This is a genomic window from Hansschlegelia plantiphila (assembly GCF_027922265.1).
GTDB classification, from domain to species: domain Bacteria; phylum Pseudomonadota; class Alphaproteobacteria; order Rhizobiales; family Methylopilaceae; genus Methylopila; species Methylopila plantiphila.
In genome coordinates this window covers 223,951-280,289 of record NZ_BSFI01000001.1, presented here as the reverse complement: position 1 = coordinate 280,289, position 56,339 = coordinate 223,951, and the positions used below count along the sequence as shown (strand labels likewise).

Annotated in this window: 52 protein-coding genes (2 of these 52 only partly in view); 21 read left to right on the top strand and 31 right to left on the bottom strand. The window is 68.2% G+C overall.

Annotated features, from left to right (window positions below; genetic code table 11):
* The 3 genes from PKE75_RS01285 to PKE75_RS01275 all read right to left on the bottom strand — a co-directional run.
* On the bottom strand, window positions 1–1,121 hold the 5' portion of the coding sequence (locus PKE75_RS01285; RefSeq protein ID WP_271166878.1) for a formate--tetrahydrofolate ligase. Its footprint begins 553 nt before the window's first position; 1,121 of the gene's 1,674 nt are visible here — the first part of the coding sequence; its start codon is at window positions 1,119–1,121; its stop codon lies off the left edge, out of view.
* Window positions 1,122–1,284: 163 nt separating this feature from the next.
* Window positions 1,285–1,443 carry a hypothetical protein gene (locus PKE75_RS01280; RefSeq protein ID WP_271166877.1) on the bottom strand — a complete coding sequence of 53 codons (159 nt, stop codon included), beginning with the start codon at window positions 1,441–1,443 and terminating at the stop codon, window positions 1,285–1,287.
* Between the two features lie 81 nt (window positions 1,444–1,524).
* Window positions 1,525–2,013 (bottom strand): pilus assembly protein N-terminal domain-containing protein, encoded by a 489-nt coding sequence (locus PKE75_RS01275; protein ID WP_271166876.1) that lies wholly within the window; start codon window positions 2,011–2,013, stop codon window positions 1,525–1,527.
* Between the two features lie 377 nt (window positions 2,014–2,390).
* Here PKE75_RS01275 and PKE75_RS01270 point away from each other — a divergent pair, with 377 nt between their 5' ends.
* The 9 genes from PKE75_RS01270 (at window position 2,391) to PKE75_RS01230 (ending at window position 11,474) form a co-directional block, all read left to right on the top strand.
* Window positions 2,391–2,555 (top strand): Flp family type IVb pilin, encoded by a 165-nt coding sequence (locus PKE75_RS01270; RefSeq protein WP_271166875.1) that lies wholly within the window; start codon window positions 2,391–2,393, stop codon window positions 2,553–2,555.
* A gap of 345 nt (window positions 2,556–2,900) precedes the next feature.
* Entirely contained in the window at window positions 2,901–3,401 is a 501-nt protein-coding gene (locus PKE75_RS01265; RefSeq protein WP_271166874.1) for an A24 family peptidase, read from the top strand.
* A gap of 172 nt (window positions 3,402–3,573) precedes the next feature.
* Window positions 3,574–4,365, top strand: a complete 792-nt coding sequence (cpaB, locus tag PKE75_RS01260) for a Flp pilus assembly protein CpaB (RefSeq protein ID WP_271166873.1) — start codon at window positions 3,574–3,576, stop codon at window positions 4,363–4,365.
* Window positions 4,366–4,439: 74 nt separating this feature from the next.
* Entirely contained in the window at window positions 4,440–5,879 is a 1,440-nt protein-coding gene (locus PKE75_RS01255) for a type II and III secretion system protein family protein (protein WP_271166872.1), read from the top strand.
* 26 nt (window positions 5,880–5,905) lie between these two features.
* Window positions 5,906–6,640: a CpaD family pilus assembly protein gene (locus PKE75_RS01250; protein WP_271166871.1), complete on the top strand. Its 735-nt coding sequence runs from the start codon at window positions 5,906–5,908 to the stop codon at window positions 6,638–6,640.
* A gap of 13 nt (window positions 6,641–6,653) precedes the next feature.
* A complete protein-coding gene (locus PKE75_RS01245; protein WP_271166870.1) occupies window positions 6,654–7,943 on the top strand; it encodes a CpaE/TadZ family protein in 1,290 nt (429 codons plus the stop codon).
* A 25-nt stretch (window positions 7,944–7,968) separates the two neighbouring features.
* A complete protein-coding gene (locus PKE75_RS01240) occupies window positions 7,969–9,441 on the top strand; it encodes a TadA family conjugal transfer-associated ATPase (protein WP_271166869.1) in 1,473 nt (490 codons plus the stop codon).
* 23 nt (window positions 9,442–9,464) lie between these two features.
* Complete coding sequence (locus PKE75_RS01235) at window positions 9,465–10,448, top strand: type II secretion system F family protein (protein WP_271166868.1); 984 nt, start codon at window positions 9,465–9,467, stop codon at window positions 10,446–10,448.
* Window positions 10,449–10,499: 51 nt separating this feature from the next.
* Window positions 10,500–11,474 carry a type II secretion system F family protein gene (locus PKE75_RS01230; protein ID WP_271166867.1) on the top strand — a complete coding sequence of 325 codons (975 nt, stop codon included), beginning with the start codon at window positions 10,500–10,502 and terminating at the stop codon, window positions 11,472–11,474.
* Window positions 11,475–11,513: 39 nt separating this feature from the next.
* On the opposite strand, the gene PKE75_RS01225 is transcribed toward PKE75_RS01230, so the two are convergent.
* From PKE75_RS01225 to PKE75_RS01205, 5 genes are all read right to left on the bottom strand, one after another.
* Entirely contained in the window at window positions 11,514–11,762 is a 249-nt protein-coding gene (locus tag PKE75_RS01225) for a hypothetical protein (protein WP_271166866.1), read from the bottom strand.
* An 86-nt stretch (window positions 11,763–11,848) separates the two neighbouring features.
* Window positions 11,849–13,009 carry an osmoprotectant NAGGN system M42 family peptidase gene (locus PKE75_RS01220; RefSeq protein WP_271166865.1) on the bottom strand — a complete coding sequence of 387 codons (1,161 nt, stop codon included), beginning with the start codon at window positions 13,007–13,009 and terminating at the stop codon, window positions 11,849–11,851.
* Between the two features lie 83 nt (window positions 13,010–13,092).
* Window positions 13,093–14,814: an N-acetylglutaminylglutamine synthetase gene (gene ngg, locus PKE75_RS01215; protein ID WP_271166864.1), complete on the bottom strand. Its 1,722-nt coding sequence runs from the start codon at window positions 14,812–14,814 to the stop codon at window positions 13,093–13,095.
* A gap of 53 nt (window positions 14,815–14,867) precedes the next feature.
* A complete protein-coding gene (locus PKE75_RS01210; protein WP_271166863.1) occupies window positions 14,868–16,640 on the bottom strand; it encodes an N-acetylglutaminylglutamine amidotransferase in 1,773 nt (590 codons plus the stop codon).
* A gap of 254 nt (window positions 16,641–16,894) precedes the next feature.
* Window positions 16,895–17,902 (bottom strand): NAD(P)H-quinone oxidoreductase, encoded by a 1,008-nt coding sequence (locus PKE75_RS01205; RefSeq protein WP_271166862.1) that lies wholly within the window; start codon window positions 17,900–17,902, stop codon window positions 16,895–16,897.
* A gap of 185 nt (window positions 17,903–18,087) precedes the next feature.
* Here PKE75_RS01205 and PKE75_RS01200 point away from each other — a divergent pair, with 185 nt between their 5' ends.
* Both PKE75_RS01200 and PKE75_RS01195 read left to right on the top strand, forming a co-directional pair.
* Window positions 18,088–19,356: an adenosylmethionine--8-amino-7-oxononanoate transaminase gene (locus tag PKE75_RS01200; RefSeq protein WP_271166861.1), complete on the top strand. Its 1,269-nt coding sequence runs from the start codon at window positions 18,088–18,090 to the stop codon at window positions 19,354–19,356.
* Entirely contained in the window at window positions 19,353–20,339 is a 987-nt protein-coding gene (locus tag PKE75_RS01195; protein WP_271166860.1) for a beta-ketoacyl-ACP synthase III, read from the top strand. Before PKE75_RS01200 ends, PKE75_RS01195 begins: the two co-directional genes overlap by 4 nt.
* Before the next feature lie 41 nt (window positions 20,340–20,380).
* On the opposite strand, the gene PKE75_RS01190 is transcribed toward PKE75_RS01195, so the two are convergent.
* The 3 genes from PKE75_RS01190 to PKE75_RS01180 form a co-directional block, all read right to left on the bottom strand.
* Window positions 20,381–21,508 (bottom strand): polysaccharide biosynthesis/export family protein, encoded by a 1,128-nt coding sequence (locus tag PKE75_RS01190; protein WP_271166859.1) that lies wholly within the window; start codon window positions 21,506–21,508, stop codon window positions 20,381–20,383.
* A 181-nt stretch (window positions 21,509–21,689) separates the two neighbouring features.
* Window positions 21,690–23,159: an LTA synthase family protein gene (locus PKE75_RS01185; RefSeq protein ID WP_271166858.1), complete on the bottom strand. Its 1,470-nt coding sequence runs from the start codon at window positions 23,157–23,159 to the stop codon at window positions 21,690–21,692.
* Window positions 23,156–24,538 carry a capsular polysaccharide export protein, LipB/KpsS family gene (locus tag PKE75_RS01180; protein WP_271166857.1) on the bottom strand — a complete coding sequence of 461 codons (1,383 nt, stop codon included), beginning with the start codon at window positions 24,536–24,538 and terminating at the stop codon, window positions 23,156–23,158. The genes PKE75_RS01185 and PKE75_RS01180 overlap by 4 nt, the downstream gene beginning before the upstream one ends.
* A 390-nt stretch (window positions 24,539–24,928) precedes the next feature.
* Between PKE75_RS01180 and PKE75_RS01175 the strand changes: the two genes are divergently transcribed.
* From PKE75_RS01175 to PKE75_RS01165, 3 genes are read left to right on the top strand one after another with little or no spacing between them, the layout of a single operon-like run.
* Window positions 24,929–26,242, top strand: coding sequence for a capsule polysaccharide biogenesis protein (locus PKE75_RS01175; RefSeq protein ID WP_271166856.1), 1,314 nt, complete (start codon window positions 24,929–24,931; stop codon window positions 26,240–26,242).
* A gap of 5 nt (window positions 26,243–26,247) precedes the next feature.
* Entirely contained in the window at window positions 26,248–27,045 is a 798-nt protein-coding gene (locus tag PKE75_RS01170; protein WP_271166855.1) for an SDR family NAD(P)-dependent oxidoreductase, read from the top strand.
* 14 nt (window positions 27,046–27,059) lie between these two features.
* Window positions 27,060–28,730, top strand: coding sequence for a thiamine pyrophosphate-binding protein (locus PKE75_RS01165; RefSeq protein ID WP_271166854.1), 1,671 nt, complete (start codon window positions 27,060–27,062; stop codon window positions 28,728–28,730).
* Window positions 28,731–28,732: 2 nt separating this feature from the next.
* Here the strand turns inward: PKE75_RS01165 and PKE75_RS01160 are convergent, their stop codons facing one another.
* The 3 genes from PKE75_RS01160 to PKE75_RS01150 form a co-directional block, all read right to left on the bottom strand.
* The gene (locus tag PKE75_RS01160) at window positions 28,733–29,491 is read right to left on the bottom strand and encodes a pyrimidine 5'-nucleotidase (protein WP_271166853.1); all 759 of its coding nucleotides are present in this window, start codon (window positions 29,489–29,491) and stop codon (window positions 28,733–28,735) included.
* A 130-nt stretch (window positions 29,492–29,621) separates the two neighbouring features.
* Window positions 29,622–30,272, bottom strand: a complete 651-nt coding sequence (locus PKE75_RS01155; protein WP_271166852.1) for a response regulator — start codon at window positions 30,270–30,272, stop codon at window positions 29,622–29,624.
* Window positions 30,269–31,684, bottom strand: a complete 1,416-nt coding sequence (locus PKE75_RS01150) for a histidine kinase (RefSeq protein ID WP_271166851.1) — start codon at window positions 31,682–31,684, stop codon at window positions 30,269–30,271. The genes PKE75_RS01155 and PKE75_RS01150 overlap by 4 nt, the downstream gene beginning before the upstream one ends.
* A 223-nt stretch (window positions 31,685–31,907) precedes the next feature.
* Between PKE75_RS01150 and PKE75_RS01145 the strand changes: the two genes are divergently transcribed.
* Window positions 31,908–33,716, top strand: a complete 1,809-nt coding sequence (locus tag PKE75_RS01145) for a methanol/ethanol family PQQ-dependent dehydrogenase (RefSeq protein WP_271166850.1) — start codon at window positions 31,908–31,910, stop codon at window positions 33,714–33,716.
* A 132-nt stretch (window positions 33,717–33,848) separates the two neighbouring features.
* Here PKE75_RS01145 and PKE75_RS01140 read toward each other — a convergent pair whose 3' ends face one another.
* The 3 genes from PKE75_RS01140 to PKE75_RS01130 form a co-directional block, all read right to left on the bottom strand.
* Window positions 33,849–34,184: a hypothetical protein gene (locus PKE75_RS01140; protein ID WP_271166849.1), complete on the bottom strand. Its 336-nt coding sequence runs from the start codon at window positions 34,182–34,184 to the stop codon at window positions 33,849–33,851.
* Window positions 34,185–34,189: 5 nt separating this feature from the next.
* A complete protein-coding gene (gene argB, locus PKE75_RS01135) occupies window positions 34,190–35,086 on the bottom strand; it encodes an acetylglutamate kinase (RefSeq protein WP_271166848.1) in 897 nt (298 codons plus the stop codon).
* 98 nt (window positions 35,087–35,184) lie between these two features.
* A complete protein-coding gene (locus PKE75_RS01130; protein WP_271166847.1) occupies window positions 35,185–37,326 on the bottom strand; it encodes a putative bifunctional diguanylate cyclase/phosphodiesterase in 2,142 nt (713 codons plus the stop codon).
* A 187-nt stretch (window positions 37,327–37,513) separates the two neighbouring features.
* Here PKE75_RS01130 and galE point away from each other — a divergent pair, with 187 nt between their 5' ends.
* The gene (galE, locus tag PKE75_RS01125; protein WP_271166846.1) at window positions 37,514–38,533 is read left to right on the top strand and encodes a UDP-glucose 4-epimerase GalE; all 1,020 of its coding nucleotides are present in this window, start codon (window positions 37,514–37,516) and stop codon (window positions 38,531–38,533) included.
* A gap of 29 nt (window positions 38,534–38,562) precedes the next feature.
* On the opposite strand, the gene PKE75_RS01120 is transcribed toward galE, so the two are convergent.
* Both PKE75_RS01120 and PKE75_RS01115 read right to left on the bottom strand, forming a co-directional pair.
* Window positions 38,563–38,727: a Thivi_2564 family membrane protein gene (locus tag PKE75_RS01120; protein ID WP_271166845.1), complete on the bottom strand. Its 165-nt coding sequence runs from the start codon at window positions 38,725–38,727 to the stop codon at window positions 38,563–38,565.
* 129 nt (window positions 38,728–38,856) lie between these two features.
* Window positions 38,857–39,375 carry a DUF2244 domain-containing protein gene (locus PKE75_RS01115; RefSeq protein ID WP_271166844.1) on the bottom strand — a complete coding sequence of 173 codons (519 nt, stop codon included), beginning with the start codon at window positions 39,373–39,375 and terminating at the stop codon, window positions 38,857–38,859.
* Window positions 39,376–39,386: 11 nt separating this feature from the next.
* On the opposite strand from PKE75_RS01115, the gene nth reads away from it, so the two are divergent.
* On the top strand, window positions 39,387–40,127 hold the full coding sequence (gene nth, locus PKE75_RS01110; protein WP_428979082.1) for an endonuclease III: 741 nt from the start codon (window positions 39,387–39,389) through the stop codon (window positions 40,125–40,127).
* Here nth and PKE75_RS01105 read toward each other — a convergent pair.
* From PKE75_RS01105 to PKE75_RS01095, 3 genes are all read right to left on the bottom strand, one after another.
* Window positions 40,114–40,812, bottom strand: coding sequence for an orotate phosphoribosyltransferase (locus tag PKE75_RS01105; RefSeq protein ID WP_271166907.1), 699 nt, complete (start codon window positions 40,810–40,812; stop codon window positions 40,114–40,116). The two genes, nth and PKE75_RS01105, sit on opposite strands and share 14 nt — an antisense overlap.
* 26 nt (window positions 40,813–40,838) lie before the next feature.
* A complete protein-coding gene (gene hmuQ, locus PKE75_RS01100; RefSeq protein ID WP_271166842.1) occupies window positions 40,839–41,168 on the bottom strand; it encodes a heme-degrading protein HmuQ in 330 nt (109 codons plus the stop codon).
* A gap of 153 nt (window positions 41,169–41,321) precedes the next feature.
* On the bottom strand, window positions 41,322–41,828 hold the full coding sequence (locus PKE75_RS01095) for a GNAT family N-acetyltransferase (RefSeq protein WP_271166841.1): 507 nt from the start codon (window positions 41,826–41,828) through the stop codon (window positions 41,322–41,324).
* Between the two features lie 143 nt (window positions 41,829–41,971).
* Between PKE75_RS01095 and trmD the strand changes: the two genes are divergently transcribed.
* The 4 genes from trmD (at window position 41,972) to PKE75_RS01075 (ending at window position 47,987) form a co-directional block, all read left to right on the top strand.
* Window positions 41,972–42,688 (top strand): tRNA (guanosine(37)-N1)-methyltransferase TrmD, encoded by a 717-nt coding sequence (trmD, locus tag PKE75_RS01090; protein ID WP_271166840.1) that lies wholly within the window; start codon window positions 41,972–41,974, stop codon window positions 42,686–42,688.
* A gap of 75 nt (window positions 42,689–42,763) precedes the next feature.
* The gene (gene rplS, locus PKE75_RS01085; protein WP_271166839.1) at window positions 42,764–43,180 is read left to right on the top strand and encodes a 50S ribosomal protein L19; all 417 of its coding nucleotides are present in this window, start codon (window positions 42,764–42,766) and stop codon (window positions 43,178–43,180) included.
* Between the two features lie 476 nt (window positions 43,181–43,656).
* Window positions 43,657–44,181 carry a toxin-activating lysine-acyltransferase gene (locus PKE75_RS01080; protein ID WP_271166838.1) on the top strand — a complete coding sequence of 175 codons (525 nt, stop codon included), beginning with the start codon at window positions 43,657–43,659 and terminating at the stop codon, window positions 44,179–44,181.
* An 86-nt stretch (window positions 44,182–44,267) separates the two neighbouring features.
* Window positions 44,268–47,987, top strand: coding sequence for a M10 family metallopeptidase C-terminal domain-containing protein (locus tag PKE75_RS01075; protein ID WP_271166837.1), 3,720 nt, complete (start codon window positions 44,268–44,270; stop codon window positions 47,985–47,987).
* 85 nt (window positions 47,988–48,072) lie between these two features.
* Here PKE75_RS01075 and PKE75_RS01070 read toward each other — a convergent pair whose 3' ends face one another.
* From PKE75_RS01070 to PKE75_RS01030, 9 genes are all read right to left on the bottom strand, one after another.
* Window positions 48,073–50,055 (bottom strand): acyl CoA:acetate/3-ketoacid CoA transferase, encoded by a 1,983-nt coding sequence (locus PKE75_RS01070; RefSeq protein WP_271166836.1) that lies wholly within the window; start codon window positions 50,053–50,055, stop codon window positions 48,073–48,075.
* A gap of 262 nt (window positions 50,056–50,317) precedes the next feature.
* Window positions 50,318–51,037 carry a cytochrome c biogenesis CcdA family protein gene (locus PKE75_RS01065; RefSeq protein WP_271166835.1) on the bottom strand — a complete coding sequence of 240 codons (720 nt, stop codon included), beginning with the start codon at window positions 51,035–51,037 and terminating at the stop codon, window positions 50,318–50,320.
* 9 nt (window positions 51,038–51,046) lie between these two features.
* Window positions 51,047–51,463, bottom strand: coding sequence for a thioredoxin family protein (locus PKE75_RS01060; RefSeq protein ID WP_428979081.1), 417 nt, complete (start codon window positions 51,461–51,463; stop codon window positions 51,047–51,049).
* Entirely contained in the window at window positions 51,460–52,041 is a 582-nt protein-coding gene (locus tag PKE75_RS01055; protein WP_271166834.1) for a rhodanese-like domain-containing protein, read from the bottom strand. The genes PKE75_RS01060 and PKE75_RS01055 overlap by 4 nt, the downstream gene beginning before the upstream one ends.
* 10 nt (window positions 52,042–52,051) lie before the next feature.
* Window positions 52,052–52,858 (bottom strand): quinoprotein dehydrogenase-associated SoxYZ-like carrier, encoded by an 807-nt coding sequence (locus PKE75_RS01050; protein ID WP_271166833.1) that lies wholly within the window; start codon window positions 52,856–52,858, stop codon window positions 52,052–52,054.
* Window positions 52,859–53,105: 247 nt separating this feature from the next.
* Window positions 53,106–54,077, bottom strand: coding sequence for an agmatinase (speB, locus tag PKE75_RS01045; protein ID WP_271166832.1), 972 nt, complete (start codon window positions 54,075–54,077; stop codon window positions 53,106–53,108).
* A 2-nt stretch (window positions 54,078–54,079) separates the two neighbouring features.
* Window positions 54,080–55,042: an agmatinase gene (gene speB, locus PKE75_RS01040; RefSeq protein WP_271166831.1), complete on the bottom strand. Its 963-nt coding sequence runs from the start codon at window positions 55,040–55,042 to the stop codon at window positions 54,080–54,082.
* Window positions 55,039–56,253, bottom strand: a complete 1,215-nt coding sequence (locus PKE75_RS01035) for an aromatic ring-hydroxylating oxygenase subunit alpha (RefSeq protein ID WP_271166830.1) — start codon at window positions 56,251–56,253, stop codon at window positions 55,039–55,041. Before PKE75_RS01035 ends, speB (PKE75_RS01040) begins: the two co-directional genes overlap by 4 nt.
* Window positions 56,254–56,271: 18 nt before the next feature.
* Window positions 56,272–56,339 carry the end of a creatininase gene (locus tag PKE75_RS01030; protein WP_271166829.1) on the bottom strand. The gene runs 706 nt beyond the window's last position, so the window shows 68 of its 774 coding nt (coding positions 707–774); its start codon lies off the right edge, out of view — the gene reads right to left on this strand; it ends in the stop codon at window positions 56,272–56,274.

Genomic DNA, 56,339 nt, shown 5'->3' with positions numbered 1-56,339 from the left:
ACCGGCACGCCGAACTTCTTCACGTTCTCGATGTGGCGGCCGAGATTGACGAGGCCGGTCTTGAGCGCCTCGACGTTCTCAGTGCTGAGGTCGGTCTTCGCCATGCCGCCATGCATCTTGAGCGCGCGGACGGTGGCCACGATCACCACAGCGTCGGGGGCGAGGCCCGCGAAGCGGCACTTGATGTCCATGAACTTCTCTGCGCCGAGGTCCGCGCCGAAGCCCGCTTCCGTCACGGTCCAGTCGGCGAGCTTCATCGCCGTGGTCGTCGCGATCACGGAGTTGCAGCCATGCGCGATGTTCGCGAACGGGCCGCCATGGATGAACACCGGCGAGCCGTCGATCGACTGCACCAGGTTCGGCCGCATCGCGTCGCGCAGCAGCACGCAGAGCGAGCCTTGCGCGTCGACGTCCTTCGCGGTGATCGGCTTCTTGTCAGGCGTGTAGGCGACGACGATCCGGGCGATGCGCTCCTCGAGATCCTTGAGGTCCCTCGCAAGGCAGAACACCGCCATGATCTCGGAGGCGACAGTGATGTCGAAGCCGGCCTCGCGGGTGTAGCCGTTGGTCGGAGCGCCGACGCCGGAGATGATCTGGCGCAGCGTGCGGTCGTTCATGTCGAGCACGCGGCGGAACACGATTCTCCGCGGATCGATGTTCAGCGGGTTGCCCCAGTAGAGCGAGTTGTCGACCAGCGCGGCCAGCAGGTTGTTCGCGGAGGTGATGGCGTGGAAGTCGCCGGTGAAGTGCAGGTTGATCTGCTCCATCGGCACGACCTGGGCGTGGCCGCCGCCGGCGGCGCCGCCCTTCACGCCGAACACCGGCCCGAGCGACGGCTCGCGCAGGCACATCACGGCCTTCTCGCCGATGTGGTTCAGCGCGTCCCCGAGTCCGACGGTCGTCGTGGTCTTGCCTTCGCCCGCAGGCGTGGGGCTGATCGCGGTCACGAGCACGAGCTTGGCGTTCTGCCGCTTCGGCAGTTCCGCGATGAAGCGGTCGTCGATCTTGGCGATGTGCTTGCCGTGCAGGTGGAGCGCGTCTTCGGGCACGCCGGCCTTCGCCGCGATCTCGACGATCGGCTTCAGCTTTGCCGCGCGGGCGATCTCGATGTCTGACGGCATGCGGGGGCGCCCCTCCGGTGGTCTGGAAACAAGGCCGGCTCAAGCCGGGCCGCTCTTTTGCCGCGCCTCAGGAGGCGCCGCAAGCCGGTGGCGGCCATCGGACGCGGGGGCGCGACGAAGGTATGAAGGGCGGCGATCGATGGCTAGGCGACGAGCGGGAGGTTCAGTTCAGGACGCCGAGCGTCTTGAGAAGGCTGCCCGCCGCAAGCATCGCCATTGAATCGAACACCGCGAAAGCCAGTGCGACGGCGGGGAGGGCGGCCGCGGCCGTTCTGGCGGCGCCGACTCTGGGGCGAGGATGACGACGGCGCAGGTTGCTCATGCGTCCCTCTCCGCGAGCCGCGCCTGATCGTGGCCGACGATAGAAGACTGAGCGCCAAACCTTAACGAATTGGCGCCGCGGTCACTCCTTCTTGTCAGTCTCCATGACGCCCGACGACATATTGCTGCGCTGGGCGATCTGGCCGGCGGTGGCGGCGAAGGCTTCGGCGCTGTCGCCGACCGAAAGCACCGGCTCGCAGCGCGGCGTGCAGGCGAAGCTCTCGCGTTTGACGCCCCGCTGCACGACCAGGGTGCCGTCGCTCGGGCGCTGGACGTTCACGATCGTCTCGCTAAGCACGGCGCCCGCGCTGTCGAGCAGCATGATGTTGGTCTGGCCGAAGCTCTTGCCGGTCACGACCATCACGCCGTTCCTCTGGGTGGCGGCGTCCGCGATCAGCGGATTGCCGATGATGACGGTCGCCGTGCCGTCCGGCGCACGCATGATGCTGGCGCGGTCGACCGCGACGTCGAGCGTGTTTTCTGCGGCTTCGGCGGCTGAGGTCAGTATTAGCGCGGATAGAACGCCGAGGACGCCGCGCATGCTCAGGCGGCCCGCACGAAAGGAGGTCATTGGCCCCGTTCCCCAGATTCAATCGCCGCACTCAAGCGCAATCTGGTGAACGAAACCCTAAGGCGCTGCTTGCCGCCTGCGCTTCACATCTCTGAGGCCGCCTCCTGGCGAGCGAAATCTACATCTCACCGTCCGCGAATTTGGGGGGTAATGCGAATATCTTCAGCTCTCTTTCAGAAAAACAAACTATTTAATTAAAATTAATCAACTTAATCAATGCAACGTTGCCTTAACTGTAAGGATTTCAATTTTGAGTCAAATAATGATTGCTTTGAGCATTAACCCAATCGAAATGTGCGCTGGGTATGTTCGAGTTGTTCCGGCGCACTGACGGGACAGGAGCTGTCGCAACCTCCGTGAACCAGGAGATTTTCCAGATGAGCATGATCAAGCGTTTCGCTAACGACGAATCCGGCGCCACCGCGATCGAGTACGGCCTGATCGCCGTCGGCATCGCGATCGCGATCATCACGATGGTCAAGGGCGTGGGCGGCTCGCTCAACTCCGCCTTCGACAAGGTCAACACGAACCTCAACAACTGAGCCCGAGATCCTCACGGGGGTCTTGCACGGCGCTCCTCCGCCGGGGCTGCGACTATGCGCAGCTCCGGTCGGCGCAGCGACGCGAGCCGCCGGTCCCCGCGAAGGCGGCGGCGGCTTCGCCCTTTTTTCCGAAAGCGGACATTCGGCGCCTATCGCTTGCGCGATCCGAGGCGCGGCGGTCGTGCGCTACAGGCGCGCCGGGCGTCCGAACACGGCTTCGGCGAGATCGCCGTCGCGCCGAGCGGAGGCCGCACGCTCGCGAAGCTCCGTCAGTTCTTCGTTAGTCGGTCTTGCGCCACGATCTCGACGGGCGGCGCGCACGCGCCTGGCACGGGAATGCAATCGATGCTCGAGACGCTGGTCGTCGTGATCCTTCCCGCGCTGGTGGTCGTCGCCGCGGTGTCCGACCTCATGACCATGACGATCCCGAACCGCCTGGTGCTGGCGCTGACGATCGCTTTCGCCGCGGCGGCCCCGGCCGCCGGCTTCGGCGTCGAGCAAGTGTTCTGGCATCTCGCCGCGGGCGGTCTCGTTCTCGCTATCGGCGTCCTGCTGTTCATCCCCGGCTGGATCGGCGGCGGCGACGCAAAGCTCGCCGCGGCGCTTGCGCTCTGGCTGGGCACGGAGCCGCTGCTTGCGTGGTTCGCCCTGTTCGCTCTGTTCGGCGGGGCGCTGACCTTGGCGATCCTCTATTACCGGAAGGCCCCTTTGCCGCTGCGTTTCGACCGCGTCGGCTGGATGGCGCGGCTGCACGACCCCAGGGCCGGGGTGCCCTACGGCGTCGCGCTCGCGGCGGGGACGTTGCTGATGTGGCCGGATACGACCTGGTTCGCGGGCCTCGTCTGACAGCGAAAATCGGCCCGCTTAAGTCGAGTTTCCCAAATTATCAAAAGTTTACGTAAATTTGACGCCGAGCCTGCCCGTCGACTCCTTGTTAACCATGAATTGACGGTTTTCGATCCAGACTCGCCGAAGCACAGAGCCCTCGTTCCAGGGGCCGTCGCGCTCGGGGGTCATCATGAAAGCCGCACGCCTTGTGGTGCTCGGCATCGCGGCCGCAGCCGGACTTGGCGCGGCCATGCTCGCCGGCGGCTCCGGCGATGCGCCGCCAGCCACGCCGACAGCGGAGAGCCCGGCCGTCAAGACGGTCGACGTCCTCGTCGCCGCGAACGACATCGGCATGGGCGGATCGGTGCGCGCCGAAGACGTGCGCTGGCAGGCCTGGCCGCAGGACGCCGCGAACGCCGCCTTCGTACTGAAGAGCGCCGCCCCGAACGCGATCCAGGACACCTCGGGATCGATCGCCCGCTCCCCCTTCGTGGCCGGCGAGCCGATCAGGCCTGACAAGCTCATCAAGGGCGACGGCTCCGGCTACATGGCCGCGATCCTTCCCGCCGGCATGCGCGCGATCTCGATCGAGATCTCCGCGGAGAGCGGCGCCGGCGGCTTCATCCTGCCGAACGACCGCGTCGACGTCATCGTGACCCGCAAGGTCACAGGATCGAGCGGACGGGACGAATCCTACTCCGAGACCATCATCCAGAACGTGCGCGTGCTCGCGATCGACCAGACGGTCGAAGACAAGGACGGCCAGAGGGTCGTGGTCGGCAAGACCGCGACCCTGGAGCTGACGCTGGCTCAGGCCGAGCAGGTTTCGCTCAGCCGCCAGCAGGGCGCCGTCGCGCTCGCGCTGCGGGCGCTGGTGGACAGCGGCCCGACCGCCGGGCTCGAAGCCGATCCCGCGCAGAAGCGCGGAAGCTCTCTGACGGTCGTGCGCTTCGGCGTGACCAGCAACGGAGGCGGACGGTGACCGATCGTTCCCCGCTCAACCTCTTTCTCTCCCGGCCTCCTGTCATGAGCCGCGCCGCAGCGAGAAGCCTCACGATGCGCAACGATGACAGCATCGGCCTCGCCGGTCTCCTGAAGCGCAGCCTCCGCGGCGTTCTGGTGGCGACGAGCGTCATGGCGCTCGCGACGCCGCAGGCCGCGCTCGCGGCCGATCCCGGCTATCTCGATACGGCGGGCTATGGACCCTCCAGCGACGCCCAGATCGACCTCGGCATCGGCAAGTCCTACGTCGTGACGCTGCCGCGCGACGCCAAGGAGGTGTTCGTGGCCGATCCCGCGATCGCCAACGCCGTCGTCCGTTCCGCGCGCAAGGCTTACCTGATCGGCGCCGCGCCGGGGCAGACCGACGTCAAGTTCCTCGACGTCGACGGCCGCGAGATCGCCTCCTACGAAGTGTCCGTCTCGCGCGACGTCGGCTCGATCCGCGCCTCGATCGGCCGCTCCATCGACGGCGGCAAGGTGCGGGTCGAAGGGGTCGGCGACGGCGTCGTCGTGACCGGCTCGGTCAAGTCGGCCCAGGAGGCCCAGACCGCTATCGACATCGCGGCGGGCTACATGAGCGACCCCAAGAAAGTCGTGAACGCGCTGAGGATCGAAGGGCAGGACCAGGTCCTCCTCAAGGTCAAGGTCGTCGAGATGAAGCGGGAGGTCGTGAAGCAGCTCGGCATCGACTACGCGGCGAGCGGCTTCAAGATCGGCGGCGTCACGCTCAACGGCCAGACCAACTTCCCCTATGGCGCGAACAACTCCAGCCCGGCGAATTTCCTGACGGGCGCGATCTCGAGCCATGGCGGCTCGCTCGCCGCCAGCCTTCAGGCGATGGAGCGCGGCGGCGTGGTGAAGACGCTCGCCGAGCCGAACCTCACAGCGATTTCCGGTGAGAGCGCCAAGTTCCTCGCCGGTGGCCAGTATCCGTTCCCCGGGCCCTGCTCGATCGCGGACGGAATCTGTACGCGCACCGTCGAGTTCAAGGATTTCGGCGTCAGCCTGAGCTTCACTCCGGTCGTCCTCTCGGGCGGCCGCATCAGCTTGAAGATCGGCACGGAGGTCAGCGAGCTCGATCCCGCCAACGGCATCACCGACAACGGCCTCGTCATCCCGGGCCTGCAGGTCCGCCGGGCCGACTCCACCGTTGAGGTGCCGTCGGGCGGCTCGATCGTGATGGCCGGGCTGATCCAGCAGCAGACCAAGCGCGCCGCGGCGGGCCTGCCGGGCCTGATGAAGCTGCCGGTGCTCGGCGCGCTGTTCCGCTCGAACGACTACATGCGCAACGACACCGAACTCGCGATCTTCGTGACGCCCTATCTCGCCAAGCCTACGGCGCCCGAGAAGCTCTCGAGCCCCGACGACGGCTTCGCCGAACCGAGCGACCAGTCCTTCATTCTGCTCGGACGTCTGAACCGTCTCTACGGCATCCCCGGAAAGATCGATCCGGCCACCGAGGGCCACCCACGTGGCGGCTTCATCCTCGACTGAGCTCTCGAGCCGAACGGAGACTTGCAATGACCTCTCACCGTCCGTCTCCGCTCAGGGCGGGCCTCGCCGCGCTGGTCGCAGGCGCGGGGCTCGCGCTCGGCGGGTGCCACGGCGACCGCATCGTCGCCGACTCCTACCCCCAAACCTACGAGCAGCGACATCCGATCGTGCTCGCCCAAGGCGCCGCGCGCCTCGATCTGCCCGTGGGGGCCGGCCGAGGCGGCCTGACCGATCGACAGAAGTCCGACATCCGGGCCTTCGCCGCGGACTGGCGCAAGAACGGCCGCGGGCCGATCGGCGTCATGATGCCGAGCGGCGGCGTCAGCGCCGGCGCGGCCAATTACGCCGCGCCTGCGATCCGCACCACGCTCGCCGCGGCCGGCGTGCCCTCGAGCGCGATCCTGACGCAGCGCTACCAGGCCGGAGGCTCCGACGGGGTCGCCCCGGTGAAGCTCGGCTTCGTCAAGCTCAAGGCCGAGGTGCCGCATCCCTGCGGGCTCTGGCCGGACGATCTCGGCCATGGCGGCGGGGACTATTACGGAGCCACGCAGAACCGCGATTACTGGAACTTCGGCTGCGCCACGCAGGCGAACCTCGCGGCGCAGGTCGCCGACCCCGAAGATCTCGCCCGACCGCGGACCGAGACGCCGGTCTACGCCGCGCGCCGCGGCGTCGTGATCGAGAAGTACCGCGCCGGCGAAGACACGACGACCAACTACAGGGCCGAGAAGGTCGGGGTTTCCTCGATCGGCAACAACTGAACGGGGCGGGACGATGATCAGGAACATCGACGATCAGCAGTCCGGCTTCGCGGGCCGCGCGGAGACGGCGGCGTCCCAGACCGCCGTCGTCATCGCGTCCCTGCCGCGCGTCTCGATCCAGGCCTTCTGCGAGACGCCGGAGATCGCGCGCCTCGTCGAGCAGTCGACCGTCGACCGGCGCATGGAGAAGGCCCACGTCAAGGTTCAGATGGGCGGCGGCCCGGCGGCCACGGAAGCCTACAAGAACGCGCCCACGCCGAACGTGATCGTCATCGAGGGCGACGCTCACCGCGAGCGGTTGCTCGAGACGCTGCAGAAGCTGTCGGACGTCTGCGACAACGACACCAAGGTCGTGGTGATCGGCCAGGTCAACGACGTGCTGCTGTACCGCGAGCTGATGCGGCTTGGCGTCAGCGACTATCTCGTGCCGCCGTTCGGCGTCGTGGACCTCGTCCGTTCGCTGTCGGAAATCTTCCGCGCGCCGGGCGCGGATCCGGTCGGCCGCACGATCGCCTTCGTCGGCGCAAAGGGCGGCGTCGGGTCCTCGACCATCGCGCACAACGCATCCTGGGCGATGGCCCGGCAACTGAAGCTCGACAGCGTGGTCGTCGACCTCGACCTCGCCTACGGCACCGCCGGCCTCAACTTCAACCAGGACCCGCCGCAGGGCATCGCCGAAGTGGTGTTCGCGCCCGAGCGGCTCGACGCGGCCCTGGTCGACCGCATGCTGTCGAAGTGCACCGAGCAGCTCAGCCTGCTCGCCGCGCCTGCGACGCTCGACCGGGTCTACGACTTCCACGAGGACGTGTTCGATCCGCTCCTCGAGATCCTGCGCTCGAATGTGCCATGTTCGGTCCTCGACGTGCCCCATGTCTGGACGGCGTGGTCGAAACGCGCGCTGATCGCCGCCGATGAGGTGGTGGTGGTGGCGAGCCCGGACCTCGCCAACCTGCGCAACGCCAAGAACCTGATCGACCTGCTCAAGGCCGCGCGGCCGAACGACTCCGAGCCCAGGCTGATCCTCAATCAGGTCGGCGTGCCGAAGCGTTCGGAGATCAAGCCGGGCGACTTCGCCCAGGCGCTCGACCTCGAGGCGGCGGCGATCATTCCGTTCGAGCCGGGCGTGTTCGGCACGGCGGCGAACAACGGGCAGATGATCGCGGAGACCGCGCCGTCCAACAAGATCAACGAGATCTTCGTCGACCTCGCCAAGAAGCTCACTGGCAAGAACGAGACGAAACGGGCGAAGCGGACGCTGCTGGAGCCGCTGATGGCCCGGCTCAACAGGAAGAAGGCCGGCTGAGGCCGGTCCCTATCGGAGCGCATACATGTTCGGAAAACGCGGATCGACGGTCGCGCCAGCCACGGGCGGCTTCGGCCGGACCACGGCGAACGGCGACTTCGGAGCGCCGCTGATCCCGGTCGCTCCGCTGGTGGGCGCGACGGCCGGGCAGCAGATCGAGCCGCGTCCGAGCGCGCCTGCGCCCACGGCAGACGCCAAGCGCAGCGAAGACTATTTCCAGACCAAGAGCCGGATCTTCGGCGCGCTGATCGAGGCCATCGACCTCGCCCAGCTCGCCCGCCTGGACGCCGAGAGCGCGCGCGAGGAAATCCGAGACATCGTCAACGAGATCATCGCGATCCGAAACGTCGTGATGTCGATCGCCGAGCAGGAGGAGCTGCTCGAGGACATCTGCAACGACGTGCTCGGCTATGGCCCGCTCGAACCCTTGCTCGCCCGCGACGACATCTCCGACGTGATGGTGAACGGCGCCGAGAAGACCTACATCGAAGTCGCCGGCAAGGTGCAGAACACCCATGTCCGGTTCCGCGACAACGCCCAGCTGCTGAACATCTGCCAGCGCATCGTCAGCCAGGTCGGCCGTCGCGTCGACGAAAGCTCGCCGATCTGCGACGCGCGCCTCCCCGACGGCTCTCGCGTCAACGTCATCGTCGGGCCGCTCGCGCTGGACGGCCCGACGCTCACCATCCGCAAGTTCAAGAAGGACAAGCTGACGCTCGACCAGCTGGTGCGCTTCGGCTCGATCAGTCCCGAAGGCGCCGAGATCCTCAAGATCATCGGGCGCGTCCGGTGCAACGTGCTGATCTCGGGCGGCACGGGCTCGGGCAAGACGACGCTGCTGAACTGCCTGACGCGCTACATCGACGAGGACGAGCGCATCATCACCTGCGAGGACGCCGCCGAGCTGCAGCTCCAGCAGCCGCACGTGGTGCGGCTCGAGACGCGTCCGCCGAACCTCGAGGGCGAGGGCATGGTGAGCATGCGCGATCTCGTCAAGAACTGCCTGCGCATGCGCCCCGAACGGATCATCGTCGGCGAGGTGCGCGGACCGGAGGCGTTCGACCTGCTGCAGGCGATGAACACCGGCCATGACGGCTCGATGGGCACGCTGCACGCGAACTCCCCGCGCGAGGCGCTGTCGCGCCTCGAGAGCATGATCACGATGGGCGGGTTCACCCTGCCGTCGAAGACCATCAAGGAGATGATCTGCACCTCGGTCGACGTCATCGTGCAGGCCTCTCGCCTGCGCGACGGCTCGCGCCGCATCACGCACGTCACCGAGGTGATGGGCATGGAAGGCGACGTGATCATCACCCAGGACATCCTGCTCTACGACATCCTCGGCGAGGACGCGAACAAGAAGCTCCTCGGCCGCCATCGCTCGACCGGCATCGGCCGTCCGCGGTTCTGGGAGCGCGCCCGCTACTTCGGCGAGGAGAACCGGCTCGCCGCTGCGATCGACGCGATGGACCCCGACGCCCCGTCCCGCGTCGCCTGAGGGGCTGAGCAGCGAGCCGCGCCATGATGATCCCCGCCATGCCAGGCAATCTTCCGGTGATCCTGCTTGCGACCGTCGCCGCGGGCGGCGCCGCCTACGCCCTGATCTACCCCCGCCTGTCCGGCGCGCTCCGGGTGGAGCAGCGGCAGAAGATGGTCGGACTCGACCGCAGGCAGGCCGCGACCCAGGCGGCGGAAAGCGTGCGACGCGGACAGGTCGCCCACAGCCTCAAGGCGCTCGACGATCGCCAGAAGCGCATCAACCGGCCCAACCTCCAGATGCGCATCGCCCAGGCCGGGCTGCTCTGGTCGAAGGAGAAATTCTACGTCGTCAGCGCGATCATCGCCGCCGCCCTCGCGCTCGGGGCGATGATCGGCACGGGCGACATCAGGATCGCAGGCTTCCTCGCCTTCGTGGGCGCCTTCGGCGTCCCGCGCTGGATGCTGACGTTCCTCAAGAAGCGCCGGATCAGCAAATTTCTGGCGGGTCTGCCGGACGGCGTCGAAGTCATCCTGCGCGGCCTGAAATCCGGCCTGCCCCTCGGCGACTGCATCCGCATCGTCGCGAACGAGGCGCAGGAGCCGGTGAAGTCCGAATTCCGCAAGATCGTCGAGGAGCTGGCCGTCGGCATTCCGCTCGGCGACGCCGTCGGCAAGCTCTACGAGCGCATGCCGGTGTCGGAGGCGAACTTCTTCGGCATCGTCATCGCGATCCAGTCGAAGTCCGGCGGCAGCCTGTCGGACGCGCTCGGGAACCTCGCCCGCGTGCTGCGCGACCGCAAGAAGATGAAGGCCAAGATCCAGGCCATGAGCATGGAGGCGAAAGCCTCCGCGACCATCATCGGCGCGCTGCCGCTCATCACCATCGCGGTCATATCCTTCACCAGCCCGACCTACATGGAGCTGATGTGGACCACCGACACCGGGCGCGTGATGCTCGTGCTGTCGGCCGCGTGGATGCTGACCGGCATCCTCGTCATGAAGAAGATGATCAATTTCGACTTCTGATCGGCTCGGCGCCGGTCGCGCCGCGAGGCGCAAATCATCAGGGGACGGCGCGTGGTCGACCACATCTTCCGGTTCATCAACGATCCGCATGCGATGGCCGCGATGCTCGCCGCCGTCGCGGCGATCGCCACGGTGCTGACCTTCGCGATGCCGCTGCTCGCCGGCGACGGGCTTGAGAAGCGCATGAAGACCGTCGCGCTCGAACGCGCCAAGATCCGGACGCGCGAGCGTGAGCGGCTGGCCAAGGGCGAGCGCAACAGCCTGAAGCGCGAGCCGAAGGCCTACATGCAGAGCATCGTCAGCCAGCTCCATCTGGCCAAGCACCTTGGAACAGAGGACGCCAAGGAGAGGCTTCAGCTCGCCGGCTATCGCGGCCAGGGCGCGATGGTCGCCTTCCTGTTCTTCCGCCTCGTGGTTCCGATCGGCTTCCTGATCGTCGCGCTGTTCTATTTCTTCGTGGTCGACGATTTCGGCATGGACCCGCTGATGCGGATCGGAGCCGTCGTGTTCGCGACCTATATCGGATTCAAGGCGCCGGAGATCTTTCTCAAGAACCAGCGGCAGAAGCGGCAGCTCTCGATCAAGCGCGCGTTCCCGGACGCCCTCGACCTGATGCTGATCTGCGTGGAGTCCGGCATGTCGATCGAAGCCGCCTTCCGCAAGGTCGCCGACGAGATCGGAACCCAGTCCATCCCGCTCGCCGAAGAGCTGACGCTGGCGATGGCCGAGATGTCCTATCTGCAGGACAGAAGGCTCGCCTATGAGAATCTCGGCATGCGGACCGGGCTTGATTCCGTGAAGTCGGTCGCGACCGCGCTTATCCAGGCCGACAAATACGGCACCGCGATCGGTCAGGCGCTGCGCGTGCTGGGCCAGGACAGCCGGGACAGCCGCATGGCGGAAGCCGAGAAACGCGCCGCCGCGCTGCCGCCGAAGCTGACCGTTCCGATGATCCTGTTCTTCCTGCCGGTGATCTTCATCGTGATCCTCGGGCCGGCCTACATCCAGGTGATGGCGGTCAAGTGAGCGCCCGCGCGCGACGCGCGCTCCCGTAGGTCGCGCTGCTTAAGAGCGCGCGAGCCGGGTGGCGTTTGCGAGAACGATCCCGCGATAGTCGTCGACGACGCTTTCGATCGAGCAGCCGGTCATCAGGCGGCTGGCCGACACCATCCCGGCTTCGAGCTTCTCTGCGCACATCAGTTGCATCTCCTCGAGAGCGGAGACGCCGCCAAGCGCGCATTTCGCGACGCGCAGGTCAATGACGTGCTGCGACTCGGCCGCGAGCATCAGAAGCTTGTTCCACGTGCCGAACATCGGTCGTCTCCCGGGCAGGAGGCGAACCACTCGCATACCACCGCGGATCAACGGTCCCGCAAGCGGTTCCGTTCCCAAGGCCAGTCTCACTCGCGGGGAGACAGCTCCTCGGCGGGCTCGATGTCGGGTTCGGCCGGCGCCGTGGGCTGGTGCGGGAAGCCCTCGATCGAGCCGAGCGCCTTGGCGTCGCGCTTGATCTCGACCGGGCTCGTCACATAGGCGGTCATCAACTCCGCGAGCGAGCGCAGCGCGTGCATGTGGATGCGCTCGTAGCCGTGGCTGGCGTCGACGCCGAACGTCGCGAGCGCGGTCCGCACGTCGGCTCCCGCCTCGATCGCCGAGGCGCTGTCGGAGCGGTAATAGCGGAACACGTCGCGCTGGTGCCGGATGTCGTTGTCGCGGGCCAGCCGGATCAGCTCGTGGGTGAGGTGGTAATCGAACGGGCCGGTCTGATCGGCCATTGCGATGGTCACGCCGAATTCGTCGCTCGCCTGGCCGGGCGCCGTGGTGCCGTTGTCGATCGTGACCATGGCGGCGACGTCGTGCGGCAGGACGGCGGCCGCGCCGACGCCGACCTCTTCGGCGATCGACAAGACGAACCAGGTGTCGACCGGCAGGCGTTCGCCCGACTCCACCACCGCCTTCAGCGTCGCCAGCAGGATGGCGACCCCCGCCTTGTCGTCGAGATGGCGTGAGACGATGAAGCCGTTGTCGAGGAACTCGGCCTGGGTGTCGATCGCGACCACGTCGCCGACGTGGAAGCCGAGGCGCTGGAGATCGGCGACGTCGCGCACCAGCGCATCGACGCGCACTTCGACATAGGGCCAACCGGTGGGCTGGGTGTCGACTTCGTCGGCGTAGGTGTGGCCGGACGCCTTCAGCGGCAGGATCGAGCCGCGATAGGCGCCCTGTTCGGTGAAGATCGTGACGCGCGCGCCTTCCGCGAAGCGCGCCGACCAGCTCCCGATCGGAACGACCTCGAGGCGGCCGTTCGGCTTCAGCAGCTTCACCTGCGCGCCGAGCGTGTCGAGATGCGCGATCAGGGCGCGCGAGGGGTCCTTCGCCTTGCCCTTGAGCTTGGCCCGGATCGCGCCGCGCCGGGTCACCTCGGGCTCGACGCCCAGCCGCACGAGCTCGTCGACGACGGCATGCGTGATGCTGTCGGTGAAGCCCGTCGGGCTCGGGATCTTGAGTAGTCCCTTGAGCTGGTCGGAGAGATAATCGATGTCGACTTCGAGGCGCGGCATGGATCCTCGGGGAAGCTGGCCTGGAGCGGCGATTCGACGGGCTGTTTATCACGCCCCGCCGCGGCGGCGGAAAGTCTCCGCCGTCAGCTCAGTCCGACGCGGCGCACCGAGGCCGGCATCGACAGCGGGAACAGCAGGTCGATGAAACGCTCGGCCGTCGGCTGCGGTTCATGGTTCGCGAGGCCCGGGCGCTCATTGGCCTCGATGAACGCGTAGTCCGCGAGATGAGGCGCCTTGATCATGAAGTCGACGCCGACGACTGGAATGTCGATCGCCCGGGCGACCTTCACCGCCGCATCGACAAGGCGTGGATGCACCATGCCCGTGACGTCGTGGATCGTGCCGCCGGTGTGAAGGTTCGCGGTTTTTCGCACCGCCAGCGTCTCGTTTTCCGGGAGCGCGTCGTCGAGCGAATAGCCCGCCTTCTTCACGCAGCGCTCGGTCTCGGCGTCGAGCGGGATCGAGCTTTCCCCTCCGGTCGCGGCCGACCGGCGCTTGCTCTGCGCCTCGATAAGGCCGCGGATCGGCGTCTTGCCGTCCCCGACCACGCGGGCGGGCCGGCGCATGGCGGCCGCGACCAGCCTGAAGTCGATCACGATCAGCCGGAGGTCGTCGCCCTCGACCATCTGTTCGACGATCACCCGGTCGCAGAAGGCGCGGGCGTGCTCGATCGCCTTCTCGACGTCCTCGATCGTCTCCAGGCCGACGGAGATGCCGCGGCCCTGCTCGCCGCGGGCGGGCTTCACCACCACGGCCGCGTGCTTGTGGAGGAAGGCCTGCAGCCCCTCGCGGTCGCCGGCCTCGATCTGCTCGGGCACGACGACGCCCGCCTTCTCCACCGCGCGGCGCGTCACCGCCTTGTCGTCGCAGATCGACATCGCGACGCCGGTGGTGAGCTCGCTCAGCGACTCGCGGCAGACCAGCGAGCGGCCGCCATGGGTCAGGCGGAAGAAGCCGCCTTCGGCGTCGGTCACCTCGACGCCGATGCCGCGGCGGCGCGCCTCGTCGACGATAATCTTGGCGTAGGGGTTCAGCCCCTCGACGCCGGGCTCGCCGACGAACAGGCGCTCGTTGATGTAGTTGCGGCGCTTGATCGAGAAGGTCTGCGTGCGCACGAAGCCGAGCTTCTCGTAGAGCCCGATGGCGAGATCGTTGTCGTGCATCACCGACAGGTCCATCGTCCGGGCGCCGCGCTCCTTGAAGAGCTCTGCGAGGCGGCGGACGAGCGTCTCGCCGACGCCCGGATGGCGGGACTGCGGGTCGACCGCGAGGCACCAGAGCGACGAGCCTTTCTCCGGATCGGCGAACGCGGTGACGTGGTCGACGCCGGTCACCACGCCGATGACCTCGTCGGTGCGGGCGTCGACCGCGACGAGGTGGACGAGCGTCTCGCTGTCGCGCGCGCGCTCGTAGAAATCCGGCGGTCCCGAGACCATGTGGCGCGCGGCGTAGATCCGGTTGACCGCCTCGATCTCGTGCGGGCTCTCGAGCTTGCGGACGTTGAACGCCCTTTGTCCGCGGCGCGACGGCCGATATTCGCCGAGATCGAGCCGGAACATGTGGCTCGGGTCGAGGAACAGCTCCAGCGGGGCCTGCGCCAGCAGCACGTGCGGGTCGTCGACATAGACCGCGATGTCGCGCCGGTCCGGCCCTTCCTCGCGCAGCGCGTCGGCGAGGGCGCGGGGATCCGAGAAGGTCTGCCCGAACAGCAGCCGGCCCCAGCCGCAATCGACGATCGCGTCCGGCTTCGGCGCCGGCGGCGCGGCCGCGCCGGCAGTTTCACGGTCAGCGACGGAAAGCGTCATCGGCCGTAGCCTTTCTGTTTCAGCGTTCGTTCGGCCCGCGAAAGACCGCCGGATCAGACCCCGTGCGTCTGCAGCCACACCTCGAGCAGGGCGCACTGCCAGAGCTCCGAGCCTCGCAGCGGCGTGATGTGCGCCTGCGGGTTCTCGAACAGCGTCTCCAGATACTCCGGCCGGAACAGGCCGCGCTCGCGCGCCGCCTGGCTGCCAAGCGCGTCACGCACCATCTCGAGCGTCTTGCCTTCGAGATATTTCAGGCCAGGCACGGGAAAATAGCCCTTCGGCCGGTCGACGATCTCCTTCGGCACGATCTGGCGGGCGAGATCCTTCAGAACGCCCTTGCCGCCGTCGGCGAGCTTGTGCTTCCCCGGAATGCGCGCCGCGAGCTCGACCAGTTCGTGGTCCAGGAACGGCACGCGCGCCTCCAGCGAATGCGCCATCGTCATGTTGTCGACTCGCTTCACAGGGTCGTCGACCAGCATGACGGTCGAATCCAGGCGCAGCGCTTTGTCGACGGCGTCGTCGGCCCCGGCCATCGCGAAATGCTCCTCGACGAAGGCGCGGGCGTTGTCGGCGCCGGCGTATTCGTCCGTCACATGGGCGAGGTAGCGCGCGTGATCGCGGTCGAAGAACGCCTTGGCGTAGTCAGCCGCGGGATCGTTCGAGGCCGCAACCGGCGGGTACCAGTGATAGCCGGCGAAAATCTCGTCGGCGCCCTGGCCGCTCTGCACCACGGTGACGTGCTTCCGCACCTCCTCCGACAGCAGGTAGAACGCCACGCAGTCATGGCTCACCATCGGCTCCGACATCGCGTCGATCGCGCCCGGAAGCGCGTCGAGCATGCGGCTCTCCTCGATGCGGATCTTGTGATGCGTGGTCCCGAACCGCTCGGCGATGATGTCGGAATATCTGAACTCGTCGCCTTCCTCGCCGCCCCGGGCCTCGAAGCCGATGGAGAAGGTCTCGATGTCGTTGTGTCCAAGCTCCGCCAGAAGCGCGACGACCACGCTCGAATCGACGCCGCCCGACAGCAGCACGCCGACCGGCACGTCGGCGATCATGCGGCGGGCGACGGCGGTGCGAAGGCTGTCATGCACCTGCCCGCGCCATTCCTCGAACGAGCGCGCGACGTCGGCCGACGACCGTTCGTAGGAGACGGTCCAATAGACCTCCTCCTTGGTGCGGCCGTCCGGCTCGTAGATGCGCAGCGTGGCGGGCGGAAGCTTCCGGACGCCCGCGAGGATCGTGCGCGGCGCAGGCACGACCGAGTGGAACGTCATGTAGGCGTTGAGGCCGACCGGATCGATCGAGGCGTCGACGCCTCCCGCCTTCAGCAGCGAGGGCAGCGAGGACGAGAACCGCAGCCGGCCGGCGCCTTCCGAGATGTAGAGCGGCTTGATGCCGAGCCGGTCGCGGATGAGGATCACGCGGCCCGAATCGCGTTCGTGGATCGCGATCGCGAACATGCCGAACAGCTTCTTCGGCAGCTCGGTCCCCCAGGCATGCCAGCCCTTGGAGATCACCTCGGTGTCCCCCTCGGAGAAGAACACGTAGCCCTTCGCCTCGAGCTCGGCGCGCAGCTCCTTGTGATTGTAGATGCAGCCGTTGAAGACGATGGTGACGCCCAGCGCGGGATCGACCATCGGCTGCTCGGCCTTTTCTGAGAGGTCGATGATCTTCAGCCGGCGGTGGCCGAACGCGACGCGCCCGCGCGCCACGATCCCGTCGCCGTCGGGGCCTCGCTTGATCATGCAGCCGTTCATGGCCATGACGGCGTCGACCGAGGCCGGCTGGCCGAGGAAGGTCACCTCACCGCAGATTCCGCACATTTTTCAAAGCGCCCGCTTGTTCGTCGAGCCGGGCAGTTAAGGCGCGGAGCGGAGAAATCGAGTCTTTCGGCCCGGTAGGCGCGCCCAAACTGTGGGCGCCGCAGCATGACGACGTCGTCTGATCGAAAAACGCGGCGTCGTCCTCCGGCTTGACCGGAGGACCCATGTTCGAGCGTAGCGCTCGAGCCTTGAGATGGGTGGTCCGGTCAAGCCGGACCACGACGAGGTTTATTCTGCTTCCTCGCGCTTGGCTCTCACGCCTTCCCCGTCGTCAGCAGGATCTTGCCCATGTGCGAGCTCTGCTCCATCAGCCGGTGAGCGTCGGCGGCCTTCTCCAGCGGGAACGTCGCGTGGACGATGGGCTTCGCCTTGCCGGCCTCGATCAGCGGCCAGACCTCGCGCTTGAGCGCGTCGGCGATCGCGCCCTTCTGGGCGACGGTGCGGGGGCGCAGCGTCGAGCCGGTGACGGTGAGACGCTTCAGCATGATCGGGGTGAGGTCGATCTGCACCTTCGGCCCCTGCATGAAGGCGATCTGCACCAGCACGCCCTCGACGCTGAGCGACTTGATGTTCTTCGCGGTGTAGTCGCCGCCGATCATGTCGAGGATGACGTTGACGCCCTTGGCGCCGGTCGCCTCCTTCAGCACCGCCTGGAAGTCCTCCGTCCGGTAATCTATCCCCCGCGCGGCCCCGAGCTTCTCGCAGAAGGCGACCTTCTCCGGCCCCCCCGCAGTCGCGTACACCGTCGCGCCGCGTGCGACCGCGAGCTGGATCGCGGTGGTGCCGATGCCCGACGTGCCGCCGTGCACGAGGAAGCTCTGCCCCTCCTTCAGCCCGGCGCGCTCGAACACGTTGGTCCAGACGGTGAAGAAGGTTTCGGGGATGCCGGCCGCGTCGATTAGCGAAACGCCCTTCGGCACGGGCAGGCAGGTGGCGGCCGGCGCCGTGACGTATTCCGCATAGCCGCCGCCGCCGAACAGCGCGCAGACCTCGTCGCCGACCTTCAGGCCCTCGACTCCGGCCCCGAGCGCCGCCACCCGGCCGGACGCCTCCATGCCGAGCGTCTCCGGCGCGCCGGGGGGCGGGGGATACATGCCGAGGCGCTGCATCACGTCCGGCCGGTTCACGCCTGCGGCCACGACCTCGATCAGCGCCTCGCCGTCGCCGGGCGTCGGCAGCGGCCCCTTCGCCGGGACCAGCACCTCCGGGCCTCCGTCGCCCGTGGCGCGGATGTAGGTCATCTCGGTCGGAAGGTCGGTCATCGCGGATCGGTCCTCGTCGGTGTCTGCGTCGCGAAGGGTTTGGCGCGCGCGACGCAGCAGGGCAAGCGCGACGCACGCCGCCGCGGATCGCCGCGTTCCCTTCCGGCGCCGGAGCGGCTATGGCTCGCGCTCCAAAAAAGCCCGGCCGAGCCCGGCCGCCCGAAGCGCCGAACTGCTAGAGCGCCATGTCCCCGTCCTCTCCCCTCTGGCGGCCTTTCACGCAGCACGCCGTCGAGCCCGCGCCGCCGAAGATCGTCCGCGCCGAGGGCGCGTGGCTGGAGACGGCGACGGGCGAAAAGATCCTCGACGCGATCTCGTCCTGGTGGGTGACGACGCATGGCCACCGCCACCCGGCGATCATGGCCGCCATCGCGGAAGCAGGCGAAAACCTCGATCAGATCATCTTCGCGGGCCTCACCCACGAGCCGGCGGAACGGCTGGCGCGCGAGCTCGTAGCGCTGGCTCCTGCCGGACTGAAGCACGTCTTCCTGTCGGATTCCGGCTCCACCGCCGTCGAGGTCGCGCTCAAGATGGCGCTCGGCGTTTTCGCCAACCGCGGCGAGACGCGGACCAGGATCGCCGTGCTCGAAGGCGGCTATCACGGCGACACGATCGGGACGATGAGCGTCGGCGAACGCGGCGTGTTCAACGCGCCCTACGAGCCGCTGCTGTTCGAGGTCGAGCGGCTGCCGTTCCCGGCGCCCGGCCGCGAGCAGGCGACGATCGACGCGCTGGACGCCGCGGGCCGCCGGGGCGACCTCGCCGCCGTGGTGGTGGAGCCGCTGGTGCTGGGCGCCGGCGGCATGCGCATGTACGGCCCCGCGACGCTCGCCGAACTGAAGCGCGCCACGGAGCGCGCCGGGGCGCTGTTCATCGCCGACGAGGTGATGACCGGCTGGGGCCGCACCGGAACCCTGTTCGCCTGCGAGCAGGCGGGCGTCGCGCCGGATATCCTGTGCACCTCGAAGGGCCTCACCGGCGGGGCCGTGCCGCTCGCGGCGACGCTGGCGACGGCCGAGATCTTCGACGCGCATTATTCGACCGACCGCGCCAAGACCTTCTTCCATTCCTCGTCCTTCACCGCGAACCCGATCGCGTGCGCGGCGGCGCTCGCCAATATCGGCGTCTGGCGCGACGAGCCGGTCGCCGAGCGCGTCGCGGCCCTCGCATCCGCGCAACGGGCCCGCATCGGGCGCTTCGACGGCGATGCGCGGTTCGCGAACGCGCGCGTCCGCGGCACGATCGCAGCCGTCGATATCGTGACGCCGGACGCCGGCTATCTCGCCGAGATCGGCCCGAAGCTGCGCGCCTTCTTCCTGGGCCAGGGCCTGCTGGTGCGGCCGCTCGGCGACGTCGTCTACCTCATGCCGCCCTATTGCGTGACGGAGGACGAGCTCGACCGGCTCTACGACGCCATCCTCGAGGCGCCCGACGCGCTCGGCCTCAGGCCGTGAGGGCGGCCGGAACCCGTATCCTCGGTCTCGGCCATGCGGCCCCTTCGCGCCGGGTCGCGAACGCCGAGATCGAGAGCGCGCTCGGACTGGAGCCAGGCTGGATCGAGCGCCGCACCGGCGTGCGCGAACGCAGGTGGGCGAGCGACGGCGAGACGCTTTCGGGGCTTGCGGGACAGGCGGGCGACGACGCGCTGAAGAGCGCAGGCGTCGATCGAGGCGAGATATCGCTACTGCTTCTCGCGACATCGACCCCCGACCAGCTGCTGCCGCCTTCCTCGCCGCTCGTCGCCCGCCGGCTCGGCCTGACCCGCGCCGGCGCGATCGACCTCGCCGGCGCCTGCGCGGGGTTCGTCTACGCCTTCGCGCTCGCCGACGCCCATGTTCGCGCGACGGGCAGGGCCGCGCTCGTGATCGCCGCCAATCTCCTCAGCCGCCGGATCAATCCGGCGGAGCGGGCGAGTTCGGTGCTGTTCGCGGACGCCGCCGGCGCCGTCGTGCTGGGACCCTCGCAGGATGCCGCCCGCGGCGTCATCGGCCAGTCGCTTGCGTCGGACGGCGCGGGCTATGGGCTGGTCGGGATCGCCGCCGGCGGCAGCAGCCGGCCGTTCACGCACGACGTCGCGGTCGACGAGACGCTGATGACCATCTCGGATGGCCGCGGCCTGTTCGCCGAGGCGGTGCGCCTGATGGCGGAGTGCTCGACCGAGGCGCTGGGCGAGGCGGGCGTCGCGGCGCAGTCCGTCGACCGCTTCGTTCCGCATCAGGCCAATGCGCGCATCTTCTCAGCGGTCGGCCGCAAGGTGGGAACGCCAGCGGCTGCGACGGTCTCCACAGTGGCGGAGTACGGCAACTCGTCGGCCGCCACCATCCCGCTGTCGCTCAGCCTTTCACACCAGGCTCGGCCTGTCGCCGAAGGCGAAACCCTGCTGCTGGCGGCCGCTGGCGCAGGGCTTGTCGGCGGAGCGCTCGTCTTCAGGACGTGAAAGAGGACGGCCGAGGGCCGTCCTCTAAAGCCTCGCCGAAATTAAAGCCTCGCCGAAATCCGCTGCGCGAGATAGGCGGTCGAGGCCACGTTGCGCGCGGTCGACAGGATCTCCAGGAACTTCTGCAGCTCGGTGAGCGGCGCATTCGACACGAAGAGCACGTCGCGGTCGCGCATCATGAAGTTCCGGGCGAAGAAGTAGGCCCTCGGATCGCGCAGGTTGACGCGGTAGACCACCGGCACCTTCTCGCCGAAGCGGCCATTGTAGTCCGGTCGCATCGAGCGCACGGCGGAGGCCGGCTCGTAGCGGAACAGGAAGAACGCGCTGGGATCGGAGCGCTGGTCGATCAGGCCGCCCGCCTTGCCGACGGCTTCGAGCAGCGAGAGCTTCTCGATTCCGAAATTGATCGGGCCGGGATTCGGCACCGCGCCGAAGGCGAGGAAGATCTCTGGATCCTTGGTGACGTAGATGCGGTCGTTCGGCTGGACGTAGACGTTCTCGGACTGATTATCGATCAGGTCCTTCATCACCGCCGAGGCCTGGCTCGAGCCGCGCTGCAGCGTGACGCGGGTTTCGAAGGCCTCCTGCTTGGCGCCGCCGGCGGTGGCGAGAACGTCGAGCACGCGGTCGCCGGCTGCGGTGATCGGGTAGCGGCCGGGCTTCGAGACCTCGCCGTTGACGACGAAGCTGCGGCTGACCGTCTCGGTGATCTGGACCAGCGCCTGCGGCTGGATGGCGCGGCCTTCGAGCGCCGCGACGATGCGCCTCTCGACGACCTGCGGAGATTCGCCCGCGGCCTTCACGCGGCCGGCGTACGGCACGCTGATCGAGCCGTCGGTGTCGACTCGCTGCTGGAGCGCGACGCGCGCGCCATAGGCGCTCGCAAACAGGCCGCCCTGGCCGGCTTCGAACAGGTTGATCGACAGCACGTCGCCGACGCCGACGATCTGGCCGGGCGCCGGGCGCGGGGCCGCGAAGCGGTTGGAGAACGGCGCGACGCGGTACTGCGAGAGGATGTCGACGACCTGCTGGTTCAGGTCGACGACCAGGTAATCCTTGATCGGGTCCGGATTTGTGTTCGGCGGGTCGATCTGCGTCGTGCTTGGGCCAGCGGCCGGCAGCGTCGAGCAGCCCGCCAGTATGCCGACAGCGGCGCAGACGAGCGCCAAGCCGGAAACGTGCCTGGACCGCATAAGGCCTCACTTAGCGCTATTACCCCGGGCGGTCCCGTTAGCACCGAACCTATTACGTGCCAACTAACGTCCGCGTCCGCGCCCTCCGGCCCCGTCGATGACGCCGCTTTGGTTGAGCGTTAGAGACGTTTTGGCAACATTTCAGGCGCCGGCCGCCTTAACTTCTGGCTCGCAGCAAACGTCCGAGAGCGTCGATCGACAGGTCGCGGGCGGGCCTGCGGCGCTTCTCGGACTCGCTCGAATCCCACAGCAGATAGTCTGCGGATCCGCGGTCCGGCATGTCCGGATGAAGCGTGCGCGCCGGCGCATGGTCGCCATAGACGCAGAGCAGGGCGCCGCCCGGCCGGCTGCGGAGCGCGGCCGCGATCCGGCCGACCATGCGGTCGGCGTTTTCGAGATGGCGGCCATACTGCGCGGCCGGATCGTCGAGTCCCTCGATCCGGCCGGGACCCCAGGGGCCATGATTCTCGATCGTGACGGCGAAGATGAAGGTCGGCTCCCGCGCCGCTTCGATCTCCGCGACCACCGCATCGGCGAGCGCGGCGTCGGAGACGTAAGGGCCGAATCGTTCGGAGCCGGCGAACGCCTCGCCGTCGATGAAGCGCTCGAAGCCGAGCGCCGGCATCAGCTCGTCTCGCTCGAAGAACCGGCGGTCGTAGGGGTGGATGAAGATGGTGCGCCGTCCGGAGGCGCGGAAATGCCGGGCGAGCGAAGCCGAGGCGTAGGCCTTGGCTGTGAGGTAGGGATCGAGCGCGTCCAGACCGAGCGAGTCCGTCGGCAGTCCGGTCAGGAATCCGAATTCGCTGCGCATCGTATAGGCGCCCTCGGCCGGCACCCGGCAACGGCCCCAGGCGATGGCGCGCTTCCTCAGGCTGCGCCAGACCGGAAGGTCCGGGCCCGGCAGCCCTCGGCCGACGAGGTCCACAAAGCTCTCGCTCTGGATTGCGACGATCATCGCCGGCCCCTTCGCCGCAGGCCGGGGAGCGGGAGTGGTCGCCTCCGCCGCGAGCGCGGCCGGGGAGGGACGGATCTGCCTCCGCCAGGCGAGCCAGTGCAGCAGCATGGCGCCGCCAAGACCGAATCGGCTCACGTCGCGGGCCGGGTCCGGCGCCGCGCCGACCAGCCGCTGCGCGGCGGAGGACGCGGGCGCAGTCCTGAGGCCGAGCCAGACCGCAAGCGCTGCGAGCGGCGGGATCGCGAGCAGCGCGCCGCCGCCCGGCGGCAGGATCGAAGGCTCGAAGAAGAACCACACCGCGGTTGCGGCGGCCACCGCCGCAAAGGCGCCGATCGCGCGGGGGCTCTTCAGCCTGTCGGCGTAATAGAGCCGTGGGTGCCGGATCGCGAGCCGCACCAGCGCGAAGTCGGAGAACAGCAAAGGCTCGCCGAGAATGCGTCGTTTCATCCCGTCACCCGCCCCGAACAGGGCCGACAGCGCGATGACGACGAAGCCGGCGTGCCAGGGTCGCCACGACAGCGCAAAGGCGCCGGCGAACAGCCCGGCGTGCAGGGCTAGCCGGAACGCCAGCGCGCCTGCCGGCGCCTTGAATGAGCCGAGCGAAGGCGGCCAGCGCTCGACCTCGAGCGAAACCACGAAGGACAGCGCGAAAGCGATCAGGAGCGAGGTCACGAAAGTCTCCGCGCGATCGGGCCGAGCAGCCGATGGCGCGTCAGGGCGTAGGCGTGCCGGAAGCGGCTTCTGAGCCGTCCGGTCCCGGTGGCAGCTTGCGCGCGCTGCTCGAGAATGCGGTCGAGCGCGGTTTCCGGCCCGCAGGGGAGCAGGGTGACCGGGTCGCAATACAGCGGATAGAGGATGAGCGCGGCCGCGACCAGTTCGTCGATCGTCCGCGGGCGACCGCGGCGCGGCTGCGGCGCGAGGTCCTCGGTCAGTCCCCAGCCGGCGTAGAACGGCTGTCCGTGGGTCGTGATCTCGAGCCCGCGCAACAGACCTTCGAAGCCCGAGAGCGAAGTCATGGTCTCGATCGCCCGGCATTGCGGATAGAGCGCCGCGATCGAGCCGTCGATCACCACGGCGTCGGCGAGCCGGGCGCATTCGGGATCGACCGCCTCGCCGCGCCGATAGCCGGCGACGACGTCGGGATGCGGCTTGTAGACGATGAAGGCGTCCGGTCTCCGGGCGCGGGCGGCGGCCAGCAGCGCACGATTGGTACGGACCGCGCCGGCCCCGCGCAGGATCGAGGCGTCGTCCTCGACCTGCCCCGGAACCAGCAGGCCGAAGCGTCCCTCGGGCACCACGCGCGCGGCCGCCGAGGCGCCGACATTGTACTTGGTGGCGCCCTCGTCCACGAGCCGCCGGCGGAGCGCGGCGGCGCGAGCCAGCATCGCTTCCGGGATATCGCGCTCGCGAAGGATCACCTCGAGATCGCTCGGACCCGCGGGGTCGTAATAGACCCCGGCCCCGTCGAGCACGAGCGAGACCGGGCGGACGAAGGCCGCGCCGAGCCCGACCGAGCGCAGGAAGCCGTCCTCCAGCCGGGAAAGCGGGACGTCCGCCTCGCGTGCGGCGCGCTCGGCGGTTTCCGTCCGGCGGGACGCCCAGACCACCATCTGCCCGGACGACCGCTTCGCGCGCGCTGCGGCGTCCTCGGGGCGGCTGACGAAGACGGGCGGGCCGTTCGGTCCGTCGAGGAACGCGGTGAGCGTCGTCCGCTTCCAGCTCGTCACGCCGATCGCGAAGCTCCGGCGCGCAGTTTTTTCGCGATGCCGCAGAATGTCGCCCGCAATGGTTGCAGCGCGGCCGGGCGTGATGCGGCGGCGATCATAAGGCGACAGCCAGACCAAATCGGCGTCTGCGGGGTCGAACTCCGGCGCGATGCGGATGTCGCCGGGGGGGGCGAGATTTGCGAGGGCCGCGAAGGCCTCGCGCAGCGCAGCCCGGTCCGGTGGCGGGTCGCCGGCGCCGCCCAGCCCGTCGACGCGATAGCAGAGCGGCCGGTCCGCGCGGTCGAGCAGCGCCACCGCGAATGGCCCTTCCGCGACGGTCAGCAACCGCGCGCTTTTCGCAGTTGCGAGCGCTTTCGCCGATTCGAAAGCCGGATCGTCAATTGCGGTCACGACCGCAACAAGCGGTCCGCGCGGGCGTGCGAAAGCCGGGGCGCTCACCCCCGAGATGGCCTCGACGTCCGCGGTCCTCCGCCGCAAACGTCTGCATATGATTGCCACTCTGCCCGTCGTGTGGTTCAAATGGTGGTCCGAGTTTTCTACGCTCCCAAATTCAAGTTCAGCGCTAGCGGTCCGCCGCTTGCGGTGCAACGGCCAATGCGACGCCGCCGGCTCGGCTCAGACGTCGCAGGTTCTCGCAAGTGCGAGATCGTTTTGGGCGCGCCATAGCGAAAGGACGGGGTTGGGTCGCTAGAACCCGACCCGGGCAGGCGACCGATGATCGACGGCGGGGACGACGTTCGAACGCGGCCGAAACGCACGTTCCTTTTTCTTCAGGGGCTGGCCTCGCCCTTCTTCAAGCGGCTGGGCAAGGCGCTCCGTAACGAAGGTTACGGCGTCGAGCGAATCAATCTCAATCTCGGCGACAGGCTGTTCTGGGGCGTCCCGGGCGCCGTCGACTATCGCGGCAGGTTCGACGACTGGCGGGATTTCCTGTCGGCGCTGATGGACGCGCGCGAGGTGACCGACCTCGTCCTGTTCGGCGACGGGCGGCCCTATCACCGCGTCGCGATCGCCACCGCCCAGCTTCGTGGCGTCGACGTCCATGTCTTCGAGGAGGGCTATTTTCGCCCGCACTGGATCACGATGGAGGCCGGCGGCGTCAACGGCTTCTCCAGCCTGCCCCGCGATCCGGAGACGATCCGGCGGCTCGCCGACGAGCTTCCGGAACAGGTTCCCCATCGCCCGATCTATGGCGACATGCGCACGCGCTCGCTGTGGGACGTCATCTACAACGGCGCGAATATGGGGTTCCCGTATCTCTATCCGGGCTATCGCCGCTATCGTCCGCAGCATCCGCTGATCGAATACGCCGGCTGGATCGGCCGCTTCATGCGCCGCAAGGCTGAAGCGCGTCGGGCGGCGGGGGTGGAGCAGGCGCTGGCGGCCGAGGGCGCGCCGTATTTCGTCTTGCCGCTGCAACTCGACAGCGATTACCAGATCCGCCTCCATTCGCCGTTCAGCGCGATGAACGAGGTCGTCGAATTCGTCGCCCGCTCCTTCGCGGCCCACGCGGCGCCGGAGGCGCGTCTCGTCGTCAAGCTGCACCCGCTCGACAACGGTCTCGTGAATCGCCGGCGCGCGACGCAGATCACCGGCCGCCGCACCGGCCTCGGCGACCGGCTGCTCTATATGGACGGCGGTCAGGGGGCAGGGCTCATCGACCGCTCGTCCGGCGTCGTGGTGGTGAACAGCACCATCGGCACGCTTGCGATCGACCGCGGCAAGCCGACGATCGCGCTCGGACAGGCGATCTACGATCTCCCCGGCCTCACCCATCAAGGCACGCTCGAGAGCTTCTGGCGCGCGCCGACGCCGCCCGATCCGGACTTCGTGGCGGCGTTCCGCAAGGTCGTCACGGCGCAGACCCAGCTGAACGGGGGGTTCTATTCGGGCGAGGCTGTCGACATTGCGGTCGCGAACGCGATGGTCCGGCTGGTCGCGCATTCGCCGCATCTCGCGCGCGCCAGGGCGCCCGGCTGGCGGGTCGAGCGCGCCTACGCCGAGAGATCTCCGGTCCCCGGCGAGTGAGCTCCATGTCTGCGCGTTCCGGGTTTCCGAGGTCGGTCGTCGTCACCGGCGGCGGTCGCGGCATCGGCGCCGCGCTGGCCCGCGTCTACGCCGAACCCGGGGCGACGCTGCTGCTGATTGGACGCGACGCCGCACGGCTCGAGGCGGTCGCCGCCGAATGCCGGGCGAAGGGCGCCGCCGTCGAGATCGCCTCCGTCGACGTCTCCGACGCAGCGGCGCTGTCGAGCGTCCTGCTCGCCTTCGACGCCGCGCATCCCGTCGATCTGCTGATCGCCAACGCCGGAGTCTCGGGCGGCCTCGAGGAGGGCCGGCGGATGGAGACCTTCGAGAGCGCGCAACGCCAGCTCCGCGTCAATCTCGAGGGCGCGATCGCCACCGCCACGCCGCTGATCGAGCCGATGCGAGCCCGCCGCGGCGGCCGCATCGTGCTGATGAGCTCGCTCGCGGCCCTCCAGCCGGTCGGCGACACCGCGGCCTATTCCGCCTCCAAGGCCGGCGTTCTCGCCTGGGGCGAGGCGCTCGGCGATTTCCTCGCGCCGGACCAGGTCGGAGTCAGCGTTGTCTGCCCAGGCTTCGTCACCTCCGACATGAGCGCCCGCTATCTCGGGCCGAAGCCGTTCGAGATGTCCGCGGACGACGCGGCGGCGCTGATCCGGCGCCGTATCGAACGCGGCGCCGAGCGGATCGCGTTCCCCTGGCAGATGGTCGCCGCCATCCGGGTCGGCCGCATGCTGCCGAGGAGCCTCCTGCGCATGATCCTCGCGCGCGTTCCCGTCGTGATCGCCGCCGACCGGCACGGCTGAGGCGGGAGAAGCGGATGGCGGCTCTGCGCACCGGCGCCGACATTCTCGTCGACGCGCTCGTGGCGAACGGTCTTGCGCTTGGCTTCGGCGTGCCCGGAGAAAGCTACCTCCCCGTTCTCGAGGCGATGCGCGCGAAGCGCTTCGACTTTGTCGTCTGCCGGCAGGAGGGCGGCGCCGCGATGATGGCGGAGGCCGCCGGCAAGCTGACGGGACGCGCCGGCCTCTGCTTCGTCACCCGTGGCCCCGGCGCCGCCAACGCCATGAGCGGACTCCACGTGGCGAGCCAGGACTCGACGCCGATGATCCTGTTCGTCGGGCAGGTCGCGCGCGGCGTGCGCCATCGCGAGGCCTTCCAGGAGCTCGACTGTCGCGCGGTGTTCGGCTCGATGGCGAAATGGGTCGTCGAGATCGACGATCCCGCCCGCATCCCCGAATTCGTCTCGCGTGCGCTGCGGGTCGCATGCCAGGGCCGCCCCGGCCCGGTCGTGATCGCGCTGCCCGAGGACATGCTTGCGGAAACCGCTGAGATCGCGGACGCCGCTCCCGTCGTCTCCGCCGAGACATGGCCCGGGCTCGCCGATATGGCGCAGCTTCAGAAGATGCTGTGGGCGGCGAAGAGGCCGATCGCGCTCGTGGGCGGCTCGCGCTGGTCGGCGGCGGCGGTGGAGCGGGTCAAGCGTTTCGCGGCGCGCTTTGCGCTTCCGGTCGCCGTCACCTTCCGCAGGCAGATGCTGTTTCCGGCCGATCATCCGAGCTTCGCCGGCGATCTCGGCATCGCGCCGAACCCGAAGCTCGCGGCCCGCGTGGCGCGCGCCGATCTCGTCCTGCTGGTCGGCGGCCGGCTGAGCGAGGCGTCGAGCCAGAGCTACGCGGCGTTGTCGGTCCCCACGCCGCGGCAGGCTCTGGTCCATGTCCATGCCGACGCCGAGGAGATCGGCCGGGTGTACCAGCCGACTCTCGGGATCAACGCCTCGCCGATCGCCTTCGCGGCCGCGCTCGAAGGCCTGCAGCCGCCCCAAACCATCCCCTGGGCTGACGAGGCTGCTGCGGCGCGTCGGGATTATCTCGAGTGGTCGGGCGCGGTCCCCGCGCATCCCGGCGCCGTCCAGATGGCGGAGGTGATGGCGGCGCTCGCCGGACTGCCGGCGGACGCCATAGTCTGCAACGGCGCCGGCAACTACGCCGGGTGGCTGCACCGCTTCCACCGGTTCACGGCCTACGGATCGCAGCTCGCGCCGACCTCGGGCTCCATGGGCTACGGCCTGCCGGCTGCGATCGCGGCGAAGCGGTTGTTCCCCGACCGCGAGGTCGTGGCGCTGGCGGGCGACGGCTGCTTTCTGATGACGGGGCAGGAACTGGCGACCGCCGTCCAGCGCGAGCTCGCGCTGGTTGTCGTCGTGCTCGACAACGGCCAGTACGGCACGATCCGGATGCATCAGGAGCGGGACTATCCGGGCAAGCCGTTCGGGACGGCGTTGCGCAATCCGGACTTCGCCGCGCTCGCACGAGCCTATGGCGCGGTGGGCTTTTCAGTGACGGAGAGCGGCCGGTTCGCCGCCGCCTTCGCGGAGGCGCGCGCCTGCGGGCGACCGGCGCTGGTCCATGTGCAGATCGACCCCGAGGCGATCACGCCGACTGCGACGCTCGCGGGAATTCGGGCGGCCGCGCGAGAGGCCGGGCGGTAGAGCTAGCGCGCCACGATCGCGAGAGCGGCGAGGAAGCCGGCGAGGTCGTCCGTCATGTGGTCGACATGCGCGGCGGGCGAGGCGTCGTCGAGAGCGGTGAGGCGATCGAGCGCGTCGGGCTCGCCCTCGGCGGGCACCACCAGCACGGTTCGCATGCCGAGCGCATGCGGCACCACGAGATTCTTGCCGAGATCCTCGAACATCGCGGCCCTCGCCGGGGCGACGCCATGGAGCTTCAGGAACAGGTCGTAGGCGGCCGCCTCCGGCTTCGGCACGAAGCCCGAAGCCGCGATATCGAACACGTCGTCAAACAGGTGGGCGACCCCGAGCCGGGCGATGGTGCTCTCCGCATGCCGGCGCGAGCCGTTGGTCAGCACGAAACGTCGGCCGGGGAGCCGGGCGATGCCTTCCGCCAGGGCCGGCGCGGGCGCCAGCACCGAATGGTCGATGTCATGCACGAAGGCGAGGAAGTCGTCCGGATCGAGCCAGTCCTCCGACATCAGCCCCTTCAGCGTCGTACCGTAGCGCCGGTAGTAGTATTTCTGCAGCGCCCGGGCGCTCAGACCGTCGATGCCCTGGCGGTTCGCGATATAGGCCGTGATCTTGGCGTCGATCTGGTCGAACAGTCGCGACGAGGCCGGGTAGAGCGTGTTGTCGAGGTCGAAGACCCAGGTGTCGACGTGGTCGAAGCCCTTCTCCTCGGCCTGGCGCACATGCTCCTTGAGGACTGCGAAGGACTGGGGATCGGGTACGCGGTTCATGATGTCGCTTGATCGTTTCGCCCGCTGTGGCCGACGCTCCAGCCTAGCGCGCGATTCATGACATATTGGTTGTGGCGTCGCGAGGCGGCTTTATCCAGGGACGTCGAGGCCGTTTCGCCGCTCCGCGCCTTCACGCCGGCGCATCGACCTCCAGCAGCCCCGCGCTGATCGCGAGCCATACGAGGCTGGCGTCGGTCTGCGCGCTGAGCTTGGCCTTGATGCCCGAGTGATAGTTCTGGACGGTCTTCTGGCTGAGCGACAGGGCCCCGGCGATGGCGTCCGTCGTCATCCCCGACGCGATCAGCTGCAGGATCTCGACCTCGCGCGGGGCGAGGCTCTCGATCGGCGACCGCCGGCCGGCCATCCGCTCGGCCGCGATCTCCCGCGCGATGTCCGCGCTGACCGCCCGGCCGCCCTGCACGATCGTGGTCATGGCGTCGATCAGCTCGGTCGGGGGGCTGCTTTTTGTGACGTAGCCCATTGCGCCGGCGTCGAACGCCTTCAGCGCGAAGGCGAGCCCGTCATGCATCGTAAACACCAGGATGCGGGCTTTCCGGTCGTAGCCGCGGATGCGCCTGATCGCCTCCAGCCCGCTCGATCCCGGCAGGCTGAGGTCGAGGATGACGATGCTCGGCTGCAGCTTGCGGTATTGCAGATAGGCCTCCGAGACGTTCTCGGCCTCGCCGGCCACGCAGTAGCCGGTCTTGCGTTCGATCAGCTTGCGGTAGCCCGCCCGCACGACGGGATGGTCATCGACCAGTAGGATGGTGGTTGCGCTCACGCGTTCGCTCCGCCGGCCCCGGCCGGTTCGAGGCCGTAGAGAGGGATGATCGCGGCGATCCGCACCCCGTGCGCCGCCGGCCCGGTCGTGAGCCTGCCGCCCAACGCCTCGATCCGTTCGCGGATGCCGAGGATGCCATGTCCCGCGCGGTCGGTCAGCGAGGCCGGATCGCCGCCGCCGTCGTCCTCCACTGTCAAGGCGACCGCGTTGTCAGCGCCCGCCGTGCGTTCGACCTTGACCCGAACCTCGGTGGGAGCGCCATGCCGCGCAGCGTTGGTCAGGCATTCCTGGGCCACGCGGTAGATCGTCAGCGCGGCCTGATTGGGCACGGCGGCGAGGCCGCCGATGATGTCGAGGCGGAACACGGGCGGCGCAGATTGTCCCGCCGGCGCTGCGAGACGGGCGTTCCAGCTCGCGACCAGATGATCGAGGCTGCGCTCGAGCCCCACCTCGTCGAGCTCGGGCGGCCGCAGGCGCGAGAGGGTGCTTCGGAGGGTCGCCATCATCCGTTCGCTGATGCTCCCTATCTCGCGCGCCTCCTCGGCGACGTCCGGTCGCTCCGTCTCGCTCGCCGCCATGATCGCCGCGGCGAGCGCGCGGGTCGCGGTCAGGCATTGCCCGAACTCGTCATGGAGGTCACGCGCCAATGACCGACGCTCGTCTTCCTGCACCTGGAACAGGCGGCGCGTCAGCGCCGCGCGTTGCGCGGTGGTGTGCGACAGGCGTTGGGTGAGATCGTTGAAGGCGCGCGCGATCAGGTCGAACTCGCGTGTCCTGAACGCGGGCAGCCGCGCGCCGAGGTCGCCGGCCTCCAGTCGCTTCAGGCCCGCGACGATCACGTCGGCCGGCCGCAGCGCGTGGCCGATCGCGAGGGTCGCGAGCAGGCCGATCCCGACCGCCATCGCAGCGGCGACGCCGACCACCACGCTCACCTGGCGCCAGGCCTGCCGGGCCGCAGCGCCCTCGTCCGCCTCGGCGACGACGACGCCAGCGGTCTGCTTGAACACGTGGATGTTGCGGGTCTCTGCTTCGGTCGGGCCGAAGATCGCGCGATAGAACGCCATGAACCACGTCGGCGCCGAAGCGCCGACGTTCGCCGGGCCGCCGCAGAGCCTGAGCGGCGCCTCGCCGGTCCAGGCGAGGCTGACGCAGTAGCCCGGACTGATGACGCGGAGCGTGTCGGAGCTCCGCCAGTCCGGGAAGGCGAATTTGGCGTTCGCCCCGACGCTGCCGCGGAACGTCATCTCGCGCCATGCGAGGCCGGCCGCCTGCTGCGCCACGCGGTCCGCGGAAGCCGTCACCTCGGCCCGGATGTTCCGGTTGGCGTCGACCATCACCCAGGCCGCCGCGCAGAGCAGGCAGAGCGTCACCGCGCCGATGACCCGGTAGATCAGGCTAGCCAACAGAGACATCTGTGAAAGTCCTGCCCTTCCAAGGGATTGGTGTCCGGGATGGGGAGGCCGATTGCAAGCGCCGCGCCGAAATCGGGAAGAATTCCCGGCCGCATTCGGGAGGCTGTCTCTACGGCGACGTCGGAAATTCTGAGCCTTTCCTAAGAGATCAAGAGGCGGATCGCCCTCGGGGGCCAACGAAAACACGCGCCTGCCGGCGTCACCGCCGTCCTGGAGGAAGTCCATGAAGCGCTTACTGTCTACAGCCCTTGGGTTCTGGGTCGCCGGGGCCATGTCGGCCGCGTCGGCGAACGACGACGTGCTGAAGCACATCGCCAATCCGGCCGAATTCGCGATCCAGACGGGCGACTACGCCAACACCCGCTATTCCAAGCTCGACCAGATCAATGCCCAGAATGTGAAGAAGCTGCAGGTCGCCTGGAGCTTCTCGACCGGCGTGCTGCGCGGCCACGAAGGCGGTCCGCTCGTGATCGGCGACATCATGTATGTCCACACGCCCTATCCGAACAACGTGTTCGCGCTCGACCTGAACGACAACGGCCGGATCCTCTGGACCTACCAGCCGAAGCAGGACCCGAACGTCATCTCCGTGATGTGCTGCGACACCGTCAATCGTGGCGTCGCCTATGCCGAGGGGATGATCTTCCTGGCGCAGGCCGACACGACCGTCGTGGCGCTCGACGCCAAGACCGGCCAGAAGAAGTGGTCGGTCGTGAACGGCGACTCGAAGAAGGGCGAGACCAACACGGCGACCGTCATGCCGGTCAAGGACAAGCTGATCGTCGGCGTCTCGGGCGGCGAGTTCGGCGTCCGCGGACGGCTGACCGCATACGACCTCAAGTCCGGGAAGCTCGTCTGGAAGGCCTATTCGACGGGTCCGGACGACGAGATGCTGGTCGATCCGGAGAAGACCACCGAGCTCGGCAAGCCGATCGGCAAGGATTCTTCGCTGAAGACCTGGGAAGGCGACCAGTGGAAGACCGGCGGCGGCGCGACCTGGGGCTGGTACTCGTACGATCCGAAGCTCAACCTGATCTATTACGGCACGGGCAATCCCTCGACCTGGAACCCCAAGCAGCGTCCGGGCGACAACAAGTGGTCGCTGTCGATCTTCGCGCGCGACGCCGACACCGGCGTCGCCAAGTGGATCTATCAGCTGACCCCGCATGACGAGTGGGACTACGACGCCGTCAACGAGATGGTCCTCACGGATCAGAAGATCGACGGCAAGGTGCAGCCGCTCCTGACCCACTTCGACCGCAACGGCTTCGGCTACACGCTGAACCGCGAGACGGGCGCCCTGCTCGTCGCCGAGAAGTACGACCCGGTCGTGAACTGGGCGTCGAAAATCGACATGGACAAGAGCTCCAAGACCTATGGGCGTCCTGTCCTGAACGCCAAATTCTCGACGGAGCAGAACGGCGAGGACAACAACACCCAGGGCGTCTGCCCGTCGGCTCTCGGCACCAAGGACCAGCAGCCGTCGTCGTACTCGCCGAAGACCGATCTGTTCTACGTCCCCACCAACCACGTCTGCATGGACTACGAGCCGTTCCGCGTCGCCTACACCGCGGGCCAGCCCTATGTCGGCGCGACGCTGTCGATGTACGCCGCGCCCAACAGCCATGGCGGCATGGGCAACTTCATCGCCTGGGACAACGTCAAGGGTAAGATCGTCTGGTCCAACAAGGAGATGTTCTCCGTGTGGTCCGGCGCCCTGGCGACCGCGGGCAACGTCGTGTTCTACGGCACGCTCGAAGGCTACCTGAAGGCTGTCGACGCCAAGACCGGCAAGGAGCTCTACAAGTTCAAGACGCCGTCCGGCATCGTCGGCAACGTCGTGGCCTATGAGCACAAGGGCAAGGAATACATCGCGGTGCTCTCGGGCGTCGGCGGCTGGGCCGGCATCGGCCTCGCGGCCGGTCTGACCGGCGGCAGCGAAGGTCTGGGCGCGGCCGGCGGCTACGCCGCCCTCGCGAACTACACCACGCTTGGCGGCCAGGTGACGGTCTTCACGCTGCCGAACAGCTGAGAAATCGGGGTCGGCTCCGGCCGACCCCCCAACTCAACTTTCCATGGTCTCACGTCCGGCTCTTCTCCTCCCTCGGGCCGGACGTTCATGGATGCGGCGAGCCTTTTACGCAGGGGCTCGCCGCCTTTTTATTCAGCGAAGCGCGGCGTCCGCCGCGCGTGCGCCCTGCTCGAGCGCGTAGGTCACCGGCGAAGGCGCGCCGGTGACCACGAGCGTCGCCAGCGTCAGCGCGATCCAGAAGCCTGCCGCGACCCGCGGGCCCTGCTGGAAATAGACCACGGCCACCAGCAGGTGGACGATCGCCAGCATGTTCTGCGGCACGCCGCTCCAGAGCGACGGCAGCAGGAACAGCGCGAGGCCGATCACCGCCATGGCGGTCGCGAACTCCAGAAAGGAGCGGCGGCCGGCCGCCTGCGCCTGAGGGCGCTTGCCGCGGTCGTCGGGTCGCTTGAACGGGACGACGGCCATGCGCGTCAGCGGGTGATCAGGGTGCCGGCGCCGCCGTCGGTCAGCAGCTCGATCAGCACGGCGTGCGGGGTCTTGCCGTCCAGGATGACGACGCCCTCGACGCCCTTCTCCACCGCATAGATGCAGGTCTCGACCTTCGGGATCATGCCGCCGGAGACCGTGCCGTCCGCAATCAGGCGACGCGCCTCCTCGATCGAGAGCCGGTGGATGAGTTGTCCGGTCTTATCCAGCACGCCCGGCACGTCGGTGAGCATCAGCAGGCGCTTGGCGTTGACCGCGCCGGCGACAGCGCCTGCGAAGGTGTCGGCGTTGACGTTGTACGTCTGCGGCCCGTCCACAGCGGTCGCGACCGGAGCGATCACCGGGATCAGGTCGGAGGCGATCACCCAGTCGAGCACGGTTCGGTCGACGAGGTCGGGTTCGCCGACGAAGCCGAGGTCGACGACCTCCTCTCGGCCGGTGGCGGGATCGATCATGCTGCGCGTCACCTTGCGCGCCTTGACCATGCCGCCGTCCTTGCCCGAAAGCCCGATCGCGCGGCCGCCCTCGGCGTTGATCGTGGCCACGATCTGCTTGTTGATCGAGCCCGCGAGGATCATCTCGACGATCTCGACCGTCGCCTGGTCGGTGACGCGAAGGCCGCCCTTGAACTCGCTCTTGATGCCGAGCCTTTCCAGCATCGCGCCGATCTGCGGGCCGCCGCCGTGGACGACCACGGGGTTGATGCCGACCTCCTTGAGGATCGCGACGTCCTGGGCGAACCAGCGCGCGGCGTCCGCGTCGCCCATGGCGTTGCCGCCATATTTCACCACGACGGTCGCCGCGTCGTAGCGCTGCATGTAGGGCAGCGCCTCGACGAGGATGCGGGCGGTGTCGTGCGGGTTGGGGACGCTTCCGGTCATCGCTTCGCTCTACGGGCCGTAAGGCCGAACTCGGGCCGGCGGGTTCTAGCCGCTTCGGCGCGACGGCTCAATGACGGGCGGCTTGGGACGCGTGAGGCTCACCGCGACTGAAGCTGTTCGCGCGCGGGAAGCGGCCTGGTCGCCGCGGCGCGGCCGCCGATCGCCTTGAGTTCGTCCACCATGCGGTTCGCGTACCAGGCTTCGAGCGCCGCCGCGGCCATCGGTCGGCCGAACAGATAGCCCTGCGCGTGCGTGCAGCCATAGCCACGGACGAGTTCGAGTTGGTCGACGGTCTCCACGCCCTCGGCGACCGTCTCGAAGCCGAGCTTCTCCGCCATCGCGATGATCGTGCCGACCACCACCCGCGCCGCCGGGACGACGAGCGCGTCGCGCACGAAGGCGCGGTCTATCTTGAGCACGTTGAACGGCAGCTGGGTCAGCGTCGCCAGGTTTGAATAGCCGGTGCCGAAGTCGTCGATCGCGATGCTGACGCCCGCCGCCTTGAGCGGGGCGAGTTCGCGCGCGGCGTGCGCCGGATCGCCCATCGCCGCGCTTTCGGTGATCTCGAGTTCGATGCTTGAGGGCGCGGCGCCGGAGGCCCGGATGATCTGGAGGGTGGTTTCGGCGAAGCGCGGATGACGGAACTGGATCGTCGAGACGTTGACCGCGATCCGCAGTTCGATCCCGATCGCGGCCCACCCGGCGCTCATCCGGCAGGCTTCCGCCAGAACGAAGCGGCCCAGCGGCTCCACGAGCCCGCATTCCTCTGCGACCGCCACGAATTCGATCGGAGGCACGAGCCCGCGTGTCGGATGCCGCCAGCGCACCAGCGCTTCGGCTCCCGAGACCACGTTGGTCTTCAGCGCGATCTGGGGCTGGAAATACACTTCGAGCTGGTCGTGCTCGAGCGCGCGGCGAAGGTCCTGCTCAAGGCGGAGTCGGCCATAGGCGAGCCGGTTCAGGTCGGCCGCGGCGGCGCGCACCGATTGCGGACCCGCCGCGCGCGCCGCTTCGAGCGCGGCGGCCGCGCTCCGCAGCAGCGCGCCGGCCTCGTCGCCGTCGGCCGGGCCGATCGCGACGCCGACGGCGATCGTCAGCGTCACGTGGTGCTCGCCGAGCGGCATGGGGGTCTCGAAAGCCGCCAGCGCGCGTCGCGCGAGCGCTTCGGCGTCGGCGGCGCCGGCGCCCGGCGCCAGCATCGCGAAGCCGCAATCGGAAATCCGCGCGAGGAACACCGCCGGATCTCCGCCGCGCGGCGGCGGCAAGGTCGCCTGAAGCGCCCATTCGTCGGCGACCTTGCGCAACCAGTCCGCCGCGCGGCGGATCGCCTCGTCGCCGTGCTGTTGGCCGAGCCCTGCGGCGACCCGCGCGAGGCCGTCGACCTCCAGCTTGATCAGGGCCACGTCCTGCCCGACCTGGAGGGCGGCCGAAAGCCGGCTGATCAGGCTGCTGCGGTTGGGAAGGAGAGTGAGCGGATCGTCGAAGGTCAGCCTGTGCAGCGCCGCGGCGCTCTCCGCAAGGTTGCGGGTGATGGAAAGATGGGCGCGGGCGAGCGCGCCAATCTCGTCATGACGGTCGCTGACGCGGCTCATCTCGTCCTTGGCGGAGCCGGGCCGGGTCACGGCGCGCGTCAGCGTCCTCAAGGGCGAGGCGGCCCTGTCGATCAGAAGCGCGGCCAAAGGCAATGCGAGGATCAGGAAGGCGAGCGTCGCGAGCAGCCCGTAGATGACGATGTCGCGCATCGCGGCGGTCGCGGATGACAGCGAGCGGCCGACATGCAGCACCGCAGTCTTGCCGTCGATCAGGGTGACGACCTTTGCGGCGTGCGCGACGCCGTCGGCTTCGACCAGCGCAGCGACGCCCAAGGCCCGGCTGCGGGCCAGAGCGTCCTGCGAGAAGGTCGTCACGCTCGTCGCCGGGGCGACGCCGGCCACCAGTCTTCCATCGGGAAGCGCGACATAGGCGTAGTCGACGGAGCCTGCGGTCAATTCCGCAAAGCTCGCCTGGGCGAGCGTGCGGCCGTCGAGCGCGAGCGCGAGCGAGATGCGGTCCGCGTCGCGCGCCAGCCTGCGTTCGACTGCGGCGACGCCTTCGGCGCGAACATAGAGCGCGGCCGTCAGCGTGATGACCACCGCCATGCCCGCGAGCAAAACGCCGATCGCGATCGTGGAGCGTGCCGCGAGGCCTCGCCACCAGCGATCGTTCACGGCGCGGGCGCGGGGCCCGCTCGCGTCAGACATGAGCGCTCGTGCCCCCTTCGCGATACGCCAGAATCGAGACGTAAAATCGCGCGACAGCGTTAATGAACCGTTAGCGGTCGATCGTGGGGTGGCCGTCTCGCAGTCGGACGTGGCGCAACCAAACATAAAGGCCGTTCCGGTAATGTCCCGCACCGCCGGCCGATCGCCGGCTTGCGGAGCGACGCGCATGACCGTGCTGATCACAGGCGGCGCAGGCTATATCGGGTCCCACATGGCGCTGGCGCTGCGCGACGCGGGCGAGCCGGCCGTGGTGCTCGACGATCTGTCGACCGGGTTTCGTGAAGCCGTGCCGGAGGGAGTGCCGCTCGTCGTCGGCGATGTCGCCGACGAGGCGCTGGTGTTGCGCACGCTCGCCACGCACCAGATCGACACGGTCGCCCATTTCGCCGCGCGCATCGTAGTATCGGAGTCCGTGCGCGATCCGCTCGGCGCTTACGCGGCCAACACCTGCAAGACGCGGGCCCTGCTCGGCGCGCTGGTGGCGGCCGACGTGAAGCGCTTCATCTTTTCTTCGACCGCCGCCGTCTACGGCCTTGAACCGCCGACCCCGACTGCGGAGACCGCGCCGTGCGATCCGGCTTCGCCTTACGGCGCCTCCAAGCTGATGACGGAGCGAATGCTGCGCGACGTCTCGGCGGCGCATGGCCTGTCCTACGTCACCCTGCGCTATTTCAACGTCGCGGGCGCCGACCCGCAGCTCCGGTCAGGCCAGCGTTCGCCAGGCGCGTCGAACCTGATCACGCTCGCCGCCCGCGCCTCTCTTGGCCTGAATGATGGGTTGCAGATCTTCGGGACCGATCTGCCGACGCCGGACGGGACAGGGGTGCGCGACTACATCCACGTCTCCGATCTGGCGGACGCCCATGTCGCGGCGCTCAGGCATCTGAGAGCGGGTGGATCCGGCGGCCTGACCCTCAACTGCGGCTATGGGTTCGGCTATTCGGTGCGCGAGGTGATCGCGGCGGTCGGCCGCGCCGCCGGCCGCGAACTTGCGGCGGTCGAACGCCCGCGGCGGGCGGGCGACCCTTACGTCTCGATCGCGGACGCGTCCCGCATCCGCGAGACGCTGAGCTGGACTCCGAGGCGCGACGATCTCGACCTCATCGTCGCCGACGCGCTGAGGTGGGAGCGGTTCTGCTGGACGGAAAAAGCGCGCCGTCCCGAATCGTCGGGGCGGCGCGCCTGAACCTTACGCTGGCTGAAAGCTTCGCGGGCTTAAAACACCGCGAGATACTTCAGCAGCGAAATGATGCCGATGATGATCACGATCACCCGGACGATCTGTTTCGCCCGCCCGTCGATCGGCAGCAAGCCGACGAGGTAGAGCACGAGGAATATCACCAGAATGGTGATCAGAATGCCGATCAGGGGCGCTTCCATTTTTCGTCATCCTTTGCGGCGTGAAAGCATGGGAAATTGTGCGGGAGCGTCGGCCCGGTCCCGTTTACGCGCCGTCGCGATGTAAAAACGCCCCGATCCCCGATCGGTTCCGGAATCTCTTCCTGATCGTTAGTCGATCGCTCCAGAGCGCATCGGCCCGGCGCGGGCTGCGGCGAGCGCGGCGCCGAACGCCTTGGCGAATTCGGCGCGTTCCCACGGCGACAGCGCCCCGGCGAGATCGAGCCGCTCCTGGCGCTGGGCGATGGCGAGCCGCGTCATCCCGAAATCCTCGTCGGTCTCGGTCTCGAGCTTCACCCAGAGCGGGTTGAACCGCCATTCCGCAATACGGCCGCGGGGGGTGATCTTGCGGACGAGCAACTCGACGTAGGTCAGCGCGACCTGTTCGCAGGCGCGGGCCTGAGCAAAGCTCAGCCGGAACGCGATCCAGAGCGCCAGCACGTCCAGGCCAAGGAAGCCGAGAACCGGCCAGGCGCCGAGCAGATAGAACGGAACGCTGACGAACGCGGACAGGCCGCCAAACCCGAGCATGACGATCAGGAAGCCGCGCCGGCCGAGCGAGCGATGCGGCGTGATCTCCGCCTGGAACACCACGGTCTCAGCGTCGCTCGGTCTGGCGTCGGGGCTCATCAGTTGAGTATATGACGGCCATGGTCCTTCGTCAGTCCTCGCCCGCGAAAAAGCCGGCGACCAAGCCCAAGCGCCCGGTCGGGCCGAAGCGCCTGCCGCCGGCGATCGTGGAGGAGATCTTCCGCCGTTTCGAGGCGCGCGAGCCGGAGCCGAAGGGCGAGCTCGAGCACACGGACCCCTATACGCTGCTGGTGGCTGTCGTGCTGTCCGCGCAGGCGACCGATGCGGGCGTCAACAAGGCCACGCGCAAGCTGTTCGCAGAGGCGTCGACGCCCGAAACGATGGTCGCGCTCGGGGAGGACCGGGTGCGAGAGCTGATCAGGACCATCGGGCTCTATCGCAACAAGGCGAAGAACGTGATCGCGCTATCGCGACAACTGCTCGCCGAGCATGGCGGCGCGGTGCCGCCGTCCCGCGCGGCGCTGGAGCTGCTGCCGGGAGTCGGCCGCAAGACCGCGAACGTCGTGCTGAACAACGCCTTCGGCGAGCCGACGATCGCGGTCGACACGCATCTGTTCCGCGTCGGCAACCGCACCCGCCTCGCGCCGGGCAAGACGCCGCTCGAGGTCGAGCTCGGGCTCGAGAAGGCGGTCCCCGCCCGCTACAAGCGGCACGCCCATCACTGGCTGATCCTGCACGGCCGCTATGTCTGCAAGGCCCGCAGGCCGGAATGCCCGGACTGCCTGATCAGGGATTTATGCCCGTTCGAGCCCAAGACGCCGCCGGCGGGCCCCGGCGTCAGCCCGCCTTGAAGCTCGACGCGCCGCCATGGGCGGCGGACCACGCCGCCGGCGCGTTCAGGAAGGCCTCGACGTCGCCGAGCTTGCCCGGATCGATCTTGCCGTCCTCCTTCGCGACCGCCAGCACGTCCCAGAAGGTCGCGAGCTCGTGCAGCCTGACGCCGATCCGCTCCATCGTCTGGTGGGTCTCGGGGAAGATGCCGTAGTGGAACAGCACGAAGGCGTGCTCCACGACCTGTCCCGCCTCGCGCAGCGCCTCGCAGAACGCGACCTTGGAGCCGCCGTCGGTCGTCAGATCCTCGATCAGGATGGTGCGATGGCCCTCAGTCACCGCGCCTTCGATCCGGGCGTTGCGGCCGAAGCCCTTGGGCTTCTTGCGGACATAGAGCATCGGCAGCATCAGCCGCTCGGCGATCCACGCCGCGAAGGGGATGCCCGCGGTCTCGCCGCCCGCCACGGCGTCGAGGCTCTCATAGCCGACCTCGCGCAGGATGGTCGCTGCGGCGTCGTCCATCAGCTGCTTGCGCAGCCGCGGGTAGGAGATGAGCTTGCGGCAGTCGGTGTAGACCGGGCTCGCCCAGCCGGACGTGAAGATGAACGGCTCGTCGGGGCGCACGTGGATGGCCCCGACCTCGAGCATCATCCGCGCGACGCGGCGGCCGATGGTGTCTCGGGACTGCAGGACGGGCTGGTTCATGCGGCCGTTCCGATCGAAATCGTCGTTCATGCCGCAGCCTTCTGGTTCTTCTCGATCAGCACGGCCTCGAAGCCCTCGAACTGGGGATGGCCGGCGAACATCGGCTTGCTGGAGCCTGCGCCGCCATGCGCCTTGCGGAACGCTTCAGAGCGCGTCCAGCCTTCGAAATCCTCCCGCGAGCGCCAGATCGTGTGGCTGGCGTAGAGCACCGTGTCGGCGTCGGCCGGACCCTTGAGCAGGTGGAACTCCACGAAGCCCGGGACCTCCTCGAGGTGGCGGTCGCGCTCGCGCCACACGGTCTCGAAGGCTTCCGCTTCGGCGGCGAACACCTTGAAGCGGTTCATGGCGACGAACATCGCGCGTTCTCCCTGAGGCTTTCGGTCGCCGAAACGTCTAGCGCGCGGAATGGCCGGCGCAAAGGCCTGGGAGACGTGAAATAGGGCTGCGGGACGACCTGCGGCCGACGTCGTGAAGAACGCCGCGCTGACGCGAGACATGTCCGGGAGACGTCACCGCCAGACGTAGGCGAACTTCTCCAGCGTGACGTCGCCAAAATGCTCCACGCCGCGGGCCGCGAGCTTGCCGCCGAGCCGGGCGTAGAAGCCGCAGGCAGGGTCGTTGCCGGCGAGCGACCATGCGGCGGCGCCGGAGAGGCCGCGCGCGGCGAGCTCGCCACGGGCCGCCGAGAACAGCCGGCGGCCGAGGCCGAGGCCCTGATATTCCGGCTTGAGATAAAGCTCGTAGACTTCGCCGCCGACGGCGAGCGTCGAGGCCCGGTTGCGGCCTGAGCTGGCGTAGCCGACGGTCTCTCCGGCGAAGATCAGCAGGCTGACGCGGCTGCCGCGGCGGAGCGCGCCGGCCCACCATGACGGGCCCCTGCGCTCGATCATCCGCTCGAGCTCTCGGCCCGGGATCAGGCCGCGATAGGCGTTGCGCCAGGCGGCGTCGTGGACGGCGGCGATCGAGGCGGCGTCGTCCGCATGGGCAGGCCTGATGTCGATGGCTACCGTGCTCACATCAGGAGAGTAAGCCGCGCCTCCGCGTCGCGACAAGCGCGGAAACGCGCATGACTTACGCTTCTTCGGCATGGGCGGTGGACGCCGCCCCCCGGGACGCGCGATAGGGTGGCGCGAGGCCTAGAACCTTCGGTGTTTCAGCCATGTGGCGCGCGACCATCCTGACCCTCTACCCCCAGATGTTTCCAGGCCCGCTTGGCCATGCGCTGGCGGGCAGGGCGCTGGGAAGCGCCTGGACCTGCGAGGCCCGCGACATCCGGGCGCACGCAACCGATCGGCACGCCTCGGTCGACGACACGCCGGCAGGCGGCGGCCCCGGAATGGTGATGCGCGCCGACGTTCTGGCGGCGGCCCTCGACGCGGTCGAGGGGGCGGCGCCGCGCATCCTTCTGACCCCCCGCGGCCGGCCGCTCGACCAGGCGCGGGTGCGCGTCCTCGCCGCGGGGCCGGGCGTCACCCTGGTGTGCGGCCGGTTCGAAGGCGTGGACGAGCGCGTGATCGCCGCCCGGCGCTTGGAGGAGGTCTCGGTCGGCGACGTTGTGCTGTCCGGCGGAGAGGCCGCGGCCCAGCTGCTGCTCGACGCCTGCGTGCGGCTGCTGCCGGGCGTCATGGGCGCTGCGGCCTCCGGCGACGAGGAAAGCTTCGAGGGCGCGCTGCTGGAGCATCCGCATTACGCCAAACCACGCGATTTCGAGGGCGTCGCGATCCCGTCGGAGCTCACGGGCGGCGATCACGCGGCGGTCGCGCGGTGGCGGAAGCGCCACGCTCTCGCCGACACGCGGAGGCGCCGACCCGATCTCTGGGCGAAATATGTCGCATCCTCGACAGGAGGCGTCGACAAACCGCGGCAAAGCGGGTAGGAGACCCGCCAATCACGAGAAACCCCTAAACCTCTCGTGCGCGCCGCTTACGCGGTAGACGCGGAGACTACTGTCATGAACATTATCGAGCAGCTCGATCGCGAGCAGATGCAGGTCGTCGCTGAGAAGCGCCAGATTCCTGAGTTTGGCCCCGGCGACACCGTCACGGTCAACGTGAAGGTCAAGGAAGGCGAGCGCGTCCGCGTTCAGGCCTATGAGGGCGTGGTGATCGCGCGTTCGGGCGGCGGCCTCAACGAGAGCTTCACCGTCCGCAAGATCTCCTACGGCGAGGGCGTCGAGCGCGTCTTCCCGTTCTATTCGCCGATGATCGACAGCGTGAAGGTGGTTCGCCGCGGCAAGGTCCGCCGCGCGAAGCTCTATTACCTGCGCGACCGTCGCGGCAAGTCGGCCCGCATCGTCGAGAAGGTCGACCACAGCCAGAAGGCCGCGGCGAACAAGGGCAAGAAGGCTCCGGCCGCCGCCGCGAAGTAACGCTCCGCGGCCGCGGCCGCGCATCGACAATCCTTTCAAACGGCGCGGCTCACCCCGCGCCGTTTTTGCGTTTGGAGCGCCGGCCACATGGTTTGACGCCCCGTTGGGCCGCCGAGCCTCTCGCCCGTCGCCACCCATGACTCCGCCGGCGCGGTCCTGAACCGCGATGGCAAGATATGGTTCGCGGCCGTGGTGGTCATTTGACTGCAGTGCGGGCGAACTGCCGGGTCAAGCCTCGAGGATCGCTCCGATCCGCTTTGCCGGAGCGCAACGGGACTTGTTCCAAAAAAGTGCTCAACTGAACAGTTTCGGGATTTTAGTCGTAACCGCCCGCGATCATCACGGGTGGAGCGACGCCGCGCGAATTATCAGCTTGCAATCTCGATATCCAGGGTTGAGCTTCCGGCACGGTCTGGTCCATCTTTGGGCTTCTCTAAAGCCGTCGCCGCTGGACGCTTGCTGGAGTCGGGATTTTGATGGACGGGGGCGCGTCGAGCACGGAGGTGGCGCGGTTCAGGCTGTACCGGCCGCAACAGCCCGCGGCGGCGCTTGGCCTTGCGGTCAGCCACCTCATGACCAAACCGGCCTTCGCCAATCTCCGCTTCGGCGAATGGTCGCGCGTCCTCGTCGGCCAGATCAACCGCGGTCATTACACGTTCGCGATCGACTCCGACGGCCAGATCCAGGGCTTCGTCGGCTGGGCGCTCACGAGCCGCGATAACGCAGAGAACTGGGTGCAGGGGCGCCGGAACCTGACTTTCCAGGAGTCGCTCGAGGGCGACTGCGTGGTGTTCAACGCCTGGGCCGCGAACTCGCTGCGGGTCCATCGCTTTCTGGTCGACGAGGCCCGGAAGATGATTCAGGGCAAGGACACCCTCTACTTCAGGCGCGCCTACCCGGACGGAAGCTCGCGCCCCGTCCGGCTGCCGGTGAACGAATTCGTCTCAAGCCACATCAGGCGCCGCGCAGGCGACGCCGCGGTCTCCGCCCTCGACGGGTGAACTGAACGCGTCTTCGGAACGACGGAACGGCGTGCGTATCGAAAGCGGACAACGGCCGAAGCGCCGTCACTGGGGGGAAGAAAATCATGGCCGCCACCGTCGTGGGCAAAACGGGCAATGACGATATCGACGGCATCCTCTGGGGTTGGAAGTATGACCATACGAACCTCACCTTCTCGTTCCCGACGAGTTCGGCGGAGTATTCCGGTTACGCCCAGGTCAACGGCTTCGAGGCGTTCAGCGCCCAGCAGGCGAACGCCGTCCGAGGCATCCTCGCGAACGTCGCGAGCTTCTGCGGACTGACGTTCTCCGAGGTCACGACGACAGGCGCCCAGCTCCGCTTCGCGGAAGCCGACTCGATCGACTACACGGACAGCAGTTCGGTCGCGACGCATACCGGCAACCATGTTCCGGGCAGCAGCACGGCGGAGGCGAACCCGCCCGAGGTCGGATACAATGGCGCGGCGCCGTTCTCGCCGAGCTACGCGCAAGGCGACGGCTGGTTCACGCACAATAACTACGACAATCCGCTGCTCGGCAGCTTCCAGTATGCGGCCGGCCTCATGCACGAGACCGGGCACAACCTCGGTCTGAAACACGGTCACGTGACGCAAGCCGCGCACGGCGACACGTTCCCGACGTTGCCCGGCGACCATAATTCCTACGAATACTCGGTGATGACCTACCATTCGTTCGTCGGCGACACGGTCGGGGGCGACAACGCGTTGGATCATCCGACGACATACATGCAGGACGACATCGCGGCGCTGCAGTATCTTTACGGCGCGAATTACAACTTCAACAGCAACAACACGACCTACACGTGGAGCCCGACGACTGGCGAAGCGTTCATCAACGGCGTTTCGCAGGGCGTTCCGCAGAGCAACTGCATCCTGATGACCATCTGGGACGGCGGCGGCGGCGGCGACACCTACGATTTCTCGAATTTCTCGACGGGGGTGACCGTCGATCTGTCGCCCGGCGGGTGGAGTTCGACCGGAGTCGCGGACCAGATCGCAAATCTCGGATACGATTCGAGCGGAAACTACCACTATGCGCGCGGCAACATCGCCAACGCCCTGCTGTTCCAGGGCAATACGGCGTCGCTGATCGAGAACGCGACCGGCGGCACGGGCAACGACCGCATCTCTGGGAACGACGGGAGCAACTTTCTCCAAGGCGGCGGCGGCGGCGACACGCTGTCGGGCGGTCTTGGAGCCGACATTCTTTACGGCGGAGCGGACAACGACCTGCTGCAAGGCGGCGGCGACAACGATTTGATGAAGGGCGGAGGGGGCGCCGACACTCTAGAAGGCGGCGCCGGCGTCGACGGCGTGAGCTACAGCGAGTCCACCGCGGCCGTCTCCGTCAGCCTCGGTTCCGGCTCGACCTATGGCACAGGCTCCGGCGGATTCGCCGAGGGCGACCGGCTGTCGGGCGATATCGAGAACCTGACCGGCAGCAGCTACAACGACACGCTGTTCGGCAACGCCGCCGGTAACTCGATCTACGGCGGCGCCGGCAACGACCTCATCAAGGGCGGCGGCGGGGCCGATACGCTCGACGGCGGCGCCGATAACGACACGGTCAGCTACTACTTCGCCAGCCAGGGACTCTACATAAATCTCGACACGAACACCGTGTCCACGGGCGAGAAGCTCGCAGGCATCGAGAACGCCATCGGCGGTTTCTACGCCGATACGCTCTACGGCAACGCCGGAGCCAACCATCTCGAGGGAGAGGGCGGCGACGACTACCTCAAAGGCGGCGGCGGCGCCGACACGCTGGACGGCGGCGCAGGCGTCGACACCGTCAGCTTCTACCCGTCGACGGTCGGTCTCTCGGCCAATCTGGCGACCGGCGTCGTCTCGACAGGCGAAACGCTCGTCGACATCGAGAACGTCTATGGCTCTCTTTATGACGACACGCTGATCGGCAACAGCCTCGCCAACGACCTGAGCGGCTCTTCCGGCTCGGATACGGTCGACTATTCGGGCTCCAACGCCGGGGTAGCCATCGACCTCACGGCAGGAACCGGGGCCGGTGGAACGGCCGAGGGCGATACGCTGTACTCGATCGAAACGGTGATCGGATCGAACTACGCCGACTCGCTGAAGGGCGACCAGTACGCCAATAACCTGCAAGGCGGGGCGGGCGCCGACACTCTTTCGGGCGAGGCCGGGGCCGACACCATGGCGGGAGGGGCGGGCTCCGACGTCTATACGGTGGACGACGCGGGCGACGGCGTCGTCGAGCTGAAGGGGGGCGGCTTCGACATCGTCAACGCTTCGGTTAGCTTCTCGCTCGCCGGTCAGTATGTCGAAAACCTTAACCTGACCGGCGGCGCCGCGATCGACGGAACCGGCAATTCGCTCAACAACGTGATCACGGGCAACGCCGGCCAGAACCACCTGATTGGCCTTGCGGGCGCCGACACGCTGATCGGCGGCGGCGAGAGCGACACGATGGAAGGCGGCGCCGACGGCGACACCTATTACGTGGACGCGGTTGGCGACAAAGTCGTCGAGGCGAACGTCGCGGGCGTCGATATCGTCATGGCGTCCGTCAGCTTCTCGCTGGCGGGTCAGTATGTCGAGAATCTGACGCTGACCGGCGCCGGCGACATCAATGGGACCGGCAACTCTCTCGCCAACAGCCTTGTCGGCAATGCGGGCGAAAACGTGCTCGACGGCGGAACCGGCGCCGACACCATGGCCGGCGGGGCAGGCGCCGACACCTATTACGTCCGGGACGCGGGCGACAAGGTGATCGAGGCCAACGTCACCGGCCACGACACCGTGCTGAGCTATGTGTCGTTCTCCCTCGCCGGCCAGTTTGTCGAGCAGATGTTCCTGATCGGCTCGGCCGCGATCGACGGAACCGGCAATTCGCTCGACAACGCCCTCACCGGCAACGCTGCGGCCAACAAGTTGATCGGCCTCGCCGGCGCGGACAGCCTGAACGGCGGAGCGGGCGCCGACACGATGACGGGCGGCGAAGACAACGACGTCTATTATGTCGACAATGTCGGCGACAGGGTCGTGGAGGCCAACGGCGAGGGCGCCGACACCGTCAACAGCTCGGTGACGTTCTCGCTCGCCGGCCAATACATCGAGAAGCTGGTCCTGACGGGCTCCGCCAACATCAACGGCGCGGGCAACAGCCTCGCCAACACCCTGACCGGCAACGCCGGGGACAACGACCTCGACGGCGGCGCGGGCGCCGACACGATGGCGGGCGGTCTCGGGAACGACGACTATTACGTCCAGAACTCCGGCGACAAGGTCATCGAGCTCGACGGAGCGGGGCTCGACCGGGTCTACTCCTCGGTGACCTTTTCGCTCGCGGGGCAGTATATCGAGCGGCTCGGCCTCACGGGCGCGGCGGACATCAACGGGACCGGCAATTCGCTCGCCAACATCATAGCGGGCAATTCCGGCGACAACGTTCTCGACGGCGGCAGCAACGCCGATCGCATCGCCGGCGGCGCGGGCCACGACACGTTCGTGTTCTCGACCGCGCTGGGCGCAGCCAACATCGACGCGCTTACGGACTTTTCGGTCGCCGACGACACGATCCGGCTGGATCACTCGGTGTTTGCGGGGCTTGACGTAGGCGCTCTGGCGGCGTCCGCCTTCTATGTCGGGACGGCGGCCCACGACGCCTCCGACCGCATCGTCTACAACAACGTCAGCGGCGCTCTGCTGTTCGACCGCGACGGCTCCGCCGCGACCTATGCGGCGGTGCAGTTCGCGACCCTCGACGACCACCTCGCCGTCACCCGCGCGGATTTCACCGTGGTGTGACGGCGCCATCCGTCCGGACTCCGGCCCTACACCGCGTGGTAGCGGTCTAGGGCCGCCTCCCGGGGCGGTCCGGCCGCTTTCAGGCTCAGGCCGCCGCCGCCTCCTCGGTGTCCTCGCCGAAAGCGGCGTTCACGCTGCTGGCGCGCTCGACGAAGGCGTGGGCGTCTTCCTTGCGCTCGAACACATGCGGCGCGAGGCCCCGCTTCTTCAGCGCCTCCTGCATCTTGAGGCGCAGGAATCCGTTGGTCGTGTAGCGCGTGGTGGTGGCGTAGTGCTCCTCCATCAGGTGCTCGATCATCTCGGCGTAATCGTCGTAAAGCGCGTCGCTGATCCTGAACCCGTCATGGTTGACGACCGAGTTGACCCGCTTGCCGGCTTTCTCGCAGGCCTCGACCAGCACCTTGCGCAGGTCGTCGATGTCGCTCTTGGTCCGCACCTGCCAGCCTTCGAGGTTGAGGAACAGGATGTTGCGCTCGGCGTCGTAGCTCACTCGCTCGCAGAGCTTGAGGTTGAGCAGGTCGGAGAGCAGGTCCATCGGCTCGTCGCGGAAGATGCGGGCGTCCATCAGCGCCGGCTCGTTCACGATCGGCTTGAACGCCATATGGGCGAGGATGTCGCGCTCTATGTCGACGCCCGGCGCCACCTCGATCAGCTCCAGCCCCTGCTTGGTCAGCTGGAAGACGCAGCGCTCGGTCACGTAGAGCACCGGCTGGCCGCGTTCGGAGGCGTAAGGGCCGCTGAAGGTGTTCTGCTCGACGCGCTTGAGGAACTTCTGCGACTTGCCTTCCTGCAGGATCTTCAGCGAGCCGTTCTCGATCGCGACGTCGAGGCCGCCGACGGTGAAGGTGCCCGCGAACACGACGCTGCGCGCGTTCTGGCTGATGTTGATGAAGCCGCCGCAGCCGTTCAGCTTGCCGCCGAAGCAGGAGGTGTTGACGTTGCCGACCTCGTCGCACTCGGCCATGCCGAGCGAGGTCATGTCGAGGCCGCCGCCGTCGTAGAAATCGAACATCTGGTTCTGGTCGATGATGCAGTCGGCGTTGGTCGCGGCTCCGAAGCTCGACCCGCTCGCCAGCACGCCGCCGACGGCGCCGGCCTCGGTCGTGAGCGTGATGTAGGGCGTGACCTTCTCCTCGTTCGCGACCGAGGATATGCCCTCCGGCGCGCCGACGCCGAGGTTCACCACGCCGTTCAGCGGCAGTTCGAAGGCCGCGCGCCGGGCGATGATCTTGCGGGCGTCGAGCTTCATGCGCGCGATGCCCGTCACCGGCACCCGGATCTGGCCGGCGAGGGCCGGGTTGAACTGCACGCCGTAGTTCATGCGGTGCTGCTCGGGCTCCGCGACCACGACGCAGTCGACGAGGATGCCCGGAATGCGCACGTCCTTCGGCAGCAGGAAGCCGTCGTCGACGATGCGTTCGACCTGCGCGATGACGATGCCGCCATTGTTCCGCGCCGCCATCGCCTGGGCGAGGCTGTCGAGGGTCAGCGCCTCCTTCTCCATCGAAATGTTGCCCGACGGGTCGGCGCTGGTGCCGCGGATGAAGGCGACGTCGATCTTGGTCGCCTTGTAGAACAGCCACTCCTCGCCATCGACCTCGACGACCTTGACGATTTCGTCCTGGGTGACCGCGTTCACGCGGCCGCCGCCGTGGCGCGGGTCGACATAGGTGTGCAGGCCGACCTTGGAGAACAGGCCGGGCTGCCCCGCCGCGCAGGCCCGGTAGAGCTGCGAGATCACGCCCTGCGGCAGGTTGTACCCGACGATCTCGTTGTTGGTCGCGGCCTGCGCGACCTTCGGCATGCGACCGAAATTGGCGGCGATGACGCGGCTGAGCAGGCCCTTGTGGTGAAGCCGCCCGGTGCCGAGGCCTTTGCTGTCGCCGGCGCCGGCCGTCATGATCAGGGTGAGGTTCTTCGGCGCGCCGGTCTCGACGAAGCGCTCCTCCAGCGCAGCGTGAAGCGCCTCGGGGATGCAGCTCTGCACGAAGCCGGTGGTCGTGACGACGTCTCCGTCGCCGATCAGGGCGATCGCCTCGGCTGCGGTGATGACCTTGTTCTTCTTCATCTGCCGGAAGTTCCTCCGCCCGGCTTCTCCCGCAATGAGACTGCGAGGAAGCGCAATGGCATGCCAAGCCGGGTTGGTCTTGCATGTAACGTGATGACGAAGCGTAGGATACCGACCGCGGTTTCCGCAATGCCGCCAATGTCGTAGTGGCGGGATGCCGCGTCTATCTCGCAGTTGCGAGATGAAATTTAGCAAAACTTTGGGACGAGCGTTTGTTCAACTTAAGGGCGACCTCGCTCCGGGGGCGTGCTTCGGCCTTCGATTAGAACCGTGTCGTCAGCGCGGTGAGCCAGTCCGGCGAAGCCTCGACGAGCGCGGTCTCGATCGTCTTGTCGGTTCCCGTCAGCACGCCTGCGCCGACAAGGATCAGCAGCGCGCCGAACAGCGCCTTGCCGCTTCGTCCCGCCTGCGCCAACCGGGGCCGCCAGCGCGTGAGCGTCCGCCGGGAGAGCGCGCCGATCGCGAGCAGCGGCAGGGCGGCGCCGATCCCGAAGGCTGTCATGACCAGCGCGACGCTTCCGAGATTCTCGCCGCGGGCCGCGAGCACCGACGCCGCGCCCAGCGTCGGGCCGACGCAGGGCGCCCACACGGCGCCGAGCAGGGCGCCCGCTCCGAACTGGCCGAGAAGCCCGGAGCGCGGCGCACGGTCGAGCCGCCGTCCGGCCCATCCCGCGACCGGCCCCGCGGCGAGCGCAAAGCGCGCCTGGGCCGCAGGCAGCAGCAGAACGACGCCGAAGGCGATCATCAGCGCCGCCGCGACCGCCCGGAAGACGTCGCCGTCGAGACCGATCGAGAAACCGATCGTCGCGACGAACAGCCCGATCGCGACGAAGGAGAGCGCGAGCCCGCATGCGAGCGCCAGCGGTCCAAAGCGGCGCCCGGAGGCGGCCGCGCCCATCACGAGCGGCGCGATCGGCAGCACGCAGGGCGACAGGATCGAAAGCAGGCCAGCCAGCAGGGCGAAGGCGAGGGCGCTGGTCATCGCCTTGGCTCAAAGCGCCTTTTCGAGCAGATCCTCGATCCACTCCGGCTGGGGCTCGCCGACCGAACGGCCGACCTCCCTGCCGCGGCTGTAGACGATCAGCGTGCTCTGGAGCTGTGCGCCGACCTTGCGGACGTCGGCCTTGTCGGCGTCGAAGTCGATATCGAACGCGGTCATCGCCCCGAAGCGCGGCTCGGCGAGCAGCTTCGCGACGATCGGCTTCTGCGCTCTGCAGATCGGGCACCACGGCGCGCTGATATGGACGAGCACGGGTCCGCCGGCGACCACGGCCGCGTCGAACGCCGCAGCCGAGAACGGCGCCGGCGGCGCGGCGAGGGCGGCGGAGGCCGAGCCGAGCACGGTGGCGCAGACCAGCAACAGCGTCCGCCGCGAGAACGCCGCGCAGGCCGTCCCGCCCGCGCTCACCGATCGGCCGGAGGCTTGGTCGCCGCTTCCCAGTCCGGATCGGTCCTGACGACCGTGGAAGGCCGGTCCGCCTCCAGCCATCCGTTGATCCCCCCCGGGAACCAGTGGACGCTGGTGAAGCCCCAGCCGAGAAGCCGTTTGCCGAGGTTCCAGCTGCCCCAGCAGTCCGGCTTGCAGAAGGTGACGACCGGGCGGCGGAGGTCTCCGTCGGCGAGAGTCACGATCCGGGCCTTGAGAGCAGCCTCCTGCTCGGGCGGCAGGTCCCCAGGGCCAGCTCCGGGAAGCCAGACCGCGCCGGGGATCGAGCGGTGCTGGGGACGCCAGAGCGCCGTCTCAGGCAAGGTCTCCGGCTTGCGGTCGGCCGGGCCGACGTCGAGCAGCAGCGCGTCGCCCTTGTCGACCAGGCGCGCCACGGCGGCGGCGTCGACCACCGTCGCCCCTTTGAGCGTGGAAGGCGTGTAGCCGGCTAGGGCGCCCCGCCACAGGCCGTCCGGCTCGGGCGCGGAGCCCGGCCCGCCGGCCTGCGCGGCGAAAGCGAACGCCGCCGCGACGACGGCCGCGATTACGACGCCACGCATGGGGGCCACCTCAGTTCGACTGGGTCGGGACGTCGAAGGTCTTTTCCCAGCGCCCATCGTCGGTGTCGGTCGCCGCAACCTTGATCTGGCCCTTGGCGTCGGGCCTGAAGCCGAACTCGATGACCGGGTTGGACGAGATCGAGATGTCGCCGTCGAGCGTGAACACGTCCTTGTCGTTGTAAGTCACCTTGATGGTCTTGAGGTAGCGCGCCGGCGTGTAGGCGCGGGTCAATTGATCCATCTGCATGCCCGAGAAATTCGGATGGCGGATCATCAGCGTGGCGGTGGCGGTCTTGCCCGGCGTCACGTCATCCCGGACGCGGAGCCGGATCTCGCCCATGCCCTTCATCGCCTCTTCGTCGCTCGCGCCGACCGGCGCCGAGCAGCCGCCGCTCGCCTTCACGAACTTGGTGGTCTCGACAAGGCGGCCGTCATTGGTCTCCGCGACGGCGTGGATGTTGGTGTAGGTGTTCACCCGCACCCGCAGCTTCATGACGCTCGGATCGCCGGCCGGGCCGAAGGTCACCTTGGCTGCGACCGGAGACGGGTTGTCGTCGATGATGAGCGTGGTGGACTTGATCGCCGAAGGATCCGCCGTCTGGATCGTGACCGGCACCAGCGCGGCGTCCTCGGCGCGCACCGGCGTGTCGAGAGACAGCAGATCGGCCTGCTCGACCTTGCGGTCGCCGAACACGCTCTGGCGTAGATCGCTCCAGCGCGCCTCGCGCTCGGCTGCGTCGTCAGCGGCGCTCGCCGCTCCGATGGTCAGAGCCGCGGCGGTCGCGAGCGCCGCGGCGCGGATGGTCAGCTTGATCATGTCATCCTCCGGCAGGCGATCTGGCGTCGCCTTTCCATCACAAGTATGCGTCCATCACGGTGGATCATACTCCCGGAGATACGTTTCGTCGCGCCGATTGGTTGCGCGCCGCGCCGGAGACGTCGTCCGGCGGGTCGCTCTCGTGGCCTCGGCCGAAATGCCCGAAACCGACGCGCACTACGCGGTCGACTCGAAAAGCCCCCGCAATCGTCGCGCCACGCGTGGAACCCGGACCTGCGACGCAGTTTCAGCGCCGCGGGTCGCGGATCGTCTTCTGGTGCAGCACGCGGCCGATCAGGTTGAGCAGGATTTGCGCGGCGAGGATCGAGGTGACGCCAGCCGGATCGTATTCGCGCGCCACCTCGACGAGGTCGACGCCGACGATCGTCCCGCGCTTCGCCAACCCGTCGAGCAGCTCCAGCACCTCGTAATAGGCGAACCCGCCATGGCTCGGCGTGCCGGTGCCCGGCGCGATCGAGGGGTCGAAGCCGTCGATGTCGATCGTGGCGTAATAGCGCGCGCCTTCGGGAATGCGGGCGAGCACCGCGTCGGTCCCGAGCTTGCGGATCTGGCGCACCGAGAGGATGTCGCTGCCCATGGCGCGGGCGTCCTCGTAGCCTTCGCGAGCGGTCGAGGAGACGTTGCGGATGCCGAGCTGGGTGAGGCCGGTGACGTAAGGCCGCTCGGCCGCGCGGCGCATCGGGCTGCCGTGCCCGTAGCGGACGCCGTGGCGCTCGTCGACGAAGTCGAGATGGGCGTCGAACTGGACGAGATGGATCGGGTCTTCGTCCGAGAACGCGGCGACGCAGGGGATGTTGACCGAGTGGTCGCCGCCCATCACCACCGGAAGCGCGCCGGCCTTCAGGATCTTCCGGACGCCGAGCTCGATGTTGGCGTGGCTCTGGGCGGTGTCGGTGTGGATCATGTCGGCGTCGCCGATGTCGACGATCCGCGTGGTCTCGGCCGAGAGGTAGACGACGTCGTCCTCGTGGTCGTAGGCCCCGGCGTGCCCGAACGCGAACAGGGTCGACGCCTCGCGGATCGCCCGCGGCCCCGAGCGCGCCCCGGAGCGCCACTGCGTGCCAAGGTCGAACGGCGCGCCGAGGATGCAGACGTCGGCGTCGATCGCATCCCAGTCGAGGACCAGAGGATATTTTCCGAAAGTCGCGACGCCGACGAACGGCAGGTCGAGCCGTCCGCCCTCATAACCGTGAGCCATGGTCAGGCGGCCTTCCGCGCGGCCAGGCTGTCCGCCATCACGCAGAGCTCCTCGAACATGATGGTGACGCCGGTGATCGCGGTCAGCCCCGAGGGGTCGAAGGGCGGCGCGACCTCGACCAAGTCTGCGCCGATGATGTTCAGCCCGCCGAGCTTGCGGACCATCGCCTGCGCCTCGCGGGTCGTGAAGCCGCCGATCTCGGGCGTGCCGGTCCCCGGCGCCTGGGAGGGGTCGATCCCGTCGATGTCGAAGGTGACGTAGGTCGGCGCGGTCCCGAGGATTTCGAGCGCCTCGGCCATGACGTCGTCGACGCCGCGGGCGACGAACTCCTCCATGAAGATCGTGCGGACGCCCGCCGCCTTCGCGAAGTCGAAGTTCTTGGGGTCGCCGATCGAGCCGCGGATGCCGATCTGCACGAAGCGCTTGGGGTCGATCAGCTCTTCCTCGATCCCGCGCCGGAACGGCGTCCCGTGATTGTATTTCTGTCCGAAGAACTCGTCATAGGTGTCCGAATGAGCGTCGAACTGGATGAGGCCGACCGCCTCGCCTCTGTTCAGCCCGCGCAGGATCGGCAGCGTGATGAGGTGGTCGCCGCCGCCCGTGAGCGGGATCGCGCCGGCCTCGGTGATCTCGCGGTAGAAGCCCTCGATCAGCGAGAGATTCTCCATCAGGTCGAGCGGGTGGACCGGCGCGTCGCCGCAGTCGCCGACCCGCACGAGGTCGTAGGGCGAGCGGCCCGTGACATGGTGATAGCGACGCATCAGGCTCGACTGGTTGCGCAGCTCGCGCGGGCCGTGGCGCGTGCCCGGACGGTTGGTGACCGCGATGTCGAACGGAACGCCGACGATCGCGATGTCGACATCTTCGGGCTTCGCGACAGGCAGGCGCATGAAGGTCGCCATGCCGGCGAAGCGCGGGACGGAGCCGGAGTCGAGCGGCTCGGGGAAGAGGGGGGCGTCGTTCATACGGAAGGACTCGCTGGTTCGGCGACGCGGAGCGACCGCGCCAGATAGCGCTGGATGTGCCAGATCGGCTCTTCGAGATGGCTGAGACGCCCGCGCACCACCTTCGAGGACCGCAGGCCCGCCTGCATTGCGGCGTTGACCTGCATGTCCTCGAGGTGGAAGTCGCGCAGCATCGTGGTCTCCGCCGCGACAGTCTCGGCGAAGTCGGGGTCGGCCATCGCAGCCCGGGTGACGAGCGTCGTCGTCAGCAGGGCGCAGCGACCCTCCGACTGGGGCAGCAGCCGGTACCAGATCACCCGGTCGCGCGCGGTGAGCAGCATGAAGCAGGGCAGGCCAAGATAGAGCCCCCATTCCAGCTGGCGGTCGAGCGGAAGGCCGGCGACGGGCTTGAAGCCGTCGAGCGCCGCGTCCTTCGCCGCGGCCTCCATCACCTTCTCAGTCGTCTTCTTGTTGAATGGCAGGTGGCAGCGGATGAAATGGCCCTGCTCGGGATCGGTCCACGTCATCGCGGCCGGCATGGACGTGTTGAGGGTCTGATGATGGATGCCGAGGTGGTGGTAGGACTCGATCCAGTTCTCGACCATGACCTTCCAGTTGAAGTCGCAGTCCCACTTCAGCTCGATCACGACCTCCATCTCGGCAGTGTCCCACGGCGCGATCATGTCGGCGAAGGCTGCGTAGAGCTCGGCGAGCGGGGCGGCGTCGCCCGACACGTTGACGAAGACGAAGCCTTGCCAGATCTCGGAGCGGAAGGAGCTGAGCCTCCAGTCCTTCTTGTCGAAGCCCTCGGCCTTCTGCATCTCCGGGCAGCCCTTGAGAGCGCCGTCCGCCTCGAACGACCAGCGGTGATAGGGGCAGACGAGGATTGGCTCGTTGCCCTCCTCGGGGCCGCCGAACACCGGATGCAGGATGTCTGCGCCGCGATGCGGGCAGACGCGCGACAGCACCCGGATCTCGCCGTCGCGGCCGCGGATCACGACGACCGGCTCGCCGAGCAGATCCAGCCGGAGATAGTCGCCGCTCTTCTTCAGCTGGCTGACATGGGCGAGGCAGATCCAGCCGCGCGACAGCACGGCGTCCGCCTCATGGGCGAAGAAGCCCGGATCGACATAGGTCTCGGGCGGAAGGGTGATGGCGCGCGACAGCGGAAGCTCGGCCGCCTCGAACACCGCCTTCCGCACCTCTTCGACTGAAAGGACCGAACGGGTCATCGCGCAGCTCCTCAGGTTCTAGAGGTTGAATTCCTTCCGCACGGCGGCCGAGATCAGGCTGACGTGATCGTCCATCAGCCACTGGC

Bases quoted from the DNA above. Each gene is read 5' to 3' on its own strand.
- argB (WP_271166848.1), bottom strand. From the start codon at position 35,086: ATGACCGGAAGCGTCCCCAACCCGCACGACACCGCCCGCATCCTCGTC.
- PKE75_RS01225 (WP_271166866.1), bottom strand. From the start codon at position 11,762: ATGTTCGGCACGTGGAACAAGCTTCTGATGCTCGCGGCCGAGTCGCAG.
- galE (WP_271166846.1), top strand. From the start codon at position 37,514: ATGACCGTGCTGATCACAGGCGGCGCAGGCTATATCGGGTCCCACATG.
- hmuQ (WP_271166842.1), bottom strand. From the start codon at position 41,168: ATGTTCGTCGCCATGAACCGCTTCAAGGTGTTCGCCGCCGAAGCGGAA.
- PKE75_RS01120 (WP_271166845.1), bottom strand. From the start codon at position 38,727: ATGGAAGCGCCCCTGATCGGCATTCTGATCACCATTCTGGTGATATTC.
- PKE75_RS01075 (WP_271166837.1), top strand. From the start codon at position 44,268: ATGGCCGCCACCGTCGTGGGCAAAACGGGCAATGACGATATCGACGGC.
- PKE75_RS01205 (WP_271166862.1), bottom strand. From the start codon at position 17,902: ATGACCGACCTTCCGACCGAGATGACCTACATCCGCGCCACGGGCGAC.
- PKE75_RS01165 (WP_271166854.1), top strand. From the start codon at position 27,060: ATGGCGGCTCTGCGCACCGGCGCCGACATTCTCGTCGACGCGCTCGTG.
- PKE75_RS01250 (WP_271166871.1), top strand. From the start codon at position 5,906: ATGACCTCTCACCGTCCGTCTCCGCTCAGGGCGGGCCTCGCCGCGCTG.
- PKE75_RS01065 (WP_271166835.1), bottom strand. From the start codon at position 51,037: ATGACCAGCGCCCTCGCCTTCGCCCTGCTGGCTGGCCTGCTTTCGATC.
- PKE75_RS01035 (WP_271166830.1), bottom strand. From the start codon at position 56,253: ATGACCCGTTCGGTCCTTTCAGTCGAAGAGGTGCGGAAGGCGGTGTTC.
- PKE75_RS01170 (WP_271166855.1), top strand. From the start codon at position 26,248: ATGTCTGCGCGTTCCGGGTTTCCGAGGTCGGTCGTCGTCACCGGCGGC.
- ngg (WP_271166864.1), bottom strand. From the start codon at position 14,814: ATGACGCTTTCCGTCGCTGACCGTGAAACTGCCGGCGCGGCCGCGCCG.
- trmD (WP_271166840.1), top strand. From the start codon at position 41,972: ATGTGGCGCGCGACCATCCTGACCCTCTACCCCCAGATGTTTCCAGGC.
- PKE75_RS01220 (WP_271166865.1), bottom strand. From the start codon at position 13,009: ATGCCGCGCCTCGAAGTCGACATCGATTATCTCTCCGACCAGCTCAAG.
- nth (WP_428979082.1), top strand. From the start codon at position 39,387: ATGACGGCCATGGTCCTTCGTCAGTCCTCGCCCGCGAAAAAGCCGGCG.
- rplS (WP_271166839.1), top strand. From the start codon at position 42,764: ATGAACATTATCGAGCAGCTCGATCGCGAGCAGATGCAGGTCGTCGCT.
- PKE75_RS01245 (WP_271166870.1), top strand. From the start codon at position 6,654: ATGATCAGGAACATCGACGATCAGCAGTCCGGCTTCGCGGGCCGCGCG.
- PKE75_RS01145 (WP_271166850.1), top strand. From the start codon at position 31,908: ATGAAGCGCTTACTGTCTACAGCCCTTGGGTTCTGGGTCGCCGGGGCC.
- PKE75_RS01150 (WP_271166851.1), bottom strand. From the start codon at position 31,684: ATGTCTCTGTTGGCTAGCCTGATCTACCGGGTCATCGGCGCGGTGACG.
- PKE75_RS01200 (WP_271166861.1), top strand. From the start codon at position 18,088: ATGTCCCCGTCCTCTCCCCTCTGGCGGCCTTTCACGCAGCACGCCGTC.
- PKE75_RS01050 (WP_271166833.1), bottom strand. From the start codon at position 52,858: ATGATCAAGCTGACCATCCGCGCCGCGGCGCTCGCGACCGCCGCGGCT.
- PKE75_RS01070 (WP_271166836.1), bottom strand. From the start codon at position 50,055: ATGAAGAAGAACAAGGTCATCACCGCAGCCGAGGCGATCGCCCTGATC.
- PKE75_RS01160 (WP_271166853.1), bottom strand. From the start codon at position 29,491: ATGAACCGCGTACCCGATCCCCAGTCCTTCGCAGTCCTCAAGGAGCAT.
- speB (WP_271166831.1), bottom strand. From the start codon at position 55,042: ATGAACGACGCCCCCCTCTTCCCCGAGCCGCTCGACTCCGGCTCCGTC.
- speB (WP_271166832.1), bottom strand. From the start codon at position 54,077: ATGGCTCACGGTTATGAGGGCGGACGGCTCGACCTGCCGTTCGTCGGC.
- PKE75_RS01240 (WP_271166869.1), top strand. From the start codon at position 7,969: ATGTTCGGAAAACGCGGATCGACGGTCGCGCCAGCCACGGGCGGCTTC.
- PKE75_RS01105 (WP_271166907.1), bottom strand. From the start codon at position 40,812: ATGAACCAGCCCGTCCTGCAGTCCCGAGACACCATCGGCCGCCGCGTC.
- PKE75_RS01270 (WP_271166875.1), top strand. From the start codon at position 2,391: ATGAGCATGATCAAGCGTTTCGCTAACGACGAATCCGGCGCCACCGCG.
- PKE75_RS01210 (WP_271166863.1), bottom strand. From the start codon at position 16,640: ATGTGCGGAATCTGCGGTGAGGTGACCTTCCTCGGCCAGCCGGCCTCG.
- cpaB (WP_271166873.1), top strand. From the start codon at position 3,574: ATGAAAGCCGCACGCCTTGTGGTGCTCGGCATCGCGGCCGCAGCCGGA.
- PKE75_RS01130 (WP_271166847.1), bottom strand. From the start codon at position 37,326: ATGTCTGACGCGAGCGGGCCCCGCGCCCGCGCCGTGAACGATCGCTGG.
- PKE75_RS01080 (WP_271166838.1), top strand. From the start codon at position 43,657: ATGGACGGGGGCGCGTCGAGCACGGAGGTGGCGCGGTTCAGGCTGTAC.
- PKE75_RS01265 (WP_271166874.1), top strand. From the start codon at position 2,901: ATGCTCGAGACGCTGGTCGTCGTGATCCTTCCCGCGCTGGTGGTCGTC.
- PKE75_RS01140 (WP_271166849.1), bottom strand. From the start codon at position 34,184: ATGGCCGTCGTCCCGTTCAAGCGACCCGACGACCGCGGCAAGCGCCCT.
- PKE75_RS01175 (WP_271166856.1), top strand. From the start codon at position 24,929: ATGATCGACGGCGGGGACGACGTTCGAACGCGGCCGAAACGCACGTTC.
- PKE75_RS01280 (WP_271166877.1), bottom strand. From the start codon at position 1,443: ATGAGCAACCTGCGCCGTCGTCATCCTCGCCCCAGAGTCGGCGCCGCC.
- PKE75_RS01275 (WP_271166876.1), bottom strand. From the start codon at position 2,013: ATGACCTCCTTTCGTGCGGGCCGCCTGAGCATGCGCGGCGTCCTCGGC.
- PKE75_RS01115 (WP_271166844.1), bottom strand. From the start codon at position 39,375: ATGAGCCCCGACGCCAGACCGAGCGACGCTGAGACCGTGGTGTTCCAG.
- PKE75_RS01055 (WP_271166834.1), bottom strand. From the start codon at position 52,041: ATGCGTGGCGTCGTAATCGCGGCCGTCGTCGCGGCGGCGTTCGCTTTC.
- PKE75_RS01235 (WP_271166868.1), top strand. From the start codon at position 9,465: ATGATGATCCCCGCCATGCCAGGCAATCTTCCGGTGATCCTGCTTGCG.
- PKE75_RS01255 (WP_271166872.1), top strand. From the start codon at position 4,440: ATGCGCAACGATGACAGCATCGGCCTCGCCGGTCTCCTGAAGCGCAGC.